Source organism: Pseudomonas sp. PGPR N4 (genome assembly GCF_059693665.1).
Map to the genome: position 1 here is coordinate 114,323 of NZ_JCAUKV010000002.1, position 57,671 is coordinate 171,993.

The 57,671-nt window shown below is 62.9% G+C and carries 45 protein-coding genes, 2 tRNA genes and 2 pseudogenes (2 of these 49 running past the window's edge); 21 read left to right on the plus strand and 28 right to left on the minus strand.

Features of this window, described 5'->3' with window-relative positions; genetic code table 11:
- Both pncB and nadE read left to right on the plus strand, forming a co-directional pair.
- Nucleotides 1-997, plus strand: partial view of a nicotinate phosphoribosyltransferase gene (pncB, locus tag AC58X1_RS10210; RefSeq protein ID WP_101315981.1) — the 3' portion only. It extends 209 nt beyond the left edge of the window; the window shows 997 of its 1,206 coding nt (coding positions 210-1,206); the start codon falls outside the window, past its left edge; it ends in the stop codon at nucleotides 995-997.
- A gap of 3 nt (nucleotides 998-1,000) precedes the next feature.
- Nucleotides 1,001-1,828 carry an NAD(+) synthase gene (gene nadE / locus AC58X1_RS10215; RefSeq protein WP_497428807.1) on the plus strand — a complete coding sequence of 276 codons (828 nt, stop codon included), beginning with the start codon at nucleotides 1,001-1,003 and terminating at the stop codon, nucleotides 1,826-1,828.
- 65 nt (nucleotides 1,829-1,893) lie between these two features.
- Here nadE and azu read toward each other — a convergent pair whose 3' ends face one another.
- Complete coding sequence (gene azu, locus AC58X1_RS10220) at nucleotides 1,894-2,343, minus strand: azurin (protein WP_103435862.1); 450 nt, start codon at nucleotides 2,341-2,343, stop codon at nucleotides 1,894-1,896.
- Between the two features lie 346 nt (nucleotides 2,344-2,689).
- Here azu and AC58X1_RS10225 point away from each other — a divergent pair, with 346 nt between their 5' ends.
- A complete protein-coding gene (locus tag AC58X1_RS10225) occupies nucleotides 2,690-3,277 on the plus strand; it encodes a cytokinin riboside 5'-monophosphate phosphoribohydrolase (protein ID WP_259074375.1) in 588 nt (195 codons plus the stop codon).
- Nucleotides 3,278-3,423: 146 nt separating this feature from the next.
- On the opposite strand, the gene AC58X1_RS10230 is transcribed toward AC58X1_RS10225, so the two are convergent.
- From AC58X1_RS10230 to rnr, 8 genes are all read right to left on the minus strand, one after another.
- On the minus strand, nucleotides 3,424-5,721 hold the full coding sequence (locus tag AC58X1_RS10230) for a YgiQ family radical SAM protein (RefSeq protein WP_101315973.1): 2,298 nt from the start codon (nucleotides 5,719-5,721) through the stop codon (nucleotides 3,424-3,426).
- A 129-nt stretch (nucleotides 5,722-5,850) separates the two neighbouring features.
- Nucleotides 5,851-7,248 carry a replicative DNA helicase gene (dnaB, locus tag AC58X1_RS10235; protein WP_101315971.1) on the minus strand — a complete coding sequence of 466 codons (1,398 nt, stop codon included), beginning with the start codon at nucleotides 7,246-7,248 and terminating at the stop codon, nucleotides 5,851-5,853.
- 111 nt (nucleotides 7,249-7,359) lie between these two features.
- Nucleotides 7,360-7,806: a 50S ribosomal protein L9 gene (gene rplI, locus AC58X1_RS10240; protein WP_101315969.1), complete on the minus strand. Its 447-nt coding sequence runs from the start codon at nucleotides 7,804-7,806 to the stop codon at nucleotides 7,360-7,362.
- Nucleotides 7,807-7,826: 20 nt separating this feature from the next.
- A complete protein-coding gene (locus AC58X1_RS10245; RefSeq protein ID WP_150571557.1) occupies nucleotides 7,827-8,717 on the minus strand; it encodes a YybS family protein in 891 nt (296 codons plus the stop codon).
- A 33-nt stretch (nucleotides 8,718-8,750) separates the two neighbouring features.
- Nucleotides 8,751-8,981: a 30S ribosomal protein S18 gene (gene rpsR, locus AC58X1_RS10250; RefSeq protein ID WP_101315965.1), complete on the minus strand. Its 231-nt coding sequence runs from the start codon at nucleotides 8,979-8,981 to the stop codon at nucleotides 8,751-8,753.
- Between the two features lie 28 nt (nucleotides 8,982-9,009).
- Nucleotides 9,010-9,432: a 30S ribosomal protein S6 gene (gene rpsF / locus AC58X1_RS10255; RefSeq protein ID WP_101315962.1), complete on the minus strand. Its 423-nt coding sequence runs from the start codon at nucleotides 9,430-9,432 to the stop codon at nucleotides 9,010-9,012.
- A gap of 257 nt (nucleotides 9,433-9,689) precedes the next feature.
- Complete coding sequence (rlmB, locus tag AC58X1_RS10260) at nucleotides 9,690-10,436, minus strand: 23S rRNA (guanosine(2251)-2'-O)-methyltransferase RlmB (protein ID WP_101315960.1); 747 nt, start codon at nucleotides 10,434-10,436, stop codon at nucleotides 9,690-9,692.
- A complete protein-coding gene (gene rnr / locus AC58X1_RS10265) occupies nucleotides 10,433-13,087 on the minus strand; it encodes a ribonuclease R (protein ID WP_150572873.1) in 2,655 nt (884 codons plus the stop codon). Before rnr ends, rlmB begins: the two co-directional genes overlap by 4 nt.
- A 269-nt stretch (nucleotides 13,088-13,356) precedes the next feature.
- Between rnr and AC58X1_RS10270 the strand changes: the two genes are divergently transcribed.
- Together AC58X1_RS10270 and AC58X1_RS10275 are read left to right on the plus strand one after the other, a co-directional pair.
- Nucleotides 13,357-13,443 (plus strand) — tRNA-Leu (locus AC58X1_RS10270).
- 80 nt (nucleotides 13,444-13,523) lie between these two features.
- Nucleotides 13,524-13,610: transfer RNA gene (locus AC58X1_RS10275), tRNA-Leu, on the plus strand.
- Nucleotides 13,611-13,699: 89 nt separating this feature from the next.
- On the opposite strand, the gene AC58X1_RS10280 is transcribed toward AC58X1_RS10275, so the two are convergent.
- From AC58X1_RS10280 to AC58X1_RS10295, 4 genes are all read right to left on the minus strand, one after another.
- Entirely contained in the window at nucleotides 13,700-15,193 is a 1,494-nt protein-coding gene (locus tag AC58X1_RS10280) for a surface lipoprotein assembly modifier (RefSeq protein WP_447736071.1), read from the minus strand.
- 73 nt (nucleotides 15,194-15,266) lie between these two features.
- Entirely contained in the window at nucleotides 15,267-16,091 is an 825-nt protein-coding gene (locus tag AC58X1_RS10285) for a Slam-dependent surface lipoprotein (RefSeq protein WP_447736073.1), read from the minus strand.
- Nucleotides 16,092-16,149: 58 nt separating this feature from the next.
- Nucleotides 16,150-19,275, minus strand: a complete 3,126-nt coding sequence (locus AC58X1_RS10290; RefSeq protein ID WP_312388283.1) for a TonB-dependent receptor domain-containing protein — start codon at nucleotides 19,273-19,275, stop codon at nucleotides 16,150-16,152.
- A gap of 144 nt (nucleotides 19,276-19,419) precedes the next feature.
- On the minus strand, nucleotides 19,420-20,382 hold the full coding sequence (locus AC58X1_RS10295; protein WP_101315949.1) for a helix-turn-helix domain-containing protein: 963 nt from the start codon (nucleotides 20,380-20,382) through the stop codon (nucleotides 19,420-19,422).
- A gap of 220 nt (nucleotides 20,383-20,602) precedes the next feature.
- On the opposite strand from AC58X1_RS10295, the gene AC58X1_RS10300 reads away from it, so the two are divergent.
- The 14 genes from AC58X1_RS10300 to AC58X1_RS10365 all read left to right on the plus strand — a co-directional run bounded on the left by AC58X1_RS10300 (nucleotide 20,603) and on the right by AC58X1_RS10365 (nucleotide 39,578).
- Complete coding sequence (locus AC58X1_RS10300; RefSeq protein WP_497428808.1) at nucleotides 20,603-21,646, plus strand: methyltransferase domain-containing protein; 1,044 nt, start codon at nucleotides 20,603-20,605, stop codon at nucleotides 21,644-21,646.
- Between the two features lie 4 nt (nucleotides 21,647-21,650).
- On the plus strand, nucleotides 21,651-22,931 hold the full coding sequence (locus AC58X1_RS10305) for an MFS transporter (protein WP_497428809.1): 1,281 nt from the start codon (nucleotides 21,651-21,653) through the stop codon (nucleotides 22,929-22,931).
- Nucleotides 22,928-25,303 (plus strand): decarboxylase, encoded by a 2,376-nt coding sequence (locus AC58X1_RS10310; protein ID WP_497428810.1) that lies wholly within the window; start codon nucleotides 22,928-22,930, stop codon nucleotides 25,301-25,303. The genes AC58X1_RS10305 and AC58X1_RS10310 overlap by 4 nt, the downstream gene beginning before the upstream one ends.
- Nucleotides 25,303-27,822 (plus strand): prodigiosin MAP biosynthesis aminotransferase PigE, encoded by a 2,520-nt coding sequence (pigE, locus tag AC58X1_RS10315; RefSeq protein WP_497428811.1) that lies wholly within the window; start codon nucleotides 25,303-25,305, stop codon nucleotides 27,820-27,822. The genes AC58X1_RS10310 and pigE overlap by 1 nt, the downstream gene beginning before the upstream one ends.
- Nucleotides 27,823-28,000: 178 nt before the next feature.
- Nucleotides 28,001-29,176, plus strand: coding sequence for a molybdopterin-synthase adenylyltransferase MoeB (gene moeB, locus AC58X1_RS10320; protein ID WP_150571128.1), 1,176 nt, complete (start codon nucleotides 28,001-28,003; stop codon nucleotides 29,174-29,176).
- Between the two features lie 10 nt (nucleotides 29,177-29,186).
- Entirely contained in the window at nucleotides 29,187-29,597 is a 411-nt protein-coding gene (locus AC58X1_RS10325; protein WP_150571127.1) for a M67 family metallopeptidase, read from the plus strand.
- 53 nt (nucleotides 29,598-29,650) lie between these two features.
- Entirely contained in the window at nucleotides 29,651-29,923 is a 273-nt protein-coding gene (locus AC58X1_RS10330; protein WP_101315935.1) for a MoaD/ThiS family protein, read from the plus strand.
- 57 nt (nucleotides 29,924-29,980) lie between these two features.
- Nucleotides 29,981-31,789 carry a CoA transferase gene (locus AC58X1_RS10335; RefSeq protein WP_447736088.1) on the plus strand — a complete coding sequence of 603 codons (1,809 nt, stop codon included), beginning with the start codon at nucleotides 29,981-29,983 and terminating at the stop codon, nucleotides 31,787-31,789.
- On the plus strand, nucleotides 31,786-33,435 hold the full coding sequence (locus AC58X1_RS10340; protein WP_447736090.1) for a class I adenylate-forming enzyme family protein: 1,650 nt from the start codon (nucleotides 31,786-31,788) through the stop codon (nucleotides 33,433-33,435). Before AC58X1_RS10335 ends, AC58X1_RS10340 begins: the two co-directional genes overlap by 4 nt.
- A 3-nt stretch (nucleotides 33,436-33,438) precedes the next feature.
- Nucleotides 33,439-34,647, plus strand: a complete 1,209-nt coding sequence (locus AC58X1_RS10345) for an acyl-CoA dehydrogenase family protein (protein ID WP_447736092.1) — start codon at nucleotides 33,439-33,441, stop codon at nucleotides 34,645-34,647.
- Nucleotides 34,644-35,822 carry an MFS transporter gene (locus tag AC58X1_RS10350; protein WP_497428812.1) on the plus strand — a complete coding sequence of 393 codons (1,179 nt, stop codon included), beginning with the start codon at nucleotides 34,644-34,646 and terminating at the stop codon, nucleotides 35,820-35,822. The genes AC58X1_RS10345 and AC58X1_RS10350 overlap by 4 nt, the downstream gene beginning before the upstream one ends.
- Nucleotides 35,806-36,864 (plus strand): glucuronyl hydrolase, encoded by a 1,059-nt coding sequence (locus AC58X1_RS10355; protein ID WP_447736096.1) that lies wholly within the window; start codon nucleotides 35,806-35,808, stop codon nucleotides 36,862-36,864. The genes AC58X1_RS10350 and AC58X1_RS10355 overlap by 17 nt, the downstream gene beginning before the upstream one ends.
- Nucleotides 36,865-36,999: 135 nt before the next feature.
- Nucleotides 37,000-38,013 (plus strand): extracellular solute-binding protein, encoded by a 1,014-nt coding sequence (locus AC58X1_RS10360; RefSeq protein ID WP_101315923.1) that lies wholly within the window; start codon nucleotides 37,000-37,002, stop codon nucleotides 38,011-38,013.
- Nucleotides 38,013-39,578, plus strand: coding sequence for an ABC transporter permease (locus AC58X1_RS10365; protein WP_101315921.1), 1,566 nt, complete (start codon nucleotides 38,013-38,015; stop codon nucleotides 39,576-39,578). Before AC58X1_RS10360 ends, AC58X1_RS10365 begins: the two co-directional genes overlap by 1 nt.
- A gap of 102 nt (nucleotides 39,579-39,680) precedes the next feature.
- Here the strand turns inward: AC58X1_RS10365 and AC58X1_RS10370 are convergent.
- The 13 genes and pseudogenes from AC58X1_RS10370 to AC58X1_RS10430 all read right to left on the minus strand — a co-directional run.
- A pseudogene (locus AC58X1_RS10370) lies at nucleotides 39,681-40,196 on the minus strand (methyl-accepting chemotaxis protein); the annotation flags it as partial.
- Nucleotides 40,197-40,586: 390 nt separating this feature from the next.
- Nucleotides 40,587-41,279, minus strand: a pseudogene (locus AC58X1_RS10375) (methyl-accepting chemotaxis protein); the annotation flags it as partial.
- 519 nt (nucleotides 41,280-41,798) lie between these two features.
- A complete protein-coding gene (locus AC58X1_RS10380; RefSeq protein WP_103435853.1) occupies nucleotides 41,799-43,091 on the minus strand; it encodes an adenylosuccinate synthase in 1,293 nt (430 codons plus the stop codon).
- 62 nt (nucleotides 43,092-43,153) lie between these two features.
- On the minus strand, nucleotides 43,154-44,341 hold the full coding sequence (locus AC58X1_RS10385; protein WP_101315915.1) for an ATP phosphoribosyltransferase regulatory subunit: 1,188 nt from the start codon (nucleotides 44,339-44,341) through the stop codon (nucleotides 43,154-43,156).
- A 267-nt stretch (nucleotides 44,342-44,608) separates the two neighbouring features.
- The gene (gene hflC / locus AC58X1_RS10390) at nucleotides 44,609-45,478 is read right to left on the minus strand and encodes a protease modulator HflC (RefSeq protein ID WP_150571120.1); all 870 of its coding nucleotides are present in this window, start codon (nucleotides 45,476-45,478) and stop codon (nucleotides 44,609-44,611) included.
- On the minus strand, nucleotides 45,478-46,671 hold the full coding sequence (gene hflK, locus AC58X1_RS10395; protein WP_101315911.1) for an FtsH protease activity modulator HflK: 1,194 nt from the start codon (nucleotides 46,669-46,671) through the stop codon (nucleotides 45,478-45,480). The genes hflC and hflK overlap by 1 nt, the downstream gene beginning before the upstream one ends.
- A 96-nt stretch (nucleotides 46,672-46,767) precedes the next feature.
- Nucleotides 46,768-48,069 carry a ribosome rescue GTPase HflX gene (hflX, locus tag AC58X1_RS10400; RefSeq protein ID WP_101315909.1) on the minus strand — a complete coding sequence of 434 codons (1,302 nt, stop codon included), beginning with the start codon at nucleotides 48,067-48,069 and terminating at the stop codon, nucleotides 46,768-46,770.
- 13 nt (nucleotides 48,070-48,082) lie between these two features.
- Nucleotides 48,083-48,343: an RNA chaperone Hfq gene (gene hfq, locus AC58X1_RS10405; protein WP_060480687.1), complete on the minus strand. Its 261-nt coding sequence runs from the start codon at nucleotides 48,341-48,343 to the stop codon at nucleotides 48,083-48,085.
- 93 nt (nucleotides 48,344-48,436) lie between these two features.
- On the minus strand, nucleotides 48,437-49,408 hold the full coding sequence (gene miaA / locus AC58X1_RS10410) for a tRNA (adenosine(37)-N6)-dimethylallyltransferase MiaA (protein WP_497428813.1): 972 nt from the start codon (nucleotides 49,406-49,408) through the stop codon (nucleotides 48,437-48,439).
- A 1-nt stretch (nucleotide 49,409) separates the two neighbouring features.
- A complete protein-coding gene (gene mutL / locus AC58X1_RS10415) occupies nucleotides 49,410-51,293 on the minus strand; it encodes a DNA mismatch repair endonuclease MutL (RefSeq protein WP_150571118.1) in 1,884 nt (627 codons plus the stop codon).
- On the minus strand, nucleotides 51,290-52,735 hold the full coding sequence (locus AC58X1_RS10420) for an N-acetylmuramoyl-L-alanine amidase (protein ID WP_178080739.1): 1,446 nt from the start codon (nucleotides 52,733-52,735) through the stop codon (nucleotides 51,290-51,292). The genes mutL and AC58X1_RS10420 overlap by 4 nt, the downstream gene beginning before the upstream one ends.
- A complete protein-coding gene (tsaE, locus tag AC58X1_RS10425) occupies nucleotides 52,736-53,209 on the minus strand; it encodes a tRNA (adenosine(37)-N6)-threonylcarbamoyltransferase complex ATPase subunit type 1 TsaE (RefSeq protein ID WP_497428814.1) in 474 nt (157 codons plus the stop codon).
- Complete coding sequence (locus tag AC58X1_RS10430; RefSeq protein ID WP_259407009.1) at nucleotides 53,197-54,057, minus strand: NAD(P)H-hydrate dehydratase; 861 nt, start codon at nucleotides 54,055-54,057, stop codon at nucleotides 53,197-53,199. The genes tsaE and AC58X1_RS10430 overlap by 13 nt, the downstream gene beginning before the upstream one ends.
- A gap of 65 nt (nucleotides 54,058-54,122) precedes the next feature.
- Here AC58X1_RS10430 and queG point away from each other — a divergent pair, with 65 nt between their 5' ends.
- Nucleotides 54,123-55,205 carry a tRNA epoxyqueuosine(34) reductase QueG gene (gene queG, locus AC58X1_RS10435; RefSeq protein ID WP_497428815.1) on the plus strand — a complete coding sequence of 361 codons (1,083 nt, stop codon included), beginning with the start codon at nucleotides 54,123-54,125 and terminating at the stop codon, nucleotides 55,203-55,205.
- 4 nt (nucleotides 55,206-55,209) lie between these two features.
- On the opposite strand, the gene AC58X1_RS10440 is transcribed toward queG, so the two are convergent.
- Both AC58X1_RS10440 and orn read right to left on the minus strand, forming a co-directional pair.
- Complete coding sequence (locus AC58X1_RS10440) at nucleotides 55,210-55,821, minus strand: trimeric intracellular cation channel family protein (RefSeq protein WP_101315895.1); 612 nt, start codon at nucleotides 55,819-55,821, stop codon at nucleotides 55,210-55,212.
- 94 nt (nucleotides 55,822-55,915) lie between these two features.
- The gene (orn, locus tag AC58X1_RS10445; protein ID WP_103435846.1) at nucleotides 55,916-56,458 is read right to left on the minus strand and encodes an oligoribonuclease; all 543 of its coding nucleotides are present in this window, start codon (nucleotides 56,456-56,458) and stop codon (nucleotides 55,916-55,918) included.
- Nucleotides 56,459-56,644: 186 nt separating this feature from the next.
- Between orn and rsgA the strand changes: the two genes are divergently transcribed.
- A protein-coding gene (gene rsgA / locus AC58X1_RS10450) for a small ribosomal subunit biogenesis GTPase RsgA (protein ID WP_150571116.1) crosses the window boundary here: on the plus strand, nucleotides 56,645-57,671 show its 5' portion. 5 nt of this gene lie beyond the right edge of the window; only the first 1,027 of its 1,032 coding nucleotides appear in the window; it begins with the start codon at nucleotides 56,645-56,647; the stop codon falls past the right edge of the window.

Sequence of the window (57,671 nt, forward strand, 5' to 3'; positions counted from 1 at the left end):
CGGCCAGCTGGCGTTTCTTGAGCGCATCAGCTTTCTCAAGCCAGACTTTCTGCGCTTTTTGCGCCTGTTCCGCTTCAACCTGCGCTATGTCCATCTGGGCATCGAAGACGATCAGCTGTGCTTGCGTCTAAAAGGCCCGTGGCTGCATGTGATCCTCTTCGAGGTGCCGCTGCTGGCGCTGATCAGCGAGGTGCGCAACCGTCACCTGCACCCGCACATGCAGCTGGCGGCTGCCCGCGATCAGCTCTACCGCAAGTTCGACTGGCTCAGGGCCAACGCCAGCGAGGACGAACTGGCCGAACTGCAGGTAGCCGACTTCGGCACCCGGCGGCGCTTCTCCAGCCGCGTCCAGGAAGAAGTCGTGCGGGTGCTGCGCGATGACTTCCCGGGGCGCTTCGTCGGCACCAGCAATGTCGATCTGGCATGGAAACTGGATATCAGACCATTGGGCACCATGGCCCATGAATGGCTGATGGCCCACCAGCAACTCGGCCCGCGCCTGATCGACAGCCAGATCGCCGCGCTCGACTGCTGGGTCCGCGAGTACCGCGGCCTGCTCGGCATCGCCTTGACCGATTGCATCACCATGGATGCCTTCCTCAATGATTTCGATCTGTACTTTGCCAAGCTGTTCGACGGCCTGCGCCACGACTCCGGCGAGCCGGTGGCCTGGGCGGAAAAGGCTATCGCCCATTACCAGCAACTGGGCATCGATCCGATGACCAAGACCCTGGTGTTCTCCGACGGTCTCGACCTGCCGCGTTCGTTGCAGATATTCCGTGCCCTGCGTGGTCGCATCAATGTCAGCTTCGGCATCGGCACCAACCTCACCTGCGACCTGCCGGGGGTAGCGCCAATGAGCATCGTGCTTAAAATGACCGACTGCAATGGCTCGCCGGTAGCGAAGATTTCCGACGAGGCCGCCAAGACGCAGTGCCGCGATGAAAACTTCGTCGCCTACCTGCGTCACGTATTCAAAGTTGCCCACAAGGAGTAACCCATGCAAGCCGTTCAGCAAGAGATCGCGCAGCAGCTCAAGGTGCAGCCGCCATTCGCCGATGCCGCCGCGCTCGAAGCCGAAATTGCCCGGCGTGTGGCCTTCATCAAGGACTGCCTGGCCAACGCCCGGCTCAAGACCCTGGTGCTGGGCATCAGTGGCGGGGTCGACTCGCTGACCGCCGCCCTGCTCGCCCAGCGCGCCGTCAGCGAGCTGCGCGCCAGCAGCGGCGACGACGGCTATCGCTTCATCGCCGTGCGTCTGCCGTACAACGTGCAGCACGACGAACACGACGCGCAGGCCTGCCTGGATGTGATCAAGGCCGATGAAGTGCACACCATCGACATCGCTCCCGCCGTGCTTGGGCTCAAGAGCAAGGTCGATGTGCTGCAGGACGGCGCACCGGCCATGGTCGATTTCGTGGTCGGCAACATCAAGGCGCGCATGCGCATGGTGGCCCAGTACAGCGTCGCCGGCGCCCGTGGCGGCCTGGTGATCGGCACCGACCATGCGGCCGAGGCGGTGATGGGCTTCTTCACCAAGTTCGGCGACGGCGCCTGTGATCTGGCGCCGCTCAGCGGCCTGGTGAAGAACCAGGTACGTGCTGTTGCTCGTGCCTTTGGTGCGCCTGAGTCACTGGTCGAGAAAGTACCGACCGCGGACCTCGAAGACCTTGAGCCAGGCAAGCCAGATGAAGCAGCGCACGGCATCACTTACCAGCAGATCGATGCCTTCCTGCACGGTGAGCCTGTCGACCAGCATGCTTTCGATATCATCGTCAGCACCTACCGCAAGACTCAGCACAAGCGCGAGCTGCCGTTCGCGCCGTAATCGGCGGCGATAAAAAAAGCCCGACCGCGACGTTGATCGCGGCCGGGCTTTTTTTGTGGCGTGGCTTACTTGACCACGACCTTGCCTTTCATCATCGAGATGTGGCCTGGGAAGGTGCAGAAGAAGCTGTAGTCGCCGCCAGCTTCCAGCTTGGAAGTGTCGAAGGTGACCTTGGTTTCTTTCTCTGGCGCACCGATCATCGCGGTGTGAGCGATGATATTGGCGTTGTCTTCCTTCAGGTAACCCTTGTCGATGCCTTGGGTCATGCCTTCGGTGGCAATGGCCTGCATGTCGGCAGTCTTGCTGACCACCAGGTTATGGCCCATGACGTTCTTCGGCAGGTTGCCGGAGTGAGTCAGGGTCACGGTGAATTCTTTGCAGCTCTTGTCGACGGTGAATTCTTTGCTGTTGTAGGACATCTGGTCAGTCGAATCAATGGTCACCGCGCACTCGGCTGCAAACACAGAAGCGCTGGCGAGGGTCAGCAGGGATACCGCTACAGCTTTCGCAAACATCGTGAATCTCCTTGGCAGGGTTTATCAATTGCGAGTCTGCCTGAAAGCGGAACGAGCGTGCCTGATATGCATCAAGGCAGTGTTCGGCTGGCAGCCAGTAAATTTGTTCTATGGATTGTATACAACCAATCTAAGTGCACATCATGCCTGCATAACCGACGATGGGACAACCTCTCATTTAGGAGCAAACGACATGTCCCTTGGTAGCTTGATGAATAGCCTGCTCGCCGCTTACGCCCATGGCACCACTGGCGCGGCCTGCGAGTTTTCCCGTCCCGAATAAATCCGATCTTGGAAGCGACAGGCATGCGCTTTACCCTTGGACGTCTGTAAAGGGAGATAAGCAATGCCTGTACGTTCCGTTTGTGTGTTCTGCGGCGCCAGTATCGGCGCCAACCCCGCCTACCGCGCAGCGGCCGTTGCCCTCGGCGAAGCGATTGCCCGGCGTGGCCTACGCCTGGTCTACGGCGGCGGCGCGGTCGGCCTGATGGGCGTGGTTGCCGACGCGGCGATGGCGGCCGGCGGTGAGGTGATCGGGATCATCCCGCAGAGCCTGGTCGACGCCGAAGTCGGCCACAGTGGGCTGACCCGCTTGGAAGTGGTCGACGGCATGCATGCACGCAAAGCCCGTATGGCCGAACTCAGCGATGCCTTTATTGCCCTGCCGGGTGGCTTGGGGACGCTTGAGGAGTTGTTCGAGGTGTGGACCTGGGGGCAACTGGGCTACCACGCCAAGCCGCTGGGACTGCTCGATGTAAACGGCTTCTATACCAAGCTGGGCGGGTTCCTCGACCATATTGTCGAAGAAGGTTTTGTGCGGCCGCAGCACCGGGCGATGCTGTTGCTCGGGCAGCAGGCGGATGCGCTGCTGGACGGGATGGATGAATTCGTCGCGCCGGTGGTGCCCAAGTGGGTCGATCGCGCACCTGACTGACCGTGCATCTGGGCCCGCTTGCGCGGGCCTTTCGCGACACAAGGCCGCTCCCACAGATCCGGTGCACGCCTCGAAGGCGGCGCTGACCATGTGGGAGCGGCCTTGCGTCGCGAAAGGGCCACAAAGCGGCCCCATCAACCTTCAGATCAACGCGGAACCGCTGGCTGACGCGGCTTCTTCTTGCCGCCGCCCTTGGCCGCTTCCTTACGCTCCTTGGCCGCCTGCTGGTTACGCGCAAACGCCTCGGCCTTGGCCTTCTCACGCTTGTCCCACGGCTTGCTGCCGTCACTGGCGCGCGGTGGCAACCCGGAGTGCTGAGTGAGGATCTTCTGTTCCTTGCCGACCTTGTGGCTGCCGCTCGGCGTGGAGTTCTTGCGCCGTGCACTCTGGTAGCCGTCGGTCTGCGGCTGATGCAGCGGGATCAACTGGTGCTTGCCCGGGCCGATCAGGTCGGCGCGGCCCATGCGCTCCAGTGCTTCACGCAGCATCGGCCAGCCTTTCGGATCGTGGTAGCGCAGGAATGCCTTGTGCAGCCGACGCTGCTCGTCGCTCTTGACGATCTCGACGCCTTCGCTCTTGTAGGTGACCTTGCGCAGCGGGTTCTTGCCCGAGTGGTACATCGCCGTGGCCGAGGCCATTGGCGACGGGTAGAACGCTTGCACCTGGTCGGCACGGAAGCCGTTGCCCTTGAGCCACAGGGCGAGGTTCATCATGTCCTCGTCGGTGGTGCCCGGGTGCGCGGCGATGAAGTACGGGATCAGGTACTGCTCTTTGCCCGCTTCTTTCGAGTACTTCTCGAACATGCGCTTGAAGCGGTCGTAGCTGCCGATACCCGGCTTCATCATCTTGTCCAGCGGGCCACGCTCGGTGTGCTCCGGGGCAATCTTCAGGTAACCGCCGACGTGGTGCGTGACCAGTTCCTTGACGTACTCCGGCGACTCGACCGCGAGGTCGTAGCGCAGGCCCGAAGCGATCAGGATCTTCTTCACCCCCGGCAAGGCACGGGCCTTGCGGTACAGCTCGATCAGCGAAGTATGGTCGGTGTTGAGGTTCTCGCAGATGCCCGGGAACACGCACGACGGCTTGCGGCAGTGCTTCTCGATCTCGGTGCTTTTGCAGGCGATGCGGTACATGTTGGCGGTCGGCCCGCCAAGGTCGGAGACCACGCCGGTGAAGCCCGGCACCTTGTCGCGCATCTCCTCGATCTCGTTGAGGATCGACTCGTGCGAGCGGTTCTGGATGATGCGGCCTTCATGCTCGGTGATCGAGCAGAAGGTGCAGCCGCCAAAGCAGCCACGCATGATGTTCACCGAGAAGCGAATCATCTCGTAAGCCGGGATGCGCTCCTTACCGTAGGCCGGGTGCGGCACACGGGCATACGGCATGCCGAACACGTAGTCCATTTCTTCGGTGGTCATCGGAATCGGCGGCTGGTTGAACCAGACGTCGACGTCGCCGTGCTTCTGCACCAGCGCACGGGCGTTGCCCGGGTTGGTTTCAAGGTGCAGAACGCGGTTGGCATGGGCGTACAGCACCGGGTCATTGCGGACCTTCTCGAACGAGGGCAGACGCAGCACGGTCTTGTCGCGGGTCATGCCCGGGCTGTCGAGGATCTGCACCACCTTGGCTTCGTTAGGGTCTTCGACCTCGCCCTTGGCTTGCTCGATGGCGCAGGCCTGGGTGTCTTGAGTATTCACGTACGGGTTGATGATCTTGTCGACCTTGCCCGGACGGTCGATGCGCGTCGAGTCGATTTCGAACCAGCCGGCCGGGGTGTCGCGGCGTACGAAGGCGGTGCCGCGCACGTCAGTGATCTGCTCGATGGTTTCGCCGTTGGACAGGCGCTGCGCGACTTCAACTACCGCACGCTCGGCGTTGCCGAACAGGAGGATGTCGGCGCAGGCGTCGATCAGGATCGAATGGCGGACCTTGTCCTGCCAGTAATCGTAGTGGGCGATGCGGCGCAGCGAAGCCTCGATGCCGCCGAGCACGATCGGCACATGCTTGTAGGCTTCCTTGCAGCGCTGGCTGTACACCAGGCTGGCACGGTCAGGGCGCTTGCCGGCCAGACCACCAGGGGTGTAGGCATCGTCGGAGCGCATCTTCTTGTCAGCGGTGTAGCGGTTGATCATCGAGTCCATGTTGCCGGCCGCGACGCCGAAGAACAGGTTCGGCTCGCCAAGCTTCATGAAGTCGTCTTTGGACTGCCAGTTCGGCTGGGCAATGATGCCGACCCGGAAGCCCTGGGCTTCGAGCAGGCGGCCGATGATGGCCATGCCAAACGACGGATGGTCGACGTAAGCGTCACCGGTCACGATGATGATGTCGCAGGAATCCCAGCCGAGCTGATCCATCTCCTCCCTGCTCATCGGCAGGAAAGGCGCTGGCCCGAAGCATTCGGCCCAGTACTTGGGATAGTCGTAAAGTGGTTTGGCTGCGTGCATGTCAGTGACCGGTTCTTGGTGTGCAGGGAAATCGCGGGCGCGGAATATAGCACAAATTTTGATCAAATCCGACGGTAATGGTCGGATTCATGATGAGGGGCTCGGGCGGCGCAGCAGCACCGCCGGCTGTTACTCGTCGTCGTCGAAGTTGTACGCCCCCGGGGCGAGGTTCTCGAAGCGGGTGTACTTGCCGATGAACGCCAGGCGGACAAAACCGATCGGGCCATTACGCTGCTTGCCGATGATGATCTCGGCGACGCCCTTGTGCTCGGTCTCGGGGTGATAGACCTCATCCCGGTAGACAAACATGATCACGTCGGCGTCCTGCTCGATTGCACCGGATTCACGCAAGTCGGAGTTGACCGGGCGCTTGTTCGGGCGCTGTTCCAGCGAGCGGTTCAACTGCGACAGGGCAATGACCGGGCAGTTGAATTCCTTGGCCAGGGCTTTCAACGAGCGGGAAATCTCCGAAATCTCGTTGGTACGGTTGTCACCACTGGAGCCCGGGATCTGCATCAGCTGCAGGTAGTCGACCATGATCATGCCGATCTCGCCGTGTTCGCGGGCCAGGCGGCGGGTCCGCGCGCGCATCTCCGAAGGGCTGATACCGGCGGTATCGTCGATGAACAGCTTGCGGTCGTTGAGCAGGTTGACCGCCGAGGTCAACCGCGGCCAGTCGTCATCATCAAGCTGACCGGAACGCACCTTGGTCTGGTCGATGCGACCCAGCGACGAGAGCATCCGCATGATCAGCGATTCGCCTGGCATCTCGAGGGAGAACACCAGCACCGCCTTGTCGCTGCGCAGCACGGCGTTTTCCACCAGGTTCATGGCGAAGGTGGTTTTCCCCATCGACGGTCGGCCGGCAACGATGATCAGGTCGGCCGCCTGCAAGCCGCTGGTCTTGCCGTCCAGGTCGGTATAGCCGGTGGAGATACCGGTGATGTCGCTGTCGGAGTTGAACAGCGTGTCGATGCGGTCGATGGCCTTGGCCAGCAGGTCGTTGACACCGACCGGGCCGCCGGTCTTGGGCCGCGCCTCGGCGATCTGGAAGATCTGCCGCTCGGCATCGTCAAGAATCTCGGCGGCGTTGCGCCCTTGCGGGTTGAAGGCGTTGTCGGCGATATCGGTGCTGATGCTGATCAGCTGGCGCAGCGTGGCGCGCTCACGAATGATCGCCGCATAGGCCTTGATGTTGGCAACCGACGGGGTGTTCTTGGCCAGCTCGGCCAGATACGCCAGGCCGCCGACCTGGCTCGACTGGCCTTCGCGGTCGAGCTGTTCGTGCAGGGTGACCACGTCGAACGGCTGGTTGAGGTCAACCAGCTTGTGGATGGCACGGAAGATCAGGCGGTGGTCATGCCGGTAGAAGTCGCCATCCGAGACCTGATCCAGCACCCGCTCCCAGGCTTCGTTGTCCAGCATCAGACCACCGAGCACGGCCTGTTCGGCCTCGATGGAATGGGGCGGCACTTTCAGCGCGGCGGTTTGCAGGTCGAGCTGTTCTGGATGGGTGATCTCGTTCATGGCCACAATAGAATTCTGGGTGATGAGAAAAACAAAGGGCACGGCCTGCAAAGCAGAGCCGCGCCCAATGTTAACCGGCTAGCCCACGAGGAGCCAGCCGAGTGCTACAGCTTAGGCTGCAACGACAACCACGCGAACGGTGGCTTCAACGTCGCTGTGCAGGTGCACGGCTACGTCGTATTCGCCAACGTTACGGATGGTGCCGTTCGGCAGACGAACTTCAGCTTTAGCCACTTCAACGCCGGAGGCGGTCAGGGCATCAGCGATGTCGTGGGTGCCGATCGAACCGAACAGCTTGCCTTCGTCGCCAGCGGTGGCAGTGATAGTCACTTCCAGCTCGGCCAGTTGGGCAGCACGGCTTTCAGCCGAAGATTTCTTGTCGGCTGCAGCTTTTTCAAGCTCGGCGCGACGTTCTTCGAACGCAGCGACGTTGGCGGCATTGGCAACAGTGGCCTTGCCGAACGGCAGCAGGAAGTTACGGCCGTAACCGGCTTTAACTTTAACTTTGTCGCCCAGGTTGCCCAGGTTAGCGACTTTTTCCAGCAGGATCAGTTCCATTTGGTAAAACCTCTTAACTTTTAACCTTCACCGTTCGCGGAATCGTCACCCTGAGGCGACTTGCGACCGCGAAAATCAACCAGGCTATCGACAATGGCCAGGACCACGAGCAGCGGATAAGTCAGCTGCATGAACAGCACCAGCGTCACGTACAACCCGACCAGCCAGAATCTGCCCAGACGTTTCTGTGCCACCAACCCGTGCAGCAGGGCAAGCCCGGCAAACATGAGCGGTACGCTGCAAAGCGGCGTGAGCAGCGCCAGGGCAGAACCGAGGTTCGGACCCAACACCATGCACCCCAGCAATACCAGCGTTGGCACCAAGGGAATCCGTACCGCTTGAAACTCGCGGCCGAAACCTCCCGGGTTGTACAACGAGGCCTGCCAGTAGCGCCCCAACATCAGGGACAACACACTGACAACCTGCAGCAAAGCCGCAATCAGGCCATTGAGCACCGGTACGACAAGACTCCCAAGGCGTGCCTGCTCCTCTACCGATAACTGCTGGTAGAGACCGTCGAGCATCTGCGGCAGGGCTTTTTCAAGCGCTCGCGCCAGAGCTTCAATCGGTTCACGGAACACCGAACTGAGAATCAGGCCATACAACAGGCCCAGTGCAATGCTGGACAACAGCACCCGGTTCCAGGAATGCCCGGCGCGCAACAGCGCAGCCAACCCCAGCGTACCCAGCAACACCATCAAGGTGCGCGGCTCGCCGAAGACCCACCAGACCAACGCCGGCAAAATGCCCCAGACGATGACCGAGGAAGCGTCCTTGAAACCGCGCCGCAGGAACACCAGGCTCCCAGCGGCGGCACACAACCAGAACAACAGCGGCAATGCCGCACAACCGGCCACTACTACAGCGGCCTGCACGCGACCGCGCATGATGAAATCAGCCAACGCTCGCATGCTTATCCCTTGCTACTTGTCGAAAGCCAGGCCTCAGCGGCCGTGGCTGTCGGTGTAGGCAAGCAGGGCCAGGAAGCGGGCGCGCTTGATAGCGGTAGCCAGCTGACGCTGATAACGAGCTTTGGTACCGGTGATACGGCTTGGAACGATCTTGCCGGTTTCGGATACGTAAGCTTTCAGGGTGTTGAGATCTTTGAAGTCGATCTCTTTCACGTCTTCAGCAGTGAAGCGGCAGAATTTACGACGACGGAAGAAACGTGCCATGTAATAGGCTCCTCAAAAGGTCCGTGGATTACTCGTCAGCGCTATCGCTGGCGTCGCTGTCATTGCTGTCGTCGCCATCGGCGCCATCAGCTTCAGGACGTTCACGACGCTCACGGCGCTCGCTGCGGTTCTCTTCGGCCTTGAGCATCTCGGACGGGCCAGTAACGGCTTCGTCGCGACGGATGACCAGGTTACGGATCACGGCATCGTTGTAACGGAAGTTGTCTTCCAGCTCGGCCAGGGCCTTGCCAGTGCACTCAACGTTCAGCATCACGTAGTGAGCCTTGTGAACATTGTTGATTGCGTAGGCCAGTTGACGACGGCCCCAATCTTCCAGACGGTGGATTTTGCCACCATCTTCTTCGATCAGCTTGGTGTAACGCTCAACCATGCCGCCGACTTGCTCGCTCTGATCCGGGTGGACCAGAAAGATGATTTCGTAATGACGCATGAATGCTCCTTACGGGTTAGAAGCCTGCCAGGGAATCTGGTCAGACAAGGAGTGAATGACACTGTATGACTTGCCTTGTGCAGAAGGCACATGCGCGCCTGCCTGCTGGGCAAGGGGCGCAATTGTAGAGAAGGCGGGACGCACAAGCAAGGTGATTGGCGATTATTTGAACAGCGGCAGGGATCTGCCCAAATCGCCAGGGTGCAGACTGATCCCGGCGGGCAAATAGCTACGCCGGGATCGCTGCAGAGACTGGATCAGCGCTTCAGTTGGCGCTGACGTACGGCTTCGAACAGGCACACACCGGTAGCCACCGACACGTTCAGGCTGCTGACGCTGCCAGCCATAGGCAGCTTCACGAGGAAGTCGCAATGATCACGGGTCAGACGACGCATGCCCTTGCCTTCAGCACCCATGACCACCACCAGCGGGCCGGTCAGGTCCTGTTGGTAGATCTCCTTGTCGGCTTCGCCGGCAGTGCCGACCACCCACAGGCCGCGCTGCTGGAGCTTCTCCAGGGTACGCGCAAGGTTGGTCACGGCGACCAGCGGGATCACCTCGGCAGCGCCGCAAGCAACCTTGCGCACAGCCGGAGTCAGGGTCGCCGACTTGTCCTTGGGCACCACCACTGCGGTGGCACCGGCAGCATCGGCGGTGCGCAGGCACGCGCCGAGGTTGTGCGGGTCGGTAACGCCATCGAGCACGAGAATCAGCGGCGGGGTTTCGGTGCGCTCGAGCAACTCCTCGAGCATCAACTCGCCCCACACCTGCGCCGGGCTGACTTCAGCCACCACGCCCTGATGCACGCCTTCAACCCAGGCGTCCATCTCGCGACGCTCGGCCTGGCCGACCGCTACGCGGTTTTCTGCGGCCAGAGCCAGCAGGGTTTGCAGACGCGGCTCACTGCGCCCTTCCGACAACCAGATCTGCTTGACCCGCTTGGGATGGTGCTGCAGCAGCGCCTGCACGGCGTGCACGCCGTAGATTTTTTCCAACTGACTCATGACTTGTTCTTGCTCTTGCGTGGCGCGCCGGACTTGGACGGCCCTTTACGGTGTTTGCTTGGCTTGTCGCTGGCGGGCTTGCTCGAACTTTTGCCGGACTTGCTTGCCGTCGGCGCATTGCGGGCTTCGCCCATCAGCGCCTTTTTCACTTCACGGCTCTTGCGTACTTCGGCGTTGCGCTGCACGGCATCGCTCGGGAAGTAGGCATCCGAACTTTCATTCTTGCGCCGACGCGGTGCTGGCTCGGCCTTGGCTTCTGGCTTGGCTTGCGACGTGGCCTCGCGCTTGCTGTCCTGCTTCACGTCACGCTTGCCCGTGCCAGCACCTTTGCCTGCCGGCGCGGACTTGCCCGCCGGAGCCGTCTCGGCGGCGCCACGTTGCTTGCGGCCAACCGGCGCATTGACGGTGGCTTCGGACATTTCGAAGTCGATCTTGCGCTCGTCGAGATCGACCCGCATGACCTTGACTTCAACCGTGTCGCCCAGGCGGAAGCTGCGACCGGTGCGTTCGCCCGACAGGCGATGATGCACGGCGTCGTAGTGGTAGTAGTCGCCCGGCAGCGCGCTGACGTGGACCAGACCTTCGACGTAAATGTCGGTCAGTTCGATGAACAAACCAAAACCGGTCACAGCGGTGATCACGCCCGGGAAGACTTCGCCGACGCGGTCTTTCATGTACTCGCACTTGAGCCAGTTGACCACGTCGCGGGTGGCCTCGTCGGCGCGCCGCTCGGTCATCGAGCACTGCTCGCCCATCTGCTCCAGGGTGGCAACGTCGTACGGGTAGATGCGCGCTTTGGGGATTGCCACGGCGCCGGCACGCTTGACGTGCGGGGTGTCGATCTTGGAGCGGATCACGCTGCGAATGGCACGGTGCACCAGCAGGTCCGGGTAACGGCGGATCGGCGAAGTGAAGTGGGTGTACGCTTCGTAGTTCAGACCAAAGTGGCCATTGTTGTCGGTGCTGTACACCGCCTGGCTCAACGAGCGCAGCATCACCGTCTGGATCAGGTGGAAGTCCGGACGCCCGGAAATGCTCGCCAGCAGGGCCTGATAGTCCTTCGGCGAAGGCTCCTTGCCCTTGTGCAGCGACAAACCCAGCTCGCCGAGGAAGGCGCGCAGTTTTTCCAGACGTTCCGGTGGCGGGCCGTCGTGCACACGGTACAACGACGGCACTTCGTGCTTCTGCATGAACGCAGCGGTGGCGACGTTGGCCGCGAGCATGCATTCTTCGATCAGCTTGTGCGCTTCGTTACGCACAGTCGGGCGAATTTCTTCGATCTTGCGGTTATCACCGAAGATGATCCGGGTTTCCTGGGTCTCGAAGTCGATCGCGCCACGGGTATGGCGCGCCGCCAGCAGGACCTTGTACAGGGCGTGCAGGTTCTTCAGGTGCGGCACGACTTCACTGTACTCATCGCGCAGGGCCTTGCCTTCACGGGTACGCGAGTGCTCGAGCATGCTGCTGACCTTGTTGTAGGTCAGCCGTGCATGGGAGTGGATCACCGCCTCGCAGAACTGGTAGTCGACCATCTGCCCGGACTTGTTGATGGTCATTTCACAGACCATGGCCAGGCGATCGACGTGCGGGTTCAACGAGCACAGGCCGTTGGACAGCTCCTCGGGCAGCATCGGGATAACCCGCTCAGGGAAATACACCGAGTTGCCGCGTTGCTGCGCTTCGATATCCAGGGCCGAGCCCAGGCGCACGTAGCTGGACACGTCGGCAATCGCCACGTACAGGCGCCAGCCGCCGGAGAACAGCCGCAACTTGCCTTGCGGCTCGCAATAGACGGCGTCGTCGAAGTCACGGGCGTCTTCGCCGTCGATAGTGACGAACGGCAGGTGACGCAGGTCGATGCGGCGTTCCTTATCCTTTTCTTCGACTTCGGAGCGGAACTTGCGCGCTTCCTTGACCACTTCCTGCGGCCATACGTGCGGGATGTCATAGCTACGCAGGGCAACGTCGATTTCCATGCCCGGCGCCATGTAGTTGCCGATCACCTCGACCACATCACCCTGCGGCTGGAACCGCGGCGTTGGCCAGTGGGTGATTTTGATTTCGACGAACTGGCCAATCTTGGCGCCACCGTTACGCCCGGCAGTGACCAGCACTTCCTGCTGGATCTTCGGGTTGTCCGGGGTTACGTAGCCGATGCCGCCTTCTTCGAAGTAACGGCCAACCACGCTCTCATGGGCGCGGGAGATGATCTCGACCAGCACACCTTCGCGGCGACCACGACGGTCAGTACCGGAAACCCGTGCCAGGGCACGGTCACCGTCGAACGCCAGACGCATCTGCGACGGGCTGAGGAACAGGTCAGCGCTGCCATCATCCGGGATGAGGAAGCCGAAACCATCACGGTGGCCAGACACGCGGCCGCAGATCAGGTCCAGTTTGTCTACCGGGGCATAGGTGCCACGCCGGGTATAGATCAGCTGACCGTCACGTTCCATGGCGCGCAGGCGGCGGCGCAGGGCTTCGATCTGGTCTTCTTCGAGCAGGCCGAACTCTGCGGCCAGCTCCTCGCGCGCGGCTGGCTCGCCACGATCGGCAAGGCGCTGCAGGATCAGCTCACGGCTGGGAATAGGGTTGTCGTATTTATCCGCTTCGCGAGCGGCCTCTGGATCGAGGGATTGCCAATCGGCCATCAGGAGGGGTTCACCTTGGTATATATAGAGTAGAAGTTTGGCATAGGCCTATTGAAACCGGAAATGTCGTCGTTGGACAGCCCCCGTCTGACAGTCTTGTTGGCGAGGGAAGCTCAACAGAATCAACGTGTTGAGTTTTTTACTTTTTTTTTGATACGAGGGCTTTACAGCCCCCAATGGCGTCCGTATAGTGCGCACCACAACGACGGACACCGCCGTTGTAGTTGAGATAAGCGATGTTGTAAAGCATCCTCTAATCTTGACAGTGTGCCCAGGTGGCGGAATTGGTAGACGCGCTGGTTTCAGGTATCAGTGACCGCAAGGTCGTGGAAGTTCGAGTCTTCTCCTGGGCACCAAATATTTCGAAGCATAGATAGCAGGTCTGTCTGTGATTCAGCAAGAGATTCATCGCAGTACGCTGTAGATGTAAAGCTTTGCCCAGGTGGCGGAATTGGTAGACGCGCTGGTTTCAGGTATCAGTGACCGCAAGGTCGTGGAAGTTCGAGTCTTCTCCTGGGCACCAAATTAAAAACCCACTAGCTTGCTAGTGGGTTTTTTCTTGCCTGCGATTTGGTATGCCCCGCCATGACCGGCCTGAGCAGCCCTCCTCCTTCAAAAACTCTTCTCGAATTTCAGCGCCACTTCGGTCTGGCGATAGGCATAGGCCCAGTCGATGCTGCTGTCAGTCACCGTGCGTTTGGCGTACAGGCTCGGTACCACGCCAGCGAACGCCAGCCGCGGCACGCTGAGCGTGGCGATATAGATCTGCTGGCGATCCTTGCGCAAGCCGCCGAGAAACGCATCGGGCTGGTCGTAGCGGGTCTTGCGGTAGAGACCGACGACGCTCAGATTCAGCCCGGCATCAAAGCTGTGATAGGCGCCGAGGCTGGCCAGGTACTCGCGATTGCTGGCACTGGCGGCGTCCTGGCTGCGCCGGGTATAGGTCACTCCGGTAAATACCAGGGTCCGTGGATCGAGCATGTACGACAGCGAAGTACCGACCTGCCGCTCGTCGTAGTCATCGAAATAATCGCGTTGCTCACCCTGAAAGCGAAAGTACTTGTTCTGCAGCTGCAGGCTGAGCTGCAGACGGTTGCTCAGGTTGTGCTTCCATTCGCCGCGTACGCCGCTGGCCTGGTACTTGGTGTGGTGGTCGCTGTAGTAGTTTTCGAACAACGGCGTCAGCGACACATCGTTGAGCGCGCTCTGAAAGTTGTAGCCGGCGTAGAGCACGCTGGTGTTGTCGTCGTACCAGGTCTGGTTCTCCTGCGTTTCGCTATGTTTGTCATAGCTGTTGCCATAGCTCAGCCCGCGCACCAGCAGGTGGTGATTACCAGCCAGCTGAAAGCGCCGCTCGGCAGCCACGTCATAGACCGTGCTGGCTGACTTGATCGGCTTGGGCATCTGCCGCGAGTAATCAAAGCACTCGAAGAAAATCGTGCACACCTGGGTGGTGGTGAGCATGCCATTGCCCTGGTTGATATTGCTGTTGTAGCCAAACCCCAGCGATGCCGAGCCGTGCCACTCGCGCCGGCTGTCGATGGCACTGCGGTACTGACCAAGCACTTCGAGCACCGCATCGGGCACTTCAGCACTGGCGACCTCAGCGAACAACGCTTCGGCTTCAGCGGTCTGGTTGTCTTCGAACAGCGTACGCGCCAGCTCCAGACGGGCACGGACGAAGCCGGGCTGCAGTTGATCGGCGCGGCGCAGGTGAGCGATCGCCTGTTTGTACCTGCGCGCCTGGCGATCGATCAGGCCTTCGGCCATTTCCACCAATGCCTGTTCGTGCCCGGGCAGTTGCCGGTAGCGCTCGACAAACTGGCGCACCTTGCTCCACTGCTGCAGGTTGATCGACACATAGATAGCCGGGCCGAGGTCTGCGAGGCTGTTCTGCACGTTGTACGTCTGCCCCTCGATGGTGATCAAGGATGCGTCATTTTCGGCCGGGTCCGGTGCGCCCAGGTTGGCCCGCTCCCGCGCCTCGGCGCGGCGGTCAATCTTGTTCAGCAGCAGACGGGTGTCGTCATCGTCGGCCAGCAGTACGGGGGAGAACAAGGTCGAGAGACACAGCAGGGCGACGTGCACCCGCATGGACGGCAGCATGGTGATCGATCCAGAGACAGGGACAAAAAGTGGGAGGCAGGCGCCGCAGCGCCCCCTCCGTTGCACAGGGGTATTACTGTTTGGCGCCGCCGAAGGCGACTTTGGTGGTGCCGCTGGTGTAGATACCCGCCAGGGCCTCGGCGTTGTTGCCGTAGAACTGGCCTTTGATCTGATTGGAACGAGCGAATGACCCATTGGCTGCGATGGTAGTGCCCGCGAAGTTGATAGATCCTACGCTACCCGCCAGCGTGCCGGAGCCGCTGCCATAGTTGGCGGTCAGCACACCACTGGTCACGCCGGCGGCCGTACCTGGGTTGTACTGGTTGATGCCCACGACGTTGTACTTGGCATTGACCAAGGCCGGCATGCTGGTAGTTGGATTTTCGCCAACGAACCAGACCGTACGGTTGGCATGCGACAGGTTCAGGTCAGTGCTGTTGGTCGGCTGAGCACCGCTCTTGGCTGGCGCCCACTCGCCGAAGTACACCTCGGCACCCGATACCTTGGCGATGACTTCACCGCCGAATTGCGGGAAGCCGGGGGACGGCGCTGCGATCTGGCGATAGGCATAAACCTCGGTATTGTAGGCAGCCTTGTTTTTCCAGGTCTGCGAGGTAATTACGCCTGTACCGGGGTTGGTGATGAGCGCCGAGGTGGTGCCATAGCCGCTGAGAAGCGCATTGGTTTGAGCAATAGGCCCTGCCTTGAAGCTGACAACGGCTGAGGTGTTCGCGGTAGCGCCGGCTACCGTTGGCATAGCGATACCCGCTGTGCCTACTGCCATCAAGTTCGAAGGCAGTGCCTGCACATAAGTCGAAGAGGAACCACCGCTGACCGTAGCGGCAAATGCACCGGAGGTCACCAACGACAACGCTGTCATTACAAATAGTTTTTTCACAACACTCTCCTTGTCATAGTTTATGAACAACGCTGTTTTACAAAAAACAGCAAAAAATCTAGAAACGTGCAGTCAGCCCCATCTTGAGCGTGCGCCCGGGCGCTGGCATGACCGTGCGCGCCAACGGGTCAAGATAATATCGATTGGTTATATTGTTGACGCCAAAGTCGACATCAATATTCTTATTGATATGCAGCGTCGCATACGTATCGAATACCCAAATAGGGTGCCACTCGTAAGGCTGATTGATGCCTTTGACCATATCAAGATTCTGCTTGATCCACTTAGCCTCTTCCTTGTTCTTCGCGCTGCTGTGATAGACCATGCGTGCGCCGATCTCCAGGCGCTCATCGAACAGGCGCATGCCGCTGTCCAGGTTCAAAGAATAGTGAGGCTGCAAGCTGGTCCTGGAGAACGTCGTCGGGAAGCCACCGGTTACACACTCCTTGACCCGCCCATAATAGGGATCAACGGTGCTGGCCATGTCTTTGTCGCACAGGCGCTGATCCAGTCGATAGCTGGCACCAAAACTGCTGAAATACTTACCGGTATCAAAGCGTGTTTGCAACTCGATGCCTGACAGCAGCTTTTTTTCGTACTGGATAATATTGTAGGAAAAATCCCTGTCGATATAATCCTTGATCTCACTCTTGTAATAATTGATGCGAAAATCCGCGTTCCTCCACTCGGGTACAAACCCTAGCAGGTCCTGAACGTAACCGACTTCCCAGTTATACGCATGTTCTGGACTCGGCTGATTGGATGTGATGCTTGAACGGCTACCCGAGAACGCTTGAGTGTCTTCGTAGATTGTGGGAAAGCGAATGAACTCGACATACCTTGCGTACACCCTGGCACTGTCACTCAGCTTGAGGGTCACCCCTGCCATCGGCGCCCAAGCGCTGTCTCTGCGTTTCTTCGGCTTGGCCCAACGCTCATCCTCGGGTATCTGCTGGTATACCCCACCACTTGAGGGTGCTTTCAAATAACGGGCAACCGTGCGGCCACTGCCTTGAGCATTGGCTACCTGTTCACTAAAGTTAATGGTGCCGTTGGTGAATGGATTTGCACTGCTGTCCAACCGCGTGCCTTTGAGCGGAACCTGCGCCACCTCGACGGGACCGTAATAAACTCCATCTACAGTAGCATTCGCCAGTTCGCCGGCAACAGCTTCCTCAATTTCAGCTGGGTTGTCCAACCCCCAACTCTCCACCATGTCCCTCACCGAGGCTTCATAATTTTTGGCCTCTTCGTCGCTGAGCAGCTTGACATATCCAAAGTCACGGATGGTCTGATAACTGTTAACACCCCAACCTTCAACTTGCCCTTTGCGATTCTCATCCAGCGTCGTATCGAACGAGTTGTAATCGCTGTAACGCGCCCCCGCCGTAAACGTCAACCACGGCGTTGCAGCCCACTCGTTATTAAAACTAAAGTTATACTGCTCCCGCCTGCCGCCGCGCGGCCCCAAGTAGTTGATGGCGTAGGCAACCACACCACCACTCTCTTGATCGAGATTGTTGCCCTGCTCCAGCTTTTCTTTGCTGAAGTCCCCGGACAGCGTCAGCATCCAACTGTCTGTCAATTGCATTTTATTACCCAGTGTCACCCCCCAACGGTCGTGCTGGGTCACTTGCAGCGCGCGCGAGAACAAGTTGAAGCGCCCGTCGGTGTTGGCTAACTTGTCCGGCATGGCGCTATCGCCATTGCAGCCGAACAGACTGTAGCGACACTGCACATAGTTGTCCCAGGCGGCATCGCCCCTACCGTCAATACCATTGATGGCATATATCTGCTCGCCATTCTGGTAGCGCTTGGAGTCACTCTTGGTCAGCCAGAAACCAGCCTGGAGGTCGACCCAGCGATTATCTTCAGGGCTCCAGCTGTAATTGATTGAAAACGTGTCTTGCTTGACTTCACTGTACGGCAGCTGAAACCCAAAATTGCTGCCACTGGGGACCTGCTTGATGACCTCGTTGATCATGTAAGGGATGGTTTCGCCAAACTCGAGATCGCTGTGCATGTAAGAGAGTTTGATGCGCTGCTCATCAGGCAAGTACAGCGTACCCTTGAGCAGCGTGGTGCGCATCTCGTTGGACGTGCCCGCTACCTCGCCACCCGGGTTGTAGAAGCTGGCCAGGTAGTTGGCGGAGGTGTCGCCCACTACCGGCGCATTCTCCGCTGTAACGCCCTCATAACCGCTTTCGGATTCGTAACGCTTGCTGCCCTTCTTGCCGCTGAAATAGTTCCCCTTTTTGCGATAGCTGTAAGCGCCAAGCAGGTCGAAATTGTCCTGGCGGGTCGCGGCGGCAATGCGGTAGGCATTGTCCTCGAAGTCGAAGTCATCCGACCGGGAGTCGGTATGCGGGGTGTAACGGGTACCGCCGCCATTGGCGAAATAAACGGAAGTGCCGCCGGTATACGCGCCTTCGATATCGCGGTAGTCGCGGCCGAAGCTGCGCATGCCGTCTTCATTGGGCGCTACCGAATTGCTTGCGGTTTCGCTCTTGAGCTCGAGCCCGTAGGTCTCGCCTGGCCGGACGATATCCTCGGCGTCCAGCGTGCGGATCTCCACCGAGCCACCGATGCCACTCTTGACCCCAGCGGTCAGCGATGGCCCTTTCTCCACCGAGATGCCGCCGATCATGTTCGGATCGACGTAGTTGCGGTTGGAGACCCCTGCCGAGCCCAGCCACACAGAGGTCGATTGCTCGGTACCATCCACGGTAACCGGGATCCGCCCTTCGCCCTGGATGCCGCGAATGTTCGGATCAAGCGCGCCGCTGTTGCGTGACTCGCCGCTGTAGACGCCATTCAAGCCTTTGAACAGGTCACCAACACTGGTGCCCTTGTAGCGCTCGATGTCTTCCTTGCCGACATAAACGTTGGAGACGTCCTTGCGGTAAACGTCGTTCTCGCCCTTCTCGGTCTGGTCCTCCCATTCACCTTTGACCTCCAACGCCTCCAGCACCTGCAGGCCCTGCTGCGAAGTACCTGGCCTGCTCAGCTCATCCTCGAAACCTGCCGGCAGCTCGATCTCGATGGCGCCCATATTCGGCGCGGGCGCCTGAGCTCCTGGGGCGTTTTCCTCGCCCAGCGCTGCGGGGCTGGACAGTGTCAGCAGGATCGACCACGCCAATGGCTTGAGGCGCATTGGCGATGGCGGTGGGGTGAGCAAAGACATGGCGAGACCTGTATTTATCGTGACATGGCAGTTTCATGGCCGCTGACTCGCGGCGCAGTGATAATAACGATAAATGCAAATGAATCTCGTTTAGATTGATATGCGAAAACAACAAAAACCTATGCGCACAGCCCGACCACGTCGCTAGCGCTTCTTGCCGAAAATCGACTTCGGCGCCCGGCCGAAGTAGCGGGTAAAAGCCACGGTGAAATTGTTCGGATATTTGTAGCCCACCTGCCAGGCGGCCTGGGCCACTTGCTGGCCGGACTCGAGCAGGGTCATCGCCTTGCGCATGCGCATGTCCAGGAGCATGCGCGCCGGGGTCGAGTCGAACAGGTGACGAAAACCCTCCTTGAGCTTGTGCTCGTTCATCCCCACCGCCGTGGCCAAGTACTCGACCGTCAGAGGCTGATGCAACTGCTCGCAGAGCAGGTTGCGCGCACGCTCGATGCGCTCGACGTCGCTGCTGCTCAGCGCCGAGCTGATGCTGTCCTGCGGCGCCAGCAGATTGAACTGTTCGGCCAACAGACTCAGCGTATGGATGTGCAGATCAAGGCGGTTGGCCGGGTTCAGCAGGCCTGGCTGCAGGTAGCGCACCAACGCCGCGGCATGCGCCTGCGCGGCTTGCGAGCTTGGGCGAAAGTCGAGGCGATGCAGATGCCCGGTACCCAGCACCTGCGCCGCCCGCTCCTCGCCGACGTACTTGCACAGGGTCTGCTCATCGATCACCAGGCGCAGCTGCGAGGCGGTTTGATTGGCCTGATAGCGGCGCTCGCCGGGGGTCGCCTTGAACGCCGTGATGGTGGTGTGGCCAGCCTCGAAAGCGAGGTGGTTGCCATCCTTGCCAGTGAACCCCGATTTACCCTGCAAGCCAATCGTCACCACCATCACATGGCCGTCATGCGGGCCGCAGGTCTCTTCGATCAAGGGGCGCAGCGGGTGGTAATGCAAGCGCCCCAGTGACAGGCCCCGCTCCAACTGCAACAGCTCGGAGTGGCACTGGCCAAGGTCCTCGCTCAGCTGCATGCGCAGGCGCCCATCAGCCAACACGCTGCGCTCGCGCGCTTGATCCAGACCGAGACGGCAACTCCCTTTCAATGTGCTCATGCTGACTTCCCTGAAGGTCCGCGAGCTCGCGTCGCATAGGAACGGCTCCGACTCGCATACTTATACTGAATGATTCTCATTTAATATATATCACCTTTATCAGTGATTCGGCCATGCCTTGTTTCGTTTCATACAAGCGGCCACTACAGGGAGTTACCGTGCCTCAATCTGCGAAGCCACACTGCTGCCGCGTACACCTGAGCAACCCAGCGGGTGAACGATGACTTGCAACTACCAGGATCTGCGTAGCAGTCACCCCCTCCAGGCCTGCTGGGACCTGCAACTGGGCGGCCTTGGCGCCGATGCCCTGCGGGTAGCCCTTGAGTACGGCGTGTTCGACCAGTTGCGCCAGTTCACCAGTGCCCGGCACACGGCAGAGGCGCTGGCACTGGACCAGCAAGCCACCAGTTATCTGCTGGAGCTGCTGTGGTGCCAGGGCCTGCTCGAGCGCAACGAGCAGCAGCCTGCGCTGTATCGCAACCTGCCCACCGCCGAACGCCACCTGCGGGCCGAGGCCGACGACTACTGCGGCGATGCCCTGCTGTTCCGCCATCAGGTACTGCGCCAGACCGGCAGCCAGCTCGGCGACTACCTGCGCAGCGGTATGGCGACGCCGTCCGCCAGCCCACAGGCGATCGCTCGCAGTTGGGCCAACGCCGCTCGCCTGCAGATCGCTCAGGAGCAACGCGCAGTCACCACCGAGTTGGCCTGCGCGCTGATCGAGCGCCTGCCCGAATGCGCCCAGTTGGAACGTGTGCTCGACCTCGGCGGGGGGCCGGGGCTGGTCGCCATCGCACTCGCCGAACGCTTGCCGAACCTGACCGGAGTGGTCTTCGAGTACCCCGAGGCGGCCGCCGTGGCGGACGACAACATCCAGCGCGCCGGGCTTGGCGAGCGTTTGCAGGCGCTTGGCGGCGACCTCAACGACGACGACATCGGCAGCGGCTTCGACCTGATCTGGTGCTCGTCGGTGCTGCACTTTGTCCACAACCTGCCCGCCATGTTGCGCCGCCTGCACGCCGCCCTGCGCCCCGGCGGGCTGCTGGTGTGCTGCCAGGCCGAGGTGCCCAGCGAGCGCGCTGCGGCAGCGCAGGTCCTGCCGTACTACCTGCACATGCGCCTGCAAGGGCGCCACGTACTGGCCGAGGGTGAAATGGCGCAACTGCTTCAGGGCGCAGGCTTCAGCGCGGTACAGCAACTCAACGGGCTGCGTTTTCCGGTCACCCCGGTGAACGCCGTCATCGCACGCAGACCTCTGGGATAACGTGATGAATCGCACTCGAATCGCCGGCCTGCAACTGCTGTTTGGCTGGCTCAACCTGGCACTGGCGGTGCCCAGCATCTACCTGATGTTCGGCATGCCGCTGGTAATGCGCCAGTACGGCTGGAGTGGCACCGAGATCGGCCTGTTTCAACTGGCTGGGCTGCCGGCAGTGTTCAAGTTCCTGCTCGCCGTACCGGTACAGCGGGTGCGCTTGGGCAACGGACATTTGGTGCACTGGATGCTGTTGCTCGGCGCCCTGCTGCTGGCCCTGTATTGGCTGATTGGTCGGCATGACCTGATCGAACAGCGTCTGGCGCTGTTCACCATGACCTTCGCCATCAGCATCATCGCCACCTGGATGGACATCCCGCTGAACGCCCTGGCCGTGCAGTGGCTGCCACGCAGCGAACAGCTGCGCGCCGGCAGCATTCGCTCGGCGGCATTGTTCATCGGCGCGATCGTAGGTGGTGGCGCGATGTTGCTGGTTCAGTCCCGGCTGGGCTGGCAGGCGCCGTTTCTGTTGATGGCCGCTGCGTTGGTACTGGGCATGCTGCCATTGCTGGTCTTGCGCAAACGGGCACAGGCGGCTACCAGCGAACCTGTCGAGCCACCTGGCCTGGTCGCCGAGTGGATGAGTTTCTTCGCTCAGCCCGGTGCACGCCAATGGAGCTGGGTGTTGCTCAGCGCGTTCCCGTTCATCGGCGCCGCCTGGCTGTACCTCAAGCCGTTGATGCTTGATCAGGGCATGGCCATGGAACAGGTAGCCTGGCTGGTGGGAATCGCCGGCGGCGCCACGGGCGCCATATCGAGCCTGCTGTTTGGCCGGCTGATACCGGTGCTTGGCACGGCCCGGGCGATCCTGTGCTACCTGCTCGCCGCCCTGCTGGCGCTGCTGCTGTTGACCGTCAGCGTATGGCTGCGACTGGGGCCTGCCTGGCTGACCGCCAGCGTGCTGCTGCTCGCGGCAAGCATGGGCGCGGTGTCCGCGCTGATGTTCGGCCTGACCCTGTGCTTCAGCCGTCGCGGCAACACCGCCAGCGACTACGGCCTGCAGTCCAGCCTGTTTGTCATCAGCCGTCTGGCTGTGCCGGTTGCCGCCGGGCTGCTGCTTGATCGGCTGGGCCAGCACGGCATGCTGGCCTGCCTCAGCGCAGGTCTGCTGGTGGCGCTGCTGCTGGCCTGGCGAGTGCGTCACAGCATCGCCGGCAGCACCGCCGCTGTGCTGGCGAGCGAGCGTCACACCGCAGCGGGCCTGGCTCGCTGCATCAGCGAGGGCAAAGCATGAAGCAGCAAACCGTCGGCATCTGCCTGGTCAGCGGCGACAGCGCGCTGCGCGACGATGTGCAAGCTGTGCTGGATCGGCTCAACCACTGGCTAGGCCACGAGACTCCCGCCGCCAGCCAGTCATGGCCGGACAACGACCCACAGTGCCTGTACCGGCAGGTCGCCGAGCAGGCTCAGGCGTACGTTCGCGAGCATGCCGAGAGCCATGGCTTGTATCTGGATCTGCAGGTATTCGGCAATGCCGAGGCGGCACGCTCGGCCCTGCACAGCGAGCATGCCAGCGACAGCGATTATGTGCTGTTCGATACGCGCCAGCTGGCGCCGCAACCAGCCAGCGACCCATTGCTCGAACTGCTCGCAGCCCAGCCCCAAGCCAAACGTTCGCCCAGCTCTGCGCTGCTGCTGTGTAACGCAGACGATCTTGGCCACTGGCTCAACCGGCTTGGCGGCAACCGCCTGCTGAGGGTGCCACACGCCGACCAGGCGCTGCGCCGGGCTGATCTGTTGCGGCTGTTTGTCGATCACCTTGAACACGCCTACTTCAACCGCCTGCTGGCCCGCACCACACTGCAATCGAATGAACCGGTGGCACTGGCCCGGGATATCCAGCAACGCATGAACGCACGCTGGACCGGGCAATGGGACTGCCACTTCTTCACCGGTTCCATGGTTGCAGGCTTCATCGACTCCATGGGCGCGCTGCTCAAGGGTAGTGGCTGTGGTTTCCATACCGCCAGCAACGAGCACGCCCTGGCCGTCAGCGCCATGGCCGGCTGGCAACTGTACCGACGTGCCTACGTGATCGTGATGACCTCGGGGATGCTCGACGAGATGCGCGGCACGCTGGCCAACCTCAAGCGTGCCGGGGCGCCGGGGCTGGTGATCTGCGCCGACTCGGCGGCAAGCGTCTGGTACGCCTTCCAAGGCACTGTGGACAACGACAACGACGGTCATCAGGTGATTGCCGCACGCGGCCTGTGGCAGCGTTTCATCCAGCGCCCGGAGCAATCGCGCAGCTGCGTTGAGGCCGCCTTTGCCGCGCTTGACGGGCAACCCGCGCCGACCTTCCTGTTCGCCACCCAGGCGGTACTCGAATCGCGAGTCGACACCGGCCCACAGCAACACCTGGCAGCTACTGCAACGCCTGCACAATCGCTTGACCCTGGCCAGCAGGCGGCCCTGGCGCAGGTGCTCGAGGTACTCAACAACGAACCCGCAGGCATCCTCTGGCAGTGCGGCAGGCTGACCGAGTGCGAGCGCCAGCGGGTCATGGCCCTGGCCCAACGCAGTGGCATCGCGCTGGCCGACAGCATCATCGCGCCTGGCAGCGTCACCGCCTATGCCGATCAGGAGCCGGTGCTCAACTATCTTGGCCCGCTGTCGATGTACGGCTTCAGCCGGCGCATCCATGCCTTCCTCGAACAACCCGAGACCGAGCATGGCAAGCCCTGGCTGTTTTTCATCAAAAGCAAGATCGACCAGTCAGCCACGCCCTACTCCGAGGGCCGCCTCAAGCGCCTGTTCCACATCGCTCAGGTCAACCGGCGCCGCGAGCACATTGCGCCTTTCACCGAGCTGGCGGTGGACCTGCCGCTGACCACCCTGCTTGATTATCTGGAACAGCACCTGGCAGTCCCGCCAGCGCTGCTCAAGGCCCGGCGCGAGCGCCTGCAACAGCTGCAACGCACCCGTGAGGCGCTGCCAAGCGACCAGATCGAAACCTTGCCGATGACGCCGAACTTCTTCTTTCACCGGCTTGGCCAGCTGCTGGCCGAACTGATCGAGGCAGACGGTTATCGCTACACCGGCGTGTATGACGTCGGTCGCTGCAGCATCTCGGCGATGCGCAACCTGCCCCGCACCGATGCTGGCTTTTCCGGTTGGTACGGCCGGGCATTGATGGGCGATGCGTTGATGTCGCTACCCTACATCGCCGTCAATAACCGCCAGCACGTGCTCGCCTTCATCGGCGACGGCGCGCGGGCACTGGTGCCGGACATCGAACAGCGCCTGGCAATGTCCTTGGCCAGCAGCGCCGATGGCAGCCAACGCAACGTCACCGTGATGTACCTGGCCAATGGTGTGCTGTCGATGATCCAGACCTACCTGGATAAACGCTACGCCTGCCACGGCGCCGCTCAGGTCAATGTGCCGGTTGCCGACGGCCCACTCTGGCAGGAGCAGGCTTTCGGCCCTATCAGCGTGTGCCGCGCTCGCCTCCTGCAGTTCTGCCCGACCACCCTGCGCCAGGCCCTCACCACCCCTGGCCGGCTCAACTTCTTCGACGTCTGGCTTGGCCACAATTCGGAGGGCGATGGCTTGAGCCTGGTCTCCGAAACGGCCTGGAGCCGCCTCAACACAGAGACCCTCTGATGAAATTCGGATTCATTGCTCACCCCACCTCCACCGGCCTGCTGCATCAGGTCAAGCTGGTCGACATGCTTGAACGTACCTTGGGCGAACAAGCCTGGGGCTACAGCAGCGCACGCTGGCGCCAGCGCAACCTGGTGCCGTTCGTCGACTTCGGCCGCATCGTCAGCGCCAGCGGTGCCGAGTGCTCGGGGATCCTCCAGTTCATGCCATTGACCGCCGAGCAGATGCTACGCCAGCCCCGCGCCATCGCCGAACGGGTGCTGCAGGGGGTCAATACGCTCAAGGCCGAAGGCGCCGAGCTGGTTGGCCTGGGCGGCTTCACAGCGATTGTCGGCAACCGCGGCGTAGCCACCATGGAGCAGGCCGACGTAGCTGTCACTACCGGTAATTCGCTGACTGCCTACGCCGCCTACATCAATCTGCTGGACAGCCTCGAACTGGTCGGCGTAGCCACCGAGAACGCCGAAGTGGCGATCCTCGGCTACCCCGGTTCGATCGCCCTGGCCGTGGCACGCCTGCTTGCCGAGCAAGGCTGCCGGTTGCGCCTGGTGCACCGCGGTAGCCCGCGCCAGGCACAGGCACAGTTGGAGTTCCTGCCGGCCCGCTACCACGCCCAGGTCAGCCTGCATGACAGCGTCGAAGACTGCTATGCGAATGTGCGTTTCTACGTGGCAGCGACCTCCAGCGGTGGCCTGATCGACCCGCGTCGGCTGCTGCCAGGCTCCGTGGTGATCGATGCCGCACTGCCCAAGGACGTCATGACCGTTGCCCATTCCCGCAGCGACATTCTGCTGGTCGACGGCGGTCTGGTCTCGGCCAGCCAGGCGGTGCATCTAGGCATGCGCACCATGGGCCTTGAGCCCAAACGCAGCATGAACGGCTGCCTGGCCGAAACCATTATCCTTGCCCTCGAAGGCCGCGCCGAAGCGTTCTCGATTGGTCGCGAGCTGCCGGTGGACAAGGTCCTCGAAATCGGCGAGATCGCCGCGCGTCATGGCTTCACGCCTTCGCCGATGGCCAGCGACGGCGAATCCCTCGGCGTCGATGACTTCGCTCGCCTGCGCCGCCACCATCATGGCCAGCGGCCGGTGCGCGCCAGTGACAGCCGCGATGACCCACTGAGCCTGCGCCGGGAAGTGCTCAACAGCTTTGGCGAACACATCAATCCGGTGCTGCGTGAGTTCTATCGGTTCAACCACATCGAACGGGTGTTCAGCCACGGCGAAGGCTGCTGGCTGACCGACCTGGACGGTCGCCGCTACCTGGACTTCGTCGCCGGCTACGGCTGCCTCAATGCGGGACACAACCATCCAGCGATCAGCCAGGCTCTGCAGCGCTATCTGCAAGAGCAGTTCCCAACCTTCATCCAGTACTCGTCGGCGCCGCTGCACACCAGCCTGCTGGCCAAGCGCCTTGCTGAGCTCGCGCCCGGCGATTTGCGCCGGGTGTTTTTCAGCAACTCCGGCACCGAGGCGGTCGAGGCCGCGCTCAAGCTGGCCCTGGCAGCCAGCGACAAGCGCTGCGTGGTGTATTGCGACAACGGCTACCACGGCAAGACCCTCGGCGCGCTGTCAGTGACCGGCCGGGCCAAGCACCGTACGCCGTTCGAACCGTTGTTGCCACGTTGCGACAGCCTGCCGTTCGGTGACCTGCCAGCCCTGCGCGAACGGCTGGCCAAGGGCGACGTCGCGGCCTTCATCTGTGAGCCGATTCAGGGTGAAGGGGGCGTGATCCTGCCGCCTGAGGGTTATCTGGCCGGGGTGCGTGCACTGTGCGACGAGTTCGACTGCCTGTGGATTCTGGACGAGATCCAGACCGGTCTGGGCCGCACCGGCAAACGTTTCGCCTGCGACTGGGAGGCTACTGCGCCAGACATCATGGTGCTGTCCAAGTCGCTGTCCGGCGGCCTCGTCCCGATCGGCGCGACGTTGGCCAGCGCGGCGGTGTGGCGCCGCGCCTATGGCGACATCGATACCTTCGCCCTGCACACCTCGACCTTCGGCGGCAACAACTTCGCGGCAGCCGCGGCACTGGCGGCGCTGGATGTGCACGAGCAGGAGGACCTCACCGGCAATGCCGCACGGGTCGGCGCGCACCTGCAGCAAGGCTTGCAGCAGGTGGCCGCGCGCTACCCGTTCATCAAGGCGGTGCGCGGCCGCGGGCTGATGCTGGCGATCGAGTTTCACAACGACATGAGCGGCGCCATCGAGGCACTGGTCAGGGAGATGGCAGGGCGGATTCCGGGGCAGCCGGCGGCCACCTACCGCATGCTTTCGAGCAAGGCTCGCCAGCATCTGCAGGCGGCCATGGTCGAGCTCGAGCAGAGCCTGGAAGACATGTTCGTACTGCGCCTGATGACCAAACTCTCAGAGGAACACGGCATCCTCACCTTCGTCACCGCCAACAACAACCGGGTGATGCGCATCCAGCCTCCGCTGGTATTGAGCATGGCTGAAGCAGAGGGTTTCCTGCAGGCGTTTGCCAGCAGCTGCGCCGACCTGGCGACCTTCGAGTCATGAATCAGGCGCGGCGGCCGCAGTGCACAGCAGGTGCGCAGGCGGCCGCCGCAGCGCTTCAGCACTCTGCATAGGTTTTTCACCCAGGCTCATACAAAAGCCCTCCTTGAGTGGATTGAATCCACCTCCGACACAATTGAAAATGGTTCCAGTTCGTATCTACTGAATGGAAGAAAGCGATATGACCACCCTACCGCCGCTGGTCGAGCCCGGTGCCGAGCTCACGCGTGAAGAAATCAACCGCTACAGCCGTCATCTGCTGATCCCCAACCTCGGAGTGATCGGCCAGCGCCGCTTGAAAAACGCCAAGGTGCTGGTGATCGGTGCCGGCGGCCTGGGCTCGCCGACTCTGCTCTATCTGGCTGCTGCCGGCATTGGCACCCTGGGCGTGATCGATTTCGACCGGGTCGACGAATCCAACCTGCAACGCCAGGTGATTCACACCGTCGACAGCATCGGCGAGCTCAAGGTCGAGAGCGCCCGCCAGGCGATTGCCCGGCTCAACCCGCTGGTCAAGGTCATTGCCCACAATGACCGGCTCGAACCTGAGATGGCCGTCGAGTTGTTCTCGCGCTATGACCTGATCCTCGATGGTACCGACAACTTCGCCACGCGCTATCTGGTCAACGATGCCTGCATCCTGGCCAACAAACCCTACGTATGGGGTTCGATCTTCCGCTTCGAAGGCCAGGCCTCGGTGTTCTGGGAGGATGCCCCGGACGGCCGTGGGCTCAACTACCGCGACCTGTATCCAGCGCCTCCACCGCCCGAGCTGGCACCTTCCTGCGCCGAAGGCGGCGTGCTCGGCGTGCTCTGCGCAGCCATCGCGTCAATCATGAGTACTGAGGCGATCAAGCTGCTGACCGGTATCGGCGAGCCGCTGCTGGGCCGCCTGATGGTCTACGACGCGCTGGAGATGAGCTATCGCGAACTGCGCATCCGACCGCTGCGTGATCGCCAGGCGGTCACCGCCCTGAGCGACTACCAGGCGTTCTGTGGTCTTGGTCAGGCAAAGCCTGATCACGACTACAGCGTGCCGCTGATCAGCAGCCTGCAACTGAAGTCGCTCAAGGACGCCGGCAAGGCACCGGTGATCATCGACGTGCGCGAACAGACCGAGTGGGACATCGTGCACATCGACGGCGCCCTGCTGATGCCCAAGACCGCCGAGCTGGCCGCACAGATCGTCGAGCGTTTTGGCCGCGACACTGACCTGGTGGTCACCTGCAAATCGGGGGTGCGCTCGCAGGCGGTGTCCAGTGACCTGCGCAAGCTGGGGCTGGACAAGGTGCGCAATCTAGACGGTGGCGTACTGGCCTGGGTGCGCGAAGTCGACCCGGCGCTGCCGAGCTACTGAGGGCGCAGCCATGCCACTGTGCATTACCCGCGAGGCGTTGGAGCAGATCCGCCGCCACGCCGCTGCCGAACACCCGCTCGAGGCTTGCGGCCTGGTCGCTGCCGCCAGCGGCTCGGCGCTGGCCCATCGCGTTGTCGCGATGCGCAATCAGGCGGCCTCGCCGACCTGGTTCAGCTTCGACTCGCGCGAGCAACTGCGGGTCTGGAGCGAACTCGACGAGCGTGATGAGGAATGCCGGGTGATCTACCACTCGCACACGGCCAGCGAAGCCTGGCCGAGCCGCGATGACATCGCCCACGCCAGCGACCCTGAGCTGCACTACCTGATCGTCTCGACCTGGCCCGCAGCCAGGCACGCACTGCGCAGCTTTCGCATCGTCGCCGGGCGGGTTTTCGAAGAACACCTGGCCATCCAGGAATGAACCCGGTCAGCCACACATGGCTGACCCAACAGCACCCTTTCAAGGAGAGTCACATGTCGGTTTCAGTCATGGTCCCAACCCTGCTGCGTCCCCTTACCGAAGGCCAGAAAAAAGTCGAAGCGCAAGGCGAGACAGTGCGCCAGCTGATCGACCAGCTCGACCAACGTTACCCAGGCATCAAGGGACGCCTGGTGCACGACGACCAGGTGCACCGCTTCGTCAATATCTACGTCAACGATGACGACATCCGCTTCGCCGACGGCCTCGCCACAGTGATCGCCGCAGGCGACCGCCTTACCGTGCTGCCGGCCGTGGCCGGCGGCTGAAATCGGCCCCAGCACGCAGTCCCTGGCACCACCGCCCTACTCCAAGGTAACCCCTACATGTCCCGTATTCTGCAACAAGGCGGCTTCGCCTGGCGCAGCGGCGCCTGCCTGCCCGCGTGGCAGAGCCTGAGCGCGGCACTGGCGCGCCACGGTGAGTGCCTGGGCCTGCGCCATCAGGACAGCCAGGCCGAGCCTGACAGCCCGGCGCTGCAACTGCTGCATTCCGATCTACGTCCGCTCCAGACCCGCCTGGTGGGCTTGCCCGCCTTGCCTCTGGAGCTGTCTACCGAGTTCACGCTCCAGGCCGCCTGTGGTCTCATGTCGGTGCACGGCCGCGCCAGTGGCAGGCCGCAGGCTCTGGGCGTGAATTACCTCGCCAGCATCAACGCCGCACTGGCCTGGCAAGGCACTCTGGCCGCCGCCGTTGGCCAACTGCGCGGCGGCGCCTTCACTGATGTCAGCTTGGCCCCGGCCGGCGGCGCCCTGCTCAGCATCGGCCAGTACCTCGCCGGCGCAACCGCTGCCGACGAGGCAGAACAGCTGCTGCCAGGCCAGGATGACGCCCTTGCCCGGCCACCGTTCGTTTCCGCCGAGGGTGTGCTGTTCGAGCTGGAAACCCTCGACAGCCAACCGTGGCGCCGTTTCTGGACTGCACTGCAGGTCAGCGATGCGATTGCCGGTCGGGCCTGGCAGCAGTTTCTGTTGCGCTATGCCCGCGCGGTCGCGCCGATGCCGGCCGAGTGCCTGGACGCCCTGGCACGGCTGCCGCTGGCCCGTATTCAGGCGATGGCGGCAGACTGCGGCGTGGCGCTGGTGGTGCTGCGCAGCCCGGCGCAGCGCTACGCCGATGCCGATTACCCGGCCAGTGCGGCTGCGCCCTGGCAGATGCAGCACGGCCCCGCCGCCGTGCCCGGCCCACGCCAGGCACCCGCCACGCTGCCGCTACAAGGCATTCGGGTGCTGGAGTCGTGCCGCCGGATCCAAGGCCCGCTGGCCGGCCATCTGCTGACGCTGCTTGGCGCTGAAGTGATCCGTCTCGAACCGCCAGGCGGTGATCCACTGCGCAGCATGCCGCCCTGCGCCGACGGCTGCTCGGTGCGCTTCGATGCCCTCAACCATCGCAAGCAGGTGATTGAAGTGGATATCAAGTCGGCTCAAGGCCGTGCGCAGATCCATGCACTGTGCGCCGACGCCGACGTATTCCTGCACAACTGGGCCCCGGGCAAGGCTGCCGAGCTGGCCTTGGATGCAACTGACCTGCATGCCAGCCAACCGTCTCTGATACACGCCTATGCCGGCGGCTGGGGTGCAGCGCAGGTCGACGCGCCGGGCACCGACTTCACCGTGCAAGCCTGGTCAGGGGTGGCAGCACGCGTTGCCAGCGCTTCCGGCACACGGGGCGGTACGCTGTTTACCGCACTCGATGTCCTCGGCGGAGTCATCAGCGCCCAAGGGATCTGCGCCGCGCTGCTCGAACGTGAGCTGCATGGCCACGGCAGCCAGTTGCACAGCTCTCTGCTAGGCGCTGCCGACCTGCTGCTCGACCGCGACAGCGGCGCGCTTGCGACAAGCCTGCTGCAAGGTGTGTTCGCCACCGCCGATGGCTTGCTCGCGATCGACTGCCAGACCCGCCAGCAGTACCAGGCGTTGACCCAAGTGCTGGGTGCCGAGCCTGATCCACGGCACCTGCCGCAGCGCTTGGCTGACGCCAGCGGCGAAGACTGGCTGGATGCCTGCCAACAAGCAGGCGTCCCCGCCAGCATCGCCCATCAAGACCTTGCCGTACTCGCTGCCGATCCGCGCCTGGCGCCAAGCCTGGGCCAACGCGCCTATCGATCTGTCCAATCTCCGTGGAGTTTCACATGAATACTGCCGGCATCATCGACCTGGTCCCTTTGCATACCCGCCGCCGCTGGGCTGAAGACGGCAGCTACCCCAATCAGGATGTATTCAGCCTGTTCCGCGCGCGGGTTGCGCAAGCACCTGACAAAGCTGCCGTGTTGTCGCCAGAGGGCAACATCAGCTATGCCGCACTGCTCGACGCCGCCCTGCGCCTGGCCAACAGCTTGCGCCAGGCGGGCATCGTCGCCGGCGACGTGGTCGCCTATCAGCTGAGTAACAGCTGGCGCTGCTGTGCCATTGACCTGGCGGTGGCCGCGCTGGGCGCCATTGTCGCGCCGTTCCCGCCAGGACGCGGCAAGCTCGATATCCAGGCCATGGTGCGCCGTTGTGATGCGCGTGCAGTGATCGTGCCGCAGAGCTATGCCGACATCGACCTGTGCGAAGTGATCGAGTCGCTGCGCCCGACCCTGCTCTCGTTGCGGGTGTTGATCGTCGATGGCGCGCCGCGCGCCGGGTGGTCGACGCTGGACGCGCTGCTCGCCCAGCCGCCATTGGCGCTGGCCAGCCTGTGCGCAGTTTGCCCAGACTCGCCGGTACGCTTGCTGGTGTCATCCGGCACCGAGTCAGAACCCAAGCTGGTAGCCTATTCACACAATGCGCTGGTGGGAGGCCGCGGCCGGTTTTTGCAACGTATCAGCGACGACGGCGCGGCATTTCGCGGGCTGTACCTGGTTCCGCTGGGTTCGTCATTCGGCTCGACCGCAACCTTTGGTGTACTGAGCTGGCTGGGCGGATCGCTGGTGGTGCTACCACGCTTCGACGTCACTGAAGCGATCAAGGCGATCGAGCAACTGCGCCCAAGCTTCATTCTCGGCGTGCCGACCATGCTTCAGCGAATTGCCGCCGACCCCGCCCTGGCCAACATCGACAAGTCCAGCCTGCGCGGATTGATCTGCGGTGGCTCGCTGATCGATGAAGCGACGGTGCTGCGCTGCACGGAAAACTTTGGCTGCGGCTTCATCAGCCTGTATGGCTCGGCCGACGGCGTGAACTGCCACAACACCCTCGACGACCCCATTGAGGTGGTGCTGGGCAGCGTTGGCAAACCGAACCCTGCGGTATGTGAAATTCGCATTGTCGACGACCTCGGCCATGAGCTGCCCCAGGGCGATGTCGGCGAGATCACCGCGCGCGGACCGCTGAGCCCGATGCAGTACGTCAACGCACCCGAGCTCGACGAGCGCTACCGGGATGCGGAGGGTTGGGTCAAGACTGGCGACCTCGGCTTTATCGACCCCCAGGGCTACTTGGTGCTGGCAGGGCGCAAGAAAGACATCATCATCCGCGGCGGCGCCAACATCAGCCCGGTACAGATCGAAGGCCTGGTCATGGCTCACCCTGATGTGGTCACCGTGGCCTGCGTGGCGGTGCCAGACCGCGACCTGGGGCAGCGCGTGTGCGTGTGCGTAACCCTGCGCGACGGTGCGCCGCGCTTCGCCCTGGCTGACATCAGCAGCTTTTTGCGCGAGCAGGGCCTGGAGGTCAACAAGCTCCCAGAGTACCTGCGCTTTTACCGCCATCTACCACTGACCCCTGCCGGCAAGATCGACAAGCGCGCGCTTGCCGAAGATGCCGCTGGGCTCACCGAACCCGTACGGCAGGTGGGCTGAGCCATGCCAATCAATCCTGACCAGCTGCAACTCGCGCCGCGCGTACGCAGCTTCGTCGAGCAGCACATTCTGCCGCGCGAGCTTGAACTGGGCGCCTGTAATGCGGCCGCCGCCACGCTCGCAGCCAGCCTGCAGGACCAAGCCAAGGCCGCCGGGGTATTCGGTAATTTCTACCCGCACGCTGATGGTCGACGGCCGCTGACCCTGCGCGAGTATCTGCCCATCGCAGCTGAAGAGGGCCGCAGCGAGTTCGCGCCGGCGATTCTGGGCGGCGATGCCAGCCTCGACGCCTACATGCTCAGCCGCCATGCCAACGCCGAGCTACGCGAACGCTATCTGCTGCCGTTGCTGCGCGGTGAGCGGGTGCCGTGTTACGCTATGTCCGAGCCGGACAGCATCGGCTCGATCCCGGCAACCATGACCAGCCACGCCCAGTGGCAGGGCGATCACTGGACGCTGAACGCCCGCAAGTGGTTCATCTGCCGGGCCGGCCGGGCCGACTTCGCCACTGTTATCGCGCGCACTGCCGATGGCCCGCTGAAGCAGTCGCTGTCGATGCTGCTGGTCGCCACCGACAGCCCAGGCTTCGAGTGGGTGCGCCCGCTGGCCCTGCTTGGGCGTCAGCAAGGCCAGGGCGAATTGCTGTTCAAGGACGTGCGCGTCGAGCCTGAGCATGTGCTCGGGGAAGCCGGCCAGGGCATCGCGCTGATGCAACAGCGGCTCGGCCTTGGCCGCCTGCTGCGCGCTGCGCATTGGCTGGGCCTGGCCCAGCGCTGTTTCGACGACCTCTGCAAGCGGGTGCATTCGCCCCGCGGCGAGCTGGCGCGCTTGGCCGACAAGCAGCTGGTGCGCGCGCGGGTCTACCGGGTGTTTCGCGATATCGCTGCGGCCCGTGGCCTGCTCGAAGATGCTGCCGACAAGTTCGATCGTGGCCAGGCCAATGCCATCGAGGTCAACCTGGCCAAGCTGGCGGCATCCGAGGCACTGTCCGCTGCGGTCGATTCGGCAGTGCAGATCATGGGCGCCGAGGGCCTCAGTGACTTGTCGCCTTTATCCGGGATCTATCGCTGTGCGCGCACGACCCACATCCTTGATGGCACCGACGACGCGCTGATCAGCAACCTCGGCCGCGACCTGCTCAGCGCTACCGCGCCGGGTCGTACTTTCGACTACCGCTCGCCGTCGCTGAGCCTGGACAAGGTGGCGCCATGAGCAAGCACGCGCCACTGGCCGTTCTGTTGATCTGCGCCATGGGCCTGCCGATGATGGTGTTCTACGCCCTCGGCGTGCTCGGACCACAATTGATCGCCGAACTCGGTATCGGCCGTGATCAGTTGGGCTGGCTGACCACCAGTGCCTTTGGCCTGGCGGCAGTGCTGTCGCCATGGGCTGGCACGCTGGTGCAGCGGATCGGTTCGCGCGCAGGTTTGATGGCGCTGTTCCTGCTGGTGGCGCTGTCGTTCAGCCTGATGGCGGTGCTGCCTGGCTTCACTGGCGTGGTCATCGCGCTGCTGTTCTGTGGCATTGCCCAGGCGCTGGCCAACCCCGCTACCAACCAGGCCATCGCCCTCACTGCCAATGCACCCAAGGCCACGCTGGTGGGCCTCAAGCAGGCTGGCGTGCAGGCATCGGCGCTGATCGCCGGGCTGGCCTTGCCGCCCCTCAGCGCCTGGCTCGGCTGGCGTCTGGCACTGGCCTGCTGGGTGCCGCTGGCCGTATTGCTGGCGCTGCTGGTGCCCTTGCGCATCCCGCCGCCGGCGGCAGGGCCAAAACCACCGCTGCGCCTGATCAGAACCAACGGCTGGCTGCTGCGGCTGATGGCGATTCAGGCCTGCGCCGGGCTGTGCCTGTCGGGTTTCATCAGCTATTTCGGGGTGTATGCCAACAGCCTTGGCGTCGATCCTGCCGCCATCGGCCTGATGGTCAGTGTGTTTGGTCTGATGGGCATCCTTTCGCGCTTGCTGTTGACCCCACTGGCCGCTGGCCTGAAGGACGAAACAGTGCTGTTGGGCGGGCTGTTCCTATTTGCCCTGGTCACGCTGTTGGTCATGCAGCAGGCCACAGCGGGGCGCCACTGGCCGCTGTGGGCAGGCGTGAGCGGTATGGGCCTGAGCCTGGTGGCGAGCAACGCGGTGGCGATGAGCATGTTGTTGCGCGAGCCACGTTTCGGCGCTGCAGCGAGCAGCGCAGGCATGCTGTCGCTGGGGTTCTTTGGCGGTATCGCGCTCGGCCCACCGCTATTCGGCCTGCTGCTGCGCCAGCCAGGTGGTTTTTCTGCAGCGTGGTCGTTGCTGCTCGTCGCCCTCTGCGCAGGGGCTGCGCTGTGCCGCAGCCTGTACCGTGCGCGCCGTGCCGAGGAGGCCTGCAAGCATGCCGGAACAGCGTAAACGCCACGCCACGATCAACGCACTGCTCAAGCAGCTGGAGGCGGTTTCACGCCAGTGCGGCGAGCAATTTCCACTGTACCGCCTGGCGCGGGAAAAACAGTGGAAGCTGTCCCGCCGCGGCTCCTGGCTTGGCGGCTTCTGGGCGGCGCTGTGGTGGCGCCGTGCGGCACTCACCGAGCTTAGTGAGGACTTCGACCAGGCCTCGTTCTGGAGCCGGCAACTGGCCGCTCAACTGGACGAACCGAGCGTCAATCGCAGTTTCGTATTCTGGTACGGCGCCGCGCTTGGCGGCCGCCTGAGCGCAGCCAACGACGCACACCAGTTGGCTTGCCGCGCGGCAAATACCCTGGCCCGGGATTATCGCCCAGACCTCGGCGGCTGGCCGCTGGGCCCCGGCATGGGCGCAGGCGACAAAGGCCAGCTGAGCCTGGATATCGACGCCTTGGCACCAACCCTGGCGCTGATGCACCTGCAGCGCGATCCCGAGCAGATGGCCATGGCCCGCAGCCACCTGCAGTTGTGCCTGCGCACGTTGCGGACCCGGTCTGGCGCGTGGGCCAGCCATGCCCGCTGGCACGCCGAAGGCTGGGTCGTGCAGGGCCCGGCCGGGCAGTGGGCGCGTGGGCAGGCCTGGGCCATGCTAGGTCTGGCAGAAGCGGTCGGCTTATACGGCGGGGCTTATGCCGAGCCGGCACGCGAGGCCTGTGAGTACTGGATCCGGCGCTGGGGCCAGGCTGCCGGCCAGGGCACGCTCAAGGCCGAAGAGGCCGACCCCTGCGCGGTAGCGATTGCGTCGCTGGCGCTGCTGCGCTTGTGGCAGTGCCTGCCGGGGTTGAACCACTGGCGCGAGCAGGCCTGCCGGCAACTTGCCACGCTGCTGTCCGCTCCGGTGCAGCAGGGCTGCTTCGTCGGCCACTTGTACCGAATCGGGCCAGATCAGGAGCAACTGGTCGAATCAGCCTGTGCGAGCTATTTTCTGCTAGAAGCGCTGATCGCTCAGGATCAGGTGTTGGCACTACGCGGCGGCATTGCCGGTTGGTGAGTACCACCGGAGCGGGGTGCGCAGCGCTGGTCAGCCGCTAGACCGCCCATGAATTTCTCGTCACTCGGCCACATGAGAAACGATTTCGTTTACCATTGTTTCCAAATATGTAGCCGTAAGCGAGGAAGTACCCGCATGACGATCCGTCCGCAACCGCTGATGCGCACCCTGGCCGCCGCTGTTCTGAGCCTGGTGATTGGCGCACCGGCCGCCATGGCAGACGCGCCGGTCAGCCTGACCCTGTACAACGGTCAGCACAAGGAAATCGGCGAAGCCATCGCCAAGGCCTACGAGGCCAAGACCGGCATCCATATCAATATCCGCAAGGGCAGCAGCAACCAGCTTGCCAGCCAGATCATCGAAGAAGGCGACCGCTCGCCCGCCGATGTCATCTATACCGAAGAGTCGCCACCGCTGAACAACCTCGGCGAGCTCGGCCTGCTGGCCAAGATCGACGACGCCACCCTGAACATGCTGCCCAAGGAATACGTGGCCAGCAACGGCACCTGGATGGGCGTGACTGCGCGCACCCGCGTGGTGGTGTTCAACCCGAAGAAAATCGACGAAAAAGACCTGCCGCAATCGGTCATGGACTTCGCTGACCCTGAGTGGGACGGTCGCGTCGGCTTCGTGCCCACCAGCGGCGCGTTCCAGGAGCAGGCGGTCGCCATCCTGAAAATGCACGGCCGTGAAGCGGCCGAAGAATGGCTGACCGGCCTCAAGGCGTTCGGCAAGACCTACACCAACAACATGGTCGCGTTGAAGGCCGTGGAAAAAGGCGAAGTCGCCGCGGTGCTGGTCAACAACTACTACTGGTACGCGCTTGAGCGCGAGCGCGGCAAGCTCGACTCCAAGCTGTACTACCTGGCCGATGGCGATGCCGGCGGCCTGGTGACCATTTCGGGCGCTGCCGCGGTGAAAGCCAGCAAGCATCCCAAGGAAGCCCAGGCACTGCTCAACTGGATGGCCAGCGAAGAAGGCCAGCGCGTGATCACCCAGACCACCGCCGAATACCCGCTGCACAAAGGCATGGTCTCGGACCGCGGCCTGAAGCCGTTCGAAGAGCTGCGCCCGCCGCAGATCACCCCCGCCGACCTGGGCAATGCCGAGGAAGCGCTGGAGCTGGAACGTGAGGTCGGTCTGCTCTGATGACTGCCGCCCTGCCCCAAGCGGCCCAGGCGCGTTTCGTGCCTCGCCGCAAGCGCCCATCGATCTGGGTGCTGCTGCCGGTTCTGTTTCTGGTGGCGATGAGCTTGCTGCCGTTGCTGTACGTCGCCATGAAAGCCTGGGAAGCCGGCTGGCAGGAGGCATTGCATCTGCTTTGGCGGCCGTTCGTATGGGGCTTGCTGCGCAATACCCTGCTGCTGATGGTTGGAGTCACCGCCGTGTGCATGGTGCTCGGCCTGGCCCTGGCCTGGCTGCTGGAGCGCAGTGACCTGCCAGGGCGGCGCATGTGGGGCGTGGTGCTGTGCCTGCCGTTTGCCGTGCCGTCGTTTGTCAGCAGCTTTACCTGGGTATCGCTGAGCTCGGACTTCGAGGGCCTGGGCGGGGCAATCATGATCATGGCACTGTCCAAGTACCCGCTGATCTTCTTGCCGGTTGCGGCGACCTTGCGCAATGTCGACAGCTCGCTAGAAGAGTCGGCGAGGACCCTCGGCTGCAGCCGCTGGGGGGTGTATCGCAAGGTCACCCTGCCGCTGCTGTGGCCGGCGATGCTCGGTGGCGCCTTGCTGATCGCGCTGCACATGCTGGTCGAGTTCGGTGCCCTGTCGATTCTTGGCCTGCAGACCTTCACCACGGCGATCTATCAGCAGTTCGAACTGGAGTTCAGCAACGCCAACGCGGCGATGCTCTCGGCAGTGCTGCTGGCGCTGTGCCTGATCATGCTCACGCTGGAGCTGCGCGTGCGCGGCAAGGCGCGCCATGTGCGCATTGGCCAGGGTGTGGCGCGGCGGGCGCAGCCGATCAAGCTGGGCAGCTTCACGGCTGTCGGCCAGTTGTTCTGCCTGGCGTTGGCGGTGCTCGGTAGTGGTATTCCACTGGCGATGCTCGGCTACTGGCTGAGTGTCGGCTCGTCGGCAGCGTTTCCTGTGGGCGAGATCAGCCAGGCGCTGCTCACCTCGCTGTCGGTGTCGCTGGGCGGCGCCGGGTTCTGCGTCGTGCTGGCACTGCCGATCAGTTTCCTGGTGGTGCGCTACAAGGGCCGCCTGGCGATCTGGGCCGAGCGCCTACCGTACCTGCTGCATGCCCTGCCGGGCCTGGTGATTGCCCTGACGCTGGTGTTCTTTGCCCTGCACTACGTGCCGGCGCTGTACCAGACCACGGCGTTGTTGCTGCTGGCGTATGCCTTGCTGTTCCTGCCTCTGGCCCAGGCGCCGGTGCGCACGGCGCTGAACAAGGCCTCGCCGACGCTTGAAGAGGCGGCCCGGACCTTGGGTGCGAGCAGCTTCAGCGCGTTTTGCCGGGTGACTCTGCCGATCATCTTCCCGGCGCTGGCAGCGGCCTTTGCGCTGGTGTTCCTGGATGCCATGAAAGAGCTGACCGCGACCCTGTTGCTCAGCCCGACCGGAATGACCACCCTGGCAACTGAAGTGTGGGCCCACACCGCCAACGTCGAGTTCGCCGCGGCGGCGCCCTATGCCGCGCTGTTGATCGTAGTATCAGGCCTGCCGGTGTATCTGCTGACCACGCGGATGTACCTGAACCGGGCCTGAGGTTTCTGAAATTGCGCTTGTCGTGAGTTTGCTGGGGCCGCTGCGCGCCCCCGACGATCTCACTACACGTGCAGCTTCAGAACACCTTGAAAGGGATGACTCTTACGCCCGGAACTGGCCAAGGCTGGCGCGCAGCTGCGCCGCCAGATCATCCAGCACCTTGCCGCTGGCGGTCGTCTGCATCACCACCTCGGCCGAGCGCTCGGCCTGGGCATGAATCGTCTCGACCCTGCCGCGTACCGCTTGCGCACCGTGTGCCTGCTGCTCGGCAGCACGGGTCGCCAGGCCAATCGCCGCATGCACTTGTTCGACGGCGGCCTGCACCGATTGCTGGCGGCGTTCGTTATCGCGCAGCACCAGCAAGCCTTCGCTGGCCTGGCGCCCGGCCTGGCTAATGGTTGCCACCGCCTGCTTGGCGCCTTGCTGCAGGGCAACGATATGCGCCTGAATGTCCCCGGTCGAACTCTGGGTCTTGCTCGCCAGCGCCCGCACCTCGTCGGCCACCACCGCAAAGCCACGCCCGGTCTCGCCGGCGCGGGCGGCCTCGATTGCCGCGTTGAGGGCGAGCAGGTTGGTTTGCTCGGCAATGCCGTGGATTACCGTCAGCACTACCTCGATCTGTTCGCTCTGCTTGGCCAGCCGCTCGATCACCTGCGAGCCGGCATCGACCTGGCCCGCAAGGTTTTCGATCAAGCCAGCAAGCTGGGTCGAGGTGCGGCTGTTTTCGTCAGTGGCCTGGCGGATGTCGACCACCTGCTGCAAGGCAGCCTGCATCGCATGGCTCTCGGCCTGGGCTTCGTCGGCCATGCCGGACAGGTCGCGCAAGCTGGCCGCCACTGCGTCACGCTGCAAGGCTGCGGCAGCGTCGGCACCGGCGCTGCGCTGGGTCATGACACCGATTTCGACGCCGGTGCGCTGGGCGACTTCACCCGCCTCGCGGACGATCGGCTGCAGCTTGTCGACAAAGCGGTTGACCGCTGCCGCCATGTCGCCGATTTCATCACGGCTGTCGAGGCTGACCCGTTTGGTCAGGTCACCGTCGCCCGCAGCCAGGTCATTGAGTGCCGCAATCAGCAGGCGCAGCTTGTTGACCACCCGCCGGCCGAGTACCACTGCCACTACCAGCAGTACGCCAAGCCCCACCAGCACCAGGCCCAGGCCAATCCGCCAGCGCAGCTCGGCGGCCGCATCGCGGACGGTTTCGGCGGTGTTGGCCTGCATCGCGGTGGCGCTGTTCTGCGCAGCTTCCAGACGCGCACGCAGGGCCTTGCCGCTGTCTGCGGCGGCCGCCCCGAGGCTGTCGCCGACCAACTGCTCGCTGCTGCCGATCAATGCCGCGAAGCGTGCATCGAGGGCCTTCAGTTCCTGTTCGACGGATGCGGTGGAAACGCCCATCAGCACCTTGCCGATCTCGGCACCGTTGGGGCTGATCGGTGCTTCGACGAAGTACACCGAAGGGTCCTTGCGCGCAGCGTTGAGCACTTTGTCCAGTGCCCGCTCACCCTCGCCTTTGTCCATCAGCGCCTGGTTGATCGGGTTTTGCCGGTTGAGGTAGCGCGTCAGGTGCTGGCCCTGAGCATCGTCATAGATCACGAACAATACATTGGGATTGCGCTGGGCACGGCGGGCAAAGTCGGAGAGCACCGGCACGTCGTTGTCCCAGATCGCTCGCGGGGCAACCGAGGCGAGCAACTCGGCCATGTCGTTGGCCGAGTCCTTGAGGTTCTTCTCCAGGGTGGCGCGCAATTGCTGCTGTTCGCTTTGCAGGCGCGTCGACAAACCGCTGCTCAAACGCTGCCGAGTGCTGCTGGAGAGGCCTTCAAGGCCGGCGCGGACGTCCTGCCCGGCCAATTCCAGTTCACCCGCAAGCTTGCGGCTATCGCTGCCCAGACGCTCGCCAAGATCAGCCTCAAGGGCCGTCACTGTGCTCCGGGTCAGCGCAACGGCCACCAGCACCTGCACCAAAAGGGCGATACCCAAGGCAACAAACACAGGCCGCAACAGGCGGCTTCGTAACAATGAAAGAATGGCAGACACGGTGAACCCTCGTGTTTCTGGCGCCACTATTTTGATGGCATCGACAAGGGCATTCTTACAGCAAGGGTTGTGCCGTCGCAGCAGGCATAAACGCCAAGTTTATTCACCGACGATACAACGTGTGTAAAAAAAACGCCGCGCTCCCTTGCGGGAACGCGGCGCTGGATCAGCCTGGCAGGCTAATCAGGCAAACGGATGACGCAGCACGATGGTCTCGTTGCGATCCGGGCCGGTCGAAATGATATCGATCGGCGCGCCGGTCAGCTCCTCGATGCGCTTGATGTAAGCGCGCGCCGCTTCTGGCAGCTCTTCGAGGGTCTTGGCGCCCAGGGTCGACTCGCTCCAACCCGGCATTTCTTCGTACACCGGCTCCAGGCCGATGTAGCTGTCGGCGTCGGAAGGCGCTTCGAGTACTGCGCCGTTCTCGTTCTTGTAACCCACACAGATGTTGATGGTTTCAAGACCGTCGAGCACGTCCAGCTTGGTCAGGCAGATGCCCGAGATGCTGTTGACGTCGATGGCGCGACGCAGGATGACCGCATCGAACCAGCCGCAACGACGGGCACGGCCGGTGGTCGAGCCGAACTCGTGGCCACGCTTGGCCAGGGTTGCGCCAGTGTCATCGAACAGTTCGGTCGGGAACGGACCGGAACCGACACGGGTGGTGTACGCCTTGGTGATGCCGAGGATGTAATCCAGGTACATCGGGCCAACGCCGGAACCGGTGGAGATGCCGCCGGCGGTGGTGTTGGAGCTGGTCACGTACGGGTAGGTACCGTGGTCGATGTCCAGCAACGAGCCCTGGGCGCCTTCGAACATGATGTCCTTGCCAGCGCGACGCAGGTTGTGCAGCTCGGCGGTGACGTCGAGCATCATCGGCTTGAGCTGCTCGGCGTAGGCCATGCACTCGTCCAGGGTCTGCTGGAAGTCGATGGCCGGCTCTTTGTAGTAATTGACCAGCTGGAAGTTGTGGTAGTCCAGCAGCTCACCGAGCTTGGCAGCGAAGCGCTCACGGTGGAACAGGTCACCGATGCGCAGGCCACGACGAGCGACCTTGTCTTCGTAGGCCGGGCCGATACCACGACCGGTGGTACCGATCTTGGCTTCGCCACGGGCCTTCTCGCGAGCCTGGTCCAGCGCTACGTGGTAGGACAGGATCAGCGGTGCAGCCGGGCTGATGCGCAGGCGCTCACGCACCGGTACACCCTTCTCTTCGAGCTTGGTGATTTCCCGCATCAAGGCGTCCGGTGCAACCACTACACCGTTGCCGATCAGGCACTGCACGCCTTCGCGCAGGATGCCCGACGGAATCAGGTGCAGCACGGTTTTTTCACCGTTGATCACCAGCGTGTGGCCGGCGTTGTGACCGCCCTGGTAGCGCACTACGGCGGCAGCATGTTCGGTCAGCAGATCAACGATCTTGCCTTTGCCCTCATCACCCCATTGGGTGCCCAGGACGACGACATTCTTACCCATAACACTTGTCCTCATTCACGCAAACTTGGTTGCCGACCCTGATGCGGGCCGCGCGAGCTGTCTCAATGGGTCAGAGGCAGGATCTGCCAACGCCCTTCTTGCTGAATCAATTGCCGATCACAATCCGCCTCGAGGGCAGCACTCAGCGGCTGGCCAGGCAATGCCTGGACCACTCGCTGGCCCTCGTTGCGCAACTGGCAGACCATCTGCCAGAGGGCCGCGTCGCCGCTGTCGGGCATCCAGATGCCGCCAGAAGGCAATACGACCTCCGCTCGCCCCAGTGTGACCAGGGTCTTCAAATCCGTGGAGAAACCAGTGGCCGGACGCGCCCGGCCAAAGTCGGCACCGATGTCATCGTAGCGACCGCCCTGAGCGATCGACTGACCGACCCCAGGCACGAACACCGCGAACACCACACCGGTGTGATAGTTGTAGCCGCGCAGCTCGCCGAGGTCGAAGTACAGCGGCAGCTCCGGGAAGCGCGCTGCCAACCGATCAGCGATCGCCAGCAGGTCATCCAGCGCAGCCAGGACGCTGGCCGGGGCACGGCCAAGACGCACACGCGCCTGAGCCAGCACTTCACGGCCACCGCACAGCTCAACCAGGGCACGCAGCATGCCGCCCAGGTCCTGCGGCAGGTCAGCGGTCAGTGCGTACACTTCATCGCGGGCCTTGCGCTGCAGCGCATCGAACAGCTGCTGCTCGACATCGCCGGACAACCCGGCAGCACGCGCCAGACCACGGTAGATACCGACGTGGCCGAGGTCCATATGCACGTCCGGCACATCGGCCAGGCGCAGCATGGCCAGCATCAGGCTGATGACTTCGACATCGCTGGTCGGGCTGGCATCGCCATACAGCTCGGCGCCGAGCTGGATCGGGCTGCGCGAAGTAGACAGCTGGCGCGGCTGCGCATGCAGCACGCTACCGGCGTAGCACAGGCGGCTCGGACCTTCACGGCGCAGGGTGTGGGCGTCGATGCGCGCTACCTGCGGGGTGAAGTCGGCACGGAAGCCCATCAGCCGACCGGACTGCGGGTCGACCACCTTGAAGGTATGCAGGTCGAGGTCCTGGCTGGCACCAGTGAGCAGCGATTCCAGGTACTCGATATGCGGAGTAACGACCAGTTCGTAACCCCAACTCTGGAACAGGTCCAACACCTGCCGCCGCGCGACTTCAATGCGCGCAGCTTCAGGTGGCAGTACTTCCTCGATGCCATCTGGCAGCAGCCAGCGGTCTACCGTTGCCATTACGCCTTTTCCCCTTTGGTCCGAGCGGCCAACCCATAGGCGAGCCGTGAATACAGGCATTGGCACACAACAACAGGCAGCACTAATCCCAGCGCTACCGCCGTACCAACACCCTCGAATTACTAGCGCCGGGCTGACCCAATGCGAGCCAATCAACCTTGCAGACGCAAAAAAGCCGGGAAATTTCCCGGCTGACTCATCATACACCCCTTTTCCTTCGGGATGCACCCCGCCGGCAGTTTTACCTGCCAGGCGGGGCCTTGTCGCTTACGGCCGGCTCTTGTCCAGGTACCGGAAGAACTCGTTCTTCGGATCCAGGACCAGCACGTCGCTCTTGCTCGAGAAGCTCGCACGGTACGCTTGCAGGCTACGGTGGAACGAATAGAAATCCGCATCCTGGTTGTAGGCCTTAGCGTAGATGGCGGCCGCCTGGGCGTCACCATCACCGCGGGTTTCCTCGGATTCACGATAGGCTTCGGCCAGCAGTACTCGACGCTGACGGTCGGCATCCGCACGGATACCCTCAGCCAGCTCGTTACCTTTGGCGCGATGCTCACGGGCCTCACGCTCACGCTCGGTGCTCATACGATCGAACACGCTGCGGTTGACTTCCTTCGGCAGGTCGATGGCCTTGACGCGAACGTCGACCACTTCGATACCCAGCTCCTTGTTGGCCATGCGGTTCAGCGATGCAGTGATGTCAGCCATCAGTGCGTCACGCTCACCGGACACCACTTCGTGCAGGGTGCGTTTACCGAACTGGTCACGCAGGCCGCTTTCCAGACGTCGCGACAGACGCTCGTCGGCGATCTGCTTCATGCCCGAGGTTGCGGTGTAGAAACGGTCGGAATCTTTCACCCGCCATTTGGCATAGGCGTCGACCATTACCGCTTTCTTTTCCAGGGTCAGGAAGCGTTGCGTCGGTGCGTCCAGGGTCATCAGCCGCGCGTCGAACTTGCGCACCTGGTTGACGTACGGGATCTTCACATGCAGGCCGGGCTGAACATCAGCCTGAACCACACGACCGAATTGCAGCAGTACCGCACGTTCGGTCTGGGACACGATGTAGAAGCTGTTCCAGGCCACGACAGCCAGCACGACTGCGGCGATCAGGGCGATCAGCGATTTATTGCTCATCAGCGGCTCTCCCTAGTACGCAGTGCCTGTTGTTGCTGTTGCAGGTCCTGCGCTGCGCGCACGGCTGCGTCGTTGACCGACGGCGACGCGCTGCTGCTGCCGGCAGAAGCCGACGTGTTGCGACCGCCTTCAACCATCTTGTCCAGCGGCAGGTAGAGCAGGTTGTTCTGCCCGTCCTTGGTTGCCACCATGACCTTGCTCGAATTGCTGTAGACCTCTTGCATGGTCTCCAGGTACAGACGCTGACGGGTTACGTCCGGCGCCTTGCGGTACTCTGTGACCAGCTTGGTGAAGCGATCGGCTTCACCCTTGGCGCGGGCAATCACTTCATCGCGGTAGCCGTTGGCGTCTTCGATGATGCGCTGCGCCTGACCACGGGCCTCTGGCACCACGCCGTTGGCGTAGGACTCGGCCTGGTTGCGCGCACGCTGCTCGTCTTCACGGGCACGGATCACGTCGTCGAAGGCTTCCTGCACTTCACGCGGGGCTGCCGCGCTCTGTACGTTGACCTGAGTCACGGTGATACCGGTACGGTAAGTGTCGAGGAAACGCTGCAGACGCTCGCGGATGTCCACGGCCATCTGCTCACGACCTTCGGTCAGCACCTGGTCCATCGAGGTCGAGCCGACCACGTGACGCAGGGCACTGTCGGTCGCATGCTGCAAGCTCACTTCCGGCTGGTCGACGTTGAGCACGAAGTCCTGCAGGTTGGTGATCTTGTACTGCACGGTCAGCGGCACTTCGACGATGTTCTCGTCTTCGGTGAGCATCTGCCCCTGCTTGGTGTACGCACGCTCACGCGTCACGTTTTCCATGTACTTGCGATCGATCGGCGGGAAATAGATATTCAGGCCTGGACCCACGGTCTCGTAGTACTTGCCGAAGCGCAGCACAACCGCCTGCTCCTGCTCGTCGACCACGTACACGGCACTGTACAGCCAGATCGCAGCCAACACCGCCAAGCCTATGCCCAGCAGGCCGTAACCGCCACCCTTGCCGATATTGCGGTCACCACCGCCGCGTTTCTTGCCGCCACCGAACATGCCGTTCAGGCTGTCCTGCAGCTTGCGGAAGGCCTCGTCGAGATCAGGTGGGCCTTTTTTGTCGCCACCGCCACCACTGCCGCCGCCGCCACGGCGACCGCCCCAGGGATCCTGGTCTTTCGAGTTGCCACCCGGCTCATTCCAAGCCATAGCGCTCTCCATCTGATAAAGCAAAGACGCGCCCACGGCGCGCCGTCCAATGCTACAGAATGCCTGTCACGGCTGCCCGGCGACCTCGACGGGCATTTATTGCAAAGTGTGTTGCGCGATAAACGTCTGCGGCTCGATGCCGGCACGACTGACCAGGCGATTAAGCTCGATCATCGGCAGGCGCACGCTGAGCAGGCTGCTGCCCTCTTCATCATGTTCCTCGCTCTGCACCGCGCCCAGTTCGAACAGCTGCGCGCGCAAGCGAGCGAAACGCTGATCAAGGCGCAGGGTGGCGACAAACAGATCATCCCCCAGCAACTCGGCAATTGCCTGGCCAACCAGCTCCAGGCCACGTCCATCACGTGCCGACACCCAGACCCGTTCCGGCTTGCCATCGGCATCGCGCTGGATCTGTGGCTCGACATCTTCAAGCAGGTCGAGTTTGTTATAGACCTCGAGGATCGGCAAGCCTTCTGCGCCGATCTCGCCCAATACCGCCAGCACCTGCTCGATCTGCTCCATGCGCTCTGGCTCATGGGCGTCGATCACGTGCAGCAGCAGATCGGAGTTGCTCGACTCTTCGAGCGTAGCCCGAAATGCCTCGACCAGCTTGTGCGGCAGATGGCGAATGAAGCCCACGGTATCGGCCAGCACGATCGGCCCCAGGTCGTCGAGTTGCAGGCGGCGCAGGGTCGGGTCGAGGGTGGCGAACAGCTGGTCGGCCGCGTACACGTCGGATTGGGTCAGGGCGTTGAACAGGGTCGACTTGCCGGCGTTGGTATAACCCACCAGCGACACCGACGGGATGTCCGCACGTCTGCGCCCGCGCCGCGCTTGTTCACGCTGGCTGCGGACCTTTTCCAGGCGCGCCTTGATCTGCCGCAGGCGGACCCGCAACAGGCGCCGGTCGGTTTCAAGCTGGGTCTCCCCCGGACCACGCAGGCCGATACCACCTTTTTGCCGCTCAAGGTGAGTCCAGCCGCGCACCAGCCGCGTGCTCATGTGCTCAAGCTGGGCCAGTTCGACCTGCAGCTTGCCTTCATGGGTACGCGCCCGTTGGGCGAAGATATCGAGGATCAGCCCGGTACGGTCAAGCACGCGGCACTCGAACACACGTTCGAGGTTACGCTCCTGACTGGGCGTGAGGGTGTGATTGAAAATCACCAGATCGACATGCTCGGCACTGACCAGGTCGCGTAACTCCTCGACCTTGCCACTGCCAATCAGGAATTTGGCACTGGGCTGATGCCGTGTCACCGTAGACAGCAAGACGATTTCAGCACCGGCCGACAGGGCCAGCTCCTGGAACTCCTGCGGGTCTTCGCGCGCCTCAGGGTTCTGACCTTCCAAGTGAACGAGCAACGCTCGTTCACCACCACCGTGGCGCTCAAAGAACAATGCAGGCTCCTAATCAGGCGTTGCCTGGCTCGCTGTCACCGTTCTCGGAATCGGACGGGCTTGGCAGACGAACCGGACGTGCAGGTACGACAGTCGAAATGGCGTGTTTGTAGACCATTTGGCTGACGGTGTTTTTCAATAGAACTACAAACTGGTCGAAAGATTCGATCGAGCCCTGCAGCTTGATCCCGTTGACCAGATAGATCGAAACCGGGACCTTTTCTTTTCTCAAGGTGTTCAAGTAAGGGTCTTGTAGCGAATGCCCTTTTGACATATGCCGCACTCCTGTAAGGATAAATAATAAAAAACGAGAAAATTCTATGATTACGCCGCCCACTCGCAAGAGTAGACGGCAATTAGCAGGGACTCAGCTCAATATGGAGATGGCCCCAAGGTATTTCAAGGTGCGGGACAGATTGTCGCAGGCCAGACTGTCCAGCCAGTGCACGTCGGACCAACCGCGCAACCAGGTGAACTGCCGCTTGGCCAGCTGGCGAGTCGCAATGATACCGCGTTCTCGCATCTCATTCTCATCTAGCTTGCCGTCTAGGAAATCCCAGACCTGCCGATAGCCCACTGCCCGTATAGACGGCAGCCCGGCGTGCAAGTCACTTCTGGCTCGCAGCTCTCGGACCTCATCGATGAAGCCCTGTTCCAGCATCTGTGAAAATCGTAACGCAATTCGCTCATGCAGAATGTGACGATCTGCAGGAGCGATCGCCAGACTGGCCACAGTATAGGGCAAATGGCCGGCCGCGCCTGCGTCTGCGCCGCTAGTTTCGGCTGATTGGCGCTGGCGGTGGGCAGTCATGCTCTCACCACTCACCCGATACACCTCCAGCGCTCGGATCAAGCGCTGCGGGTCGTTGGGGTGGATGCGCGCCGCCGACACCGGATCGACCTCGGCCAACTGCCGGTGCAATTCGCCCAGGCCCAGTGCGCTGGCCTGGGCTTCCAGCTCGGCGCGCACGGCCGGATCAGCCGCCGGCATGTCGGCCAGGCCTTCAAGCAAAGCCTTGTAGTAGAGCATGGTGCCGCCGACCAACAGCGGGATCTTGCCGCGTGCGGTAATCTCGGCCATGGCCGCCAGGGCATCGCTGCGAAACTGCGCCGCGGAGTAGCTCTCGGCGGGGTCGATGATATCGATCAAGCGGTGCGGGTACGCCGCCAGAATGTCTTTCGACGGTTTCGCAGTGCCGATGTCCATGCCGCGATAGACCAGCGCCGAATCGACGCTGACAAGCTCGCAGGGCAGCACTTTGCTCAACTCGATGGCGAGATCGGTCTTGCCCGCCGCAGTCGGGCCCATGAGGAAGATCGCTGGAGGTTTGCTGCTCATGTCACCGACCGCGCAGGAAGAGTTTGTCCAGATCGTCCAGGCCCATCTGGGTCCAGGTCGGTCGGCCGTGGTTGCACTGGCCGCTGCGCTCGGTGTTTTCCATGTCGCGAAGCAAGGCGTTCATCTCGGGGATCGCCAGACGCCGGTTGGCGCGCACGGCGCCGTGGCAGGCCATGGTCCCGAGCAGCTCGTTGAGGTGCGCCTGGATGCGGTCGCTGGTGCCGTATTCCATCAGGTCAGCAAGCACGTCCTGCACCAGCCGATTGGCTTCGGCCTGTTTCAGCAACGCCGGGATCTGGCGAATCGCGACCGTCTCCGGGCCTAGCCGCTGCAGCTCGAAGCCGAGGCGCTGGAACCACTGTGCATGCTCTTCGGCGCAATCGGCTTCACGCTGGCTCATCGCCAGGGTTTCCGGCACCAGCAGCGGCTGGCCACTGAGGCCTTCGCTGGCCATGGCCACCTTGAGCCGCTCGTACATGATCCGCTCGTGGGCGGCATGCATGTCGACCAGCACCAGGCCTTGGGCGTTTTCGGCAAGGATGTAGATGCCCTTGAGCTGCGCCATGGCGTAGCCCAGCGGCGGTATATCGCCCTGGCCGTCGGGCAGCGCGACCGGCGCGGCGCTGTTCAGCGGCGCATAGAATTCGCGGTAAGCGGCCTGCGCTTCGGCCACCGGCAGTGGCTGCGAGGGGCGCGGCGTGTACTGGTACTGGTAACCCGCACCAGCGCCGGAGCCGGCTGGAGCAGGCTGCTGCTGTTCGAGCACAGGCGTGGCCAGGCGCATCTCGCCCTGAGGGCCGAACTCGCCAGCCAGCTGGCCACCAGCACGCACCAGCTCGGCGGCTGCGGCAGGGGCGGCCACCTGACCTTCCGGGCGCACATCGGCCAGCGCGCGATGCAGGGTGCCGTAGAGAAAATCGTGAACCGTACGCCCTTCACGGAAGCGTACTTCGTGCTTGGTCGGGTGCACGTTGACGTCGACGCCGTTCGGCTCCAGCTCAAGGAACAACACAAAGGTCGGATGGCGGCCGTTGAACAGCACGTCGCGATACGCCTGGCGTACCGCATGGGCCACCAGCTTGTCGCGCACCGCCCGGCCGTTGACGAAGAAGTACTGCAGGTCAGCCTGGCTGCGCGAGAAGGTCGGCAAGCCGACCCAACCCCATAGGCGCAGGCCGTTGCGCTCGACGTCGATCGGCAGCGCCTGCTCAAGAAAGCCCGGGCCACAGATCGCGCCGACTCGCCGCGCCCGCGACACATCATCGGCGGCCTCGTGCAGGCTGAGGATACTCTTGCCGTTGTGACGCAGGTGGAAGCCGACATCGAAGCGTGCCAGTGCCAGGCGACGGATGACTTCCTGCAGGTGATCGAATTCGGTTTTCTCGGCCTTGAGGAACTTGCGCCGGGCCGGGGTATTGAAGAACAGGTCGCGCACTTCTACCGAGGTGCCGACCGGGTGCGCCGCAGGCTGTACCCGCGGGGTCATGTCGCGGCCTTCGGTCTCGACCTGCCAGGCTTCGCTGGCATCGGCGGTGCGCGAGGTCAGGGTCAGCCGTGCAACCGAACTGATCGACGCCAGTGCTTCACCCCGAAAGCCCAGGCTGAGTACGCCTTCAAGGTCTTCCAGCTCGCGAATCTTGCTGGTGGCGTGCCGTGCCAGGGCCAGCGGCAGGTCATCCGGGGAGATGCCGCTGCCGTCGTCACGCACACGCAGCAGCTTGGTGCCACCCAGCTCGACCTCGACATCGATGCGCCGGGCACCGGAGTCTAAGCTGTTTTCCAGCAGCTCCTTGGCTACCGACGCAGGTCGCTCGACTACTTCGCCGGCAGCAATCTGGTTGGCCAGCCGCGGGCTGAGCAGCTCGATCCGCGAACCACCGGTCATTGCTGCGACGCCAGGGTGGTACCCGGAATATCCAGATGCTGGCCGACCTTCAGCTCATCGGTTTTCAGGCTGTTGCTGCTGCGCAGGGCAGCCACGCTGACCTGGTAACGCACGGCGATCATCGCCAGGGTTTCACCCGGACGCACGGTATGGTCACGCGGGCCTTGGGCAATCTTGCCGCTGTCACGCAGCCAGGCGATGTAGGTGCCAGGCGGCGGGCTCTGTTGGAAGTACTGGCGCAAGCCGGTGTGGATCGAGCGCGCCAGCGCCTGCTGGTGGCTCTTGGTAGCCAGCTTGGCGGCTTCGTTGGCGTTGGAGATAAATCCGGTTTCGACCAGGATCGACGGAATATCCGGCGATTTCAGCACCATGAAGCCCGCTTGCTCGACCCGGCGCTTGTGCAGCGAGGTGATGCGGCCCATGTTGCCCAGCACTTTTTGCCCGACATCCAGACTGGAGCTGAGCGTAGCGGTCATCGACAGGTCGAGCAGAACCCCGGCGAGCATGCGGTCCTTGTCGTCGAGGCTGACGTTGCCGGCACCGCCGATCAGGTCGGAGCGGTTTTCCGTGTCGGCCAGCCAGCGCGCGGTTTCCGAGGTAGCGCCGCGGTCAGACAAGGCGAACACCGAAGCGCCAAAGGCGGCCTTCGACGGCGCGGCGTCGGCATGGATCGAAACGAACAGGTCTGCCCCCTTCTTGCGGGCGATCTCGGTGCGTTTGCGCAGCGGGATGAAGTAGTCGCCGGTACGGGTCAGCTCGGCGCGGTAGCCTTTCTCGCTGTTGATCTGGCGCTGCAACTCTTGAGCGATCTGCAACACGATGGTTTTTTCGTGCTGACCGCGCGAGCCGGAAGCGCCCGGGTCTTCGCCGCCGTGACCGGCGTCGATGGCAACCACGATATCGCGCTTGCCGCTCGGTGCTGGCGGCAGCTTGATCGCAGGCTGGGTCGGCGTTACCGGGATGGCCGGCGTGGTGGCCGGCGGCTGCACCGGCGTCGGCGCGGGCGTCGGCGTAGTGGCCGCGATGGCGTCGGCTTCCTGATCGTACAGGTCGACCACCAAGCGGTTACCGTACTGGGCATTGGGCGCCAGAACGAAGCTTTTCGGGGTGACGGCCTTTTTCAGGTCGATGACCACGCGCAGGTCGGTCGGCGTGCGTTGCGCCGAGCGGACACTGCTGATCGGGGTGTTGGAGGTGGCCACGTTGAGCGGCGCGCCGAGGGTCGCACCATTGATATCGATAACCAGCCGATCCGGTGCGCTCAGCGTAAACACGCTGTGCTGCACGGGCCCGGAGAGGTCGAACACCAGTCGTGTGTTGTCCGGCGCGCGCCACAGACGCATGCTTTTTACTTGTGTGGCGGCCAGAGCGTTGACAGTCACTGCGCTGAGCAGCAGACCGACAACGACGACCAGTGCGCGTATGCGCATACCTAACCCCATTTACTGTTGAATTTTGTTGGCCAGCGCGGTGCACCAGGCTTGGCCACGAGCGCCCTGCGGCAACAGGTTAAGCGAGCGTCCGCCCGCTTGCGGGCTTATGGTAATGGTCAGGTCGGGCTTTGGCAAAACGCCCGCACCTTTATCGGGCCATTCGAACAGGCACAGGGCATCGCCTTCGAAGTAATCGCGAATGCCCAGGTACTCCAGCTCTTCCGGATCGACCAGCCGGTACAGGTCGAAGTGAAACGCCCGCACATCGCCGATTTCGTAGGGTTCGACCACGGTAAAGGTCGGGCTCTTGACCGGCCCGGTATGGCCCAGGCCACGGATCAGGCCACGCGACAGGGTGGTCTTGCCGGCGCCGAGGTCACCCTCGAGAAATATCACGCCATGACCGCCGGTCACTTCGGCCAGTCGCGCGCCGAAGGCCACAGTGGCTTCTTCGTCGAGCAGAAACAGGGTTACACCTGACACGCTGAATGCTCCTCCAATAATTCACGAATGACCGGCAGCAGATCACTGGCTGCCAGGCCCCTGCCCTTCACGCCCAGGCGCTCGCCAGCGCAGGCATGCAGCCACACGCCCAGGCATGCCGCCGACCAGCCATCCAGACCCTGCGCCAGCAATGCGCCAAGCACACCAGTGAGCACATCGCCCAGCCCTGCACCGGCCATCGCCGGGTGGCCTCGCTGGCACAGCGCCAACTGTCCGTCCGGATCAGCCACCAGAGTACCCGCGCCTTTAAGCACGCAGATGCTGGCGTACCTGCGCGCCAGCTTGCGCGCAGCGCCGGCACGGTCAGCCTGCACCGCCTCGGTGGAAATCCCCAACAAGCGCGCCGCCTCCCCTGGGTGCGGGGTGAGGATGCTCGCGCCGGGCACGGCCAACGGGCTGCTGGCGAGCATGTTCAACGCATCGGCATCCCACACCTGCGGCACATCGCTGTTGGCCACAGCCGACAGCAGGCTGCGCCCCCATGCGGCCTGGCCAAGCCCGGGGCCGACCACCAGCACGGAAGCGCGGGCCAACACCTCGATCAGCTGATTGGCCGATGACACGCCCAGGCACATGGTCTCAGGCAGCCGGGTCAGCGCCGCTGAAACATGCTCAGGGCGCGTGGCGATGCTGACCAGGCCAGCACCACAGCGCAGCGCGGCCTCGCCACTGAGCAGCGCGGCGCCGCCGGTGCCGAGGTCGCCACCGACCACCAGCACATGGCCGAAGTCGGTCTTGTGCGCGTCTGCACGGCGCGCTGGCAGCCGGGCGAGGTTGCCTCGGCTGAGGGTTTTTACCGCGTTGTCGGGGTGTTTGGTCTGGGGCATGGGGTCAAAGGCTCCGATGTCTGGCAGAATTATACGCACCTGAGCCTGTAATGCCTTGCCCATCCATGTCCGTTTGTATTCCTGACCTCGCCGCGCTGGCCCAATCGATCAAGGATTGGGGCCGCGAACTCGGCTTCGCCCACGTCGGTATCGCTGGTGTAGACCTGGGCGAGCATGAACAGCACCTGGAGCGCTGGCTTGCCGCCGGCTATCACGGCGAGCTGGACTATATGGCCGCGCATGGCAGCAAACGTTCCCACCCCGAGCAGTTGATCCCGGGGACACTGCGGGTGATCTCGCTGCGCATGGACTACCTGCCCGGCGATACGCGCATGGCGCAGGTGCTCGCACAGCCGGAAAAAGCCTACGTGTCGCGCTACGCGCTGGGCCGCGACTACCACAAGCTGGTGCGCAAACGCGTGCAGCACCTGGCCGACCGCATTCAGGCAGACATCGGCCCGTTCGGCTTTCGTGCCTTTGTCGACAGCGCGCCGGTGCTGGAGAAAGCCATCGCGCAGGAGGCCGGGCTGGGCTGGATCGGCAAGAACACCCTGCTGCTCAACCGCAAGGCCGGCAGCTACTTCTTTCTGGCTGAGTTGTTCGTCGACCTGCCGCTGCCGGTGGATGAAGCCCAGACCAGCGAGCACTGCGGCCGCTGTCAGGCGTGCCTGGACGTGTGCCCGACCAATGCCTTCGTCGGCCCGTATGTACTCGACGCACGGCGCTGCATTTCCTACCTGACCATCGAGCTGAAGCAGGCGATCCCGGTCGAGCTGCGCGCGATGATCGGCAATCGGGTGTTTGGCTGCGATGACTGCCAGATCGTCTGCCCGTGGAACCGCTTCGCCCGCCCCACCCAGGAAAACGACTTCAAGCCGCGTCACGGCCTGGACAATGCCGGCCTGGCCGAACTGTTCATGTGGGATGAGGCGACCTTTCTGGGCAATACTGAAGGCTCGCCGCTGCGCCGCGCCGGCTACGAACGCTGGCTACGCAATCTGGCCGTCGGGCTGGGCAACGCACCGTCGACCATTCCGGTGCTGGAGGCGCTGCAGGCACGCCGCGAGCACCCGTCCGAACTGGTCCGCGAGCATGTCGAGTGGGCGCTGGCCCAGCACGCAGAACGGCAGGCGCAGCCAGCGAACTGAGTGACTACTGCTGGTCGTTATAGTGAAACTTGGGCATTTCCCAGTGAAAGCGGATCGCCAGCAAACGCACCAGAAAACCACCAAACAGAGTCAGCAGCGTGGCCTGCTCGGCCGGCAGATTGAAGTGCACGCAGCCCAGATAGAACCACGCCGCCGCAAACGACACGCTGGCATACAGCTCGCGGCGAAACACCAGCGGGATGTCGTTGCAGAAGATATCGCGCAGAATCCCGCCGAAGACCCCGGTGATCACCCCACTGATCGACGCCACCAGCAGGCCTTGGCCCATCTCCAGCGCAGTCATGCAGCCAATCAGGGTAAACGCCACCAGCCCCAGCGCATCGAGCACCAGAAACAGCGAGCGCAGATGGCGCATCAGTGGCGCGATAAAGATCGTCAGCAGTGCGGCAAAGCTGGTCAGCACCAGGTACTCGGGGTGTTTCACCCAGGTCAGCGGATAGTGCCCCAGCAGCACGTCGCGCACCGAGCCACCACCCAGCGCCGTCACGCAGGCGATCAGCACCACACCGAACCAGTCCATGCCGCGACGGCCGGCGGACAAGGCCCCGGTCATGGCTTCGGCGGTGATAGCGACGAGGTAGAGCATCAGCAACATGGTGCGAGTCCGTGCGAGAAAGGCGCGCAGTCTACCCAGTTGCACCCCGCACCAGAAGGGGGCGCACCGACTATCGTCAGCCGGCGCAGCAGGCTTAAAACTTGATGAAGTGTTCGCGGTAGTGGCGCAGTTCGGCAATCGACTCGCGAATATCGTCCAGCGCCAGGTGGGTGCCACCCTTCTGGAAGCTGTCGCGCACCTCAGGGGCCCAGCGTGCAGCCAGTTCCTTGAGGGTAGAAACGTCGAGGTTGCGGTAGTGGAAGTAGCTTTCCAGCGACTTCATGTGGCGGTACAGGAAGCGCCGGTCCTGGCAGATGCTGTTGCCACAGATCGGCGACTTGCCCTTCGGCACCCACTGCTGCAGAAACGCGATGGTCTGGGCCTCGGCTTCGGCCATGCTGATACGGCTGTCACGCACACGCTGGGTCAAGCCCGAGCCGCCGTGGGTTCGGGTGTTCCACTCATCCATGCGCGCCAGCACTTCATCGCTGTGGTGAATGGCGATCACCGGGCCTTCGGCCAGGGTGTTGAGGTTGCTGTCGGTGACGATGGTCGCCATCTCGATGATGACGTCGCTGTCCGGATCCAGACCGGTCATTTCCAGATCGATCCAGATCAGGTTCTGTGTGTTGTCCATGAAGGGCTCCTGAGATAGGCCGTCATAGTAGCTTAGTGGCCCGACCGGGTAATTGGCTTTGCTCGCTAATTCACTGTGTTCAACGATTCCACAGGCACCTCCCCAACCAAGGTTAACGAATAGGCCACAACAGGAGCATGCTAAACTGTCAGCCGTTTTCCAACCGCAAGCCACCACGGAACATTCATGGCCAAACGCCAGCTCAACCGCCGCCAAAACTGGCGCATCGAAAAAATCCAGGGCGAACGCGCCGAGCGCGCCGCCAAACGCGAGCAGCACGTCTTGCAGGAACTGGAAGGCGGCGACCTCGGACCCGAGCAATTCGGCCTGGTCATCGCCCACTTTGGCGTCCAAGTCGAAGTCGAAGCCCAGGACGGCGACACAGTTGGCCAGATCTTCCGCTGCCACCTGCGCGCCAACCTGCCTGCACTGGTCACCGGTGACCGCGTGGTATGGCGAGCAGGCAACCAGGGCATCGGCGTCATCGTCGCGCAACTACCGCGCTCGACCGAGCTGACCCGCCCCAACAACCAGGGCGTGCTCAAGCCGGTAGCCGCCAACGTCGATCTGATCGTGATCGTCTTTGCCCCCGCCCCTGAGCCCCACGCCAACCTGATCGACCGCTACCTGGTCGCCGCCGAGCACGCCGGCATTCGCCCGTTGCTGTTGCTGAACAAGGCCGACCTGATCAACGAGCAAAATGCACCGGCGCTGAATGCCTTGCTCGAGGTCTATCGCGACCTGGGCTACCCCCTGCTGGAGGTGTCGGCGCACCACGGCGACGGCATGCAGCAGTTGCAGAAAATGCTCGATGGCCACGTCAGCGTGTTTGTCGGCCAGTCCGGTGTCGGCAAGTCGTCGCTGGTCAACAGCCTGCTGCCGCAGGCGCACACGCGGGTGGGTGATCTGTCCGAGTGGTCTGGCCAGGGTACCCATACCACCACCACGGCGCGGCTTTATCACTTCCCCAACGGCGGTGACCTGATCGACTCCCCCGGTATCCGTGAATTCGGCCTGGTGCACGTCAGCCGCGATGATGTCGAAGCCGGCTTCATCGAGTTCAGCGAACTGTTCGGCACCTGTCGCTTTCGCGACTGCAAGCACGACCGCGAGCCAGGCTGCGCCTTGCTCAAGGCGCTGGACGAAGGCCGGATCAAGCCACAGCGTATGCACAGCTACCGCTCGATCATCGCCAGCCTGACCGATGACAGCT

Excerpts from the sequence above, each read along its gene's own strand:
- nadE (WP_497428807.1), top strand. The coding sequence starts at position 1,001 with ATGCAAGCCGTTCAGCAAGAGATCGCGCAGCAGCTCAAGGTGCAGCCG.
- azu (WP_103435862.1), bottom strand. The coding sequence starts at position 2,343 with ATGTTTGCGAAAGCTGTAGCGGTATCCCTGCTGACCCTCGCCAGCGCT.
- AC58X1_RS10225 (WP_259074375.1), top strand. The coding sequence starts at position 2,690 with ATGCCTGTACGTTCCGTTTGTGTGTTCTGCGGCGCCAGTATCGGCGCC.
- AC58X1_RS10230 (WP_101315973.1), bottom strand. The coding sequence starts at position 5,721 with ATGCACGCAGCCAAACCACTTTACGACTATCCCAAGTACTGGGCCGAA.
- dnaB (WP_101315971.1), bottom strand. The coding sequence starts at position 7,248 with ATGAACGAGATCACCCATCCAGAACAGCTCGACCTGCAAACCGCCGCG.
- rplI (WP_101315969.1), bottom strand. The coding sequence starts at position 7,806 with ATGGAACTGATCCTGCTGGAAAAAGTCGCTAACCTGGGCAACCTGGGC.
- AC58X1_RS10245 (WP_150571557.1), bottom strand. The coding sequence starts at position 8,717 with ATGCGAGCGTTGGCTGATTTCATCATGCGCGGTCGCGTGCAGGCCGCT.
- rpsR (WP_101315965.1), bottom strand. The coding sequence starts at position 8,981 with ATGGCACGTTTCTTCCGTCGTCGTAAATTCTGCCGCTTCACTGCTGAA.
- rpsF (WP_101315962.1), bottom strand. The coding sequence starts at position 9,432 with ATGCGTCATTACGAAATCATCTTTCTGGTCCACCCGGATCAGAGCGAG.
- rlmB (WP_101315960.1), bottom strand. The coding sequence starts at position 10,436 with ATGAGTCAGTTGGAAAAAATCTACGGCGTGCACGCCGTGCAGGCGCTG.
- rnr (WP_150572873.1), bottom strand. The coding sequence starts at position 13,087 with ATGGCCGATTGGCAATCCCTCGATCCAGAGGCCGCTCGCGAAGCGGAT.
- AC58X1_RS10280 (WP_447736071.1), bottom strand. The coding sequence starts at position 15,193 with ATGCTGCCGTCCATGCGGGTGCACGTCGCCCTGCTGTGTCTCTCGACC.
- AC58X1_RS10290 (WP_312388283.1), bottom strand. The coding sequence starts at position 19,275 with ATGTCTTTGCTCACCCCACCGCCATCGCCAATGCGCCTCAAGCCATTG.
- AC58X1_RS10295 (WP_101315949.1), bottom strand. The coding sequence starts at position 20,382 with ATGAGCACATTGAAAGGGAGTTGCCGTCTCGGTCTGGATCAAGCGCGC.
- AC58X1_RS10300 (WP_497428808.1), top strand. The coding sequence starts at position 20,603 with ATGACTTGCAACTACCAGGATCTGCGTAGCAGTCACCCCCTCCAGGCC.
- AC58X1_RS10305 (WP_497428809.1), top strand. The coding sequence starts at position 21,651 with ATGAATCGCACTCGAATCGCCGGCCTGCAACTGCTGTTTGGCTGGCTC.
- AC58X1_RS10310 (WP_497428810.1), top strand. The coding sequence starts at position 22,928 with ATGAAGCAGCAAACCGTCGGCATCTGCCTGGTCAGCGGCGACAGCGCG.
- pigE (WP_497428811.1), top strand. The coding sequence starts at position 25,303 with ATGAAATTCGGATTCATTGCTCACCCCACCTCCACCGGCCTGCTGCAT.
- moeB (WP_150571128.1), top strand. The coding sequence starts at position 28,001 with ATGACCACCCTACCGCCGCTGGTCGAGCCCGGTGCCGAGCTCACGCGT.
- AC58X1_RS10325 (WP_150571127.1), top strand. The coding sequence starts at position 29,187 with ATGCCACTGTGCATTACCCGCGAGGCGTTGGAGCAGATCCGCCGCCAC.
- AC58X1_RS10330 (WP_101315935.1), top strand. The coding sequence starts at position 29,651 with ATGTCGGTTTCAGTCATGGTCCCAACCCTGCTGCGTCCCCTTACCGAA.
- AC58X1_RS10335 (WP_447736088.1), top strand. The coding sequence starts at position 29,981 with ATGTCCCGTATTCTGCAACAAGGCGGCTTCGCCTGGCGCAGCGGCGCC.
- AC58X1_RS10340 (WP_447736090.1), top strand. The coding sequence starts at position 31,786 with ATGAATACTGCCGGCATCATCGACCTGGTCCCTTTGCATACCCGCCGC.
- AC58X1_RS10345 (WP_447736092.1), top strand. The coding sequence starts at position 33,439 with ATGCCAATCAATCCTGACCAGCTGCAACTCGCGCCGCGCGTACGCAGC.
- AC58X1_RS10350 (WP_497428812.1), top strand. The coding sequence starts at position 34,644 with ATGAGCAAGCACGCGCCACTGGCCGTTCTGTTGATCTGCGCCATGGGC.
- AC58X1_RS10355 (WP_447736096.1), top strand. The coding sequence starts at position 35,806 with ATGCCGGAACAGCGTAAACGCCACGCCACGATCAACGCACTGCTCAAG.
- AC58X1_RS10360 (WP_101315923.1), top strand. The coding sequence starts at position 37,000 with ATGACGATCCGTCCGCAACCGCTGATGCGCACCCTGGCCGCCGCTGTT.
- AC58X1_RS10365 (WP_101315921.1), top strand. The coding sequence starts at position 38,013 with ATGACTGCCGCCCTGCCCCAAGCGGCCCAGGCGCGTTTCGTGCCTCGC.
- AC58X1_RS10380 (WP_103435853.1), bottom strand. The coding sequence starts at position 43,091 with ATGGGTAAGAATGTCGTCGTCCTGGGCACCCAATGGGGTGATGAGGGC.
- AC58X1_RS10385 (WP_101315915.1), bottom strand. The coding sequence starts at position 44,341 with ATGGCAACGGTAGACCGCTGGCTGCTGCCAGATGGCATCGAGGAAGTA.
- hflC (WP_150571120.1), bottom strand. The coding sequence starts at position 45,478 with ATGAGCAATAAATCGCTGATCGCCCTGATCGCCGCAGTCGTGCTGGCT.
- hflK (WP_101315911.1), bottom strand. The coding sequence starts at position 46,671 with ATGGCTTGGAATGAGCCGGGTGGCAACTCGAAAGACCAGGATCCCTGG.
- hfq (WP_060480687.1), bottom strand. The coding sequence starts at position 48,343 with ATGTCAAAAGGGCATTCGCTACAAGACCCTTACTTGAACACCTTGAGA.
- miaA (WP_497428813.1), bottom strand. The coding sequence starts at position 49,408 with ATGAGCAGCAAACCTCCAGCGATCTTCCTCATGGGCCCGACTGCGGCG.
- mutL (WP_150571118.1), bottom strand. The coding sequence starts at position 51,293 with ATGACCGGTGGTTCGCGGATCGAGCTGCTCAGCCCGCGGCTGGCCAAC.
- AC58X1_RS10420 (WP_178080739.1), bottom strand. The coding sequence starts at position 52,735 with ATGGGGTTAGGTATGCGCATACGCGCACTGGTCGTCGTTGTCGGTCTG.
- AC58X1_RS10430 (WP_259407009.1), bottom strand. The coding sequence starts at position 54,057 with ATGCCCCAGACCAAACACCCCGACAACGCGGTAAAAACCCTCAGCCGA.
- queG (WP_497428815.1), top strand. The coding sequence starts at position 54,123 with ATGTCCGTTTGTATTCCTGACCTCGCCGCGCTGGCCCAATCGATCAAG.
- AC58X1_RS10440 (WP_101315895.1), bottom strand. The coding sequence starts at position 55,821 with ATGTTGCTGATGCTCTACCTCGTCGCTATCACCGCCGAAGCCATGACC.
- orn (WP_103435846.1), bottom strand. The coding sequence starts at position 56,458 with ATGGACAACACACAGAACCTGATCTGGATCGATCTGGAAATGACCGGT.